Here is a 54985-nt window from a genome sequence, read left to right as displayed (position 1 = left end):
CGCCGCGTCCGCCAACACGGCGGCCAGCCGCGCCAGCGCCTCGGCGGCCATGGCCACCGGCTACGCGGCAACCGCCCGGCAGTACGCGGCCACCGCCAAGAACGCCGCCGACCAGGCCCAGGCCTCCGCCGCGGCCGCCAACAAGAGCGCCGACGAGGCCGCCAAGGCGGCAGCCGAAGCCCAGGAGGCCGTCTGGAAGAAGCAGCAGGCCGAGGCCACCGCCGCCCAGGTCCCGTCCGGCACCGCCGGCAACGAGGGCAACGGCGGCAACGGCGGCAACGGCGGCGGCCGGGCCTACTACGTCGAGACCGTGCCCCGGAACGATGTGAAGCCAGACGTCATCCGCGATGACATGGGCCGGTGCGACAAGGGTGAGAGCGGAACCCTGGCGGACTGGTTCACCGATTCCAACTGGCACAAGAACGCGACTGGCGTCGAGGTTTGTGAGGTCACCCTCACCGTCAAGGTAACCGGCACCGTCGACTACATCATGCGCACATGCCCCGAAGCAGGACTCAGCCCTGAGGCCTGCAAGGGCAAGTACACGGTGTGGGACACCCTCGTCCTCAACAGCCAGCAGCTCGACAAGGTGGAGTACACCACCAGAATCGAGATGACGCGGGAGAGCTTCAAGAAATACCACGTCTCCTGCCCGCGAGGCGTCTGCGGCTCGCAGACGGCCAACATGTTCACTCTGCTGGCCGGCGACTTCATCCAGTGCTTCAACAACCCGGGCCCGTCCTGCGGCTGGGCGGCCGCGACCCTCATCCCCTACGGCAAGCTCGCCCAGGCCGCCAAGGGAATCGTCGCCTTCCGCTTCGCCCTCGAGACCGGCGTCGGCATCGAAGACGCCAAACTCGCCCTCCAAGCAACCCTCAACGGCTACAGCCAGGCCACGCTCAACAGCCTCACCAGCGTGGCCGACGCCATCACCGCCTTCCGCAGCACCCTGAAGGACGGCGTCGGAACCGACGCCGCGCTCGCGGCCCTGCGCAACAACCCCGCTGTCGACCGTGCACTGATCCGAGAATTTGAGCATGATTCCGACTTGGCGGCCAGGGCGCGCAAGGGCTGCCCAACAAGAAACAGTTTCCCGGCAGGCACGCCCGTGCTCATGGCTGACGGAAGTCAGCGGCCGATCGATCTGGTCAATACTGACGACTCGGTGATCGCGACTGATCCGATCAGCGGGATCACCGCACCCGAGCAGGTAACCGCGCGCATCTACACGCCTAACGATCAGGATTTCACCGAAATCCATCTTGGAGAATCTTCGGTCACCGCGACCGACCATCATTCAATATGGTCCGAGAGTCGTCGCAGCTGGATTGATGCGCGGGACCTAGCCACTGGTGAGACCGTACGATCGGCGAATGGCGATTCAATTTCGATCGGCGAAGTCCACCAATTTAGCCAAGGGCAAGCCGCCTACAACCTAACTGTCGCTAACCTGCACTCGTATTACGTGATGGCCGGTAGCGCCTCCATGCTCGTCCATAACTCCGACTGCCGCGAGTACTACGAATACCACCCTTCAGGCACTGGTATTATGGCCGAGGTGGGCTCCGATGGAATGCTAGACACTATCGTTTCAGTTGCAAAGAATGCGCCGTCAACCGATCCGACCGGCGGTCAAATGTTCATCAATGCAATGGAGGCGGTTGGCCACAATGCCGATGGAGTGCGCGGGAAGTGGCTTTCGGGAGGTGAGCTGAAAGATAACCTGGACAGCTTCAATGCCGGGATTCAGAATCTGCTATCCCCGGAAGATGCGGCGAGGAATACATTCACTGGCAAGATGGCGGCAAGGTACGGATTTACCGAAGTAGAGTTTGAGATTCGAATCGGCAGTCCTGGCGAATATGCAAAGGTCCAGGTCCTATTTAAGCGCCCGAAAGGATGAGTGACCGCAATGGATGAGATCATCCTGGCCAGACTCAAGGAAAAGCCCGAAGAGGGCGCCCGCCCTTCGGAAATAGCAAAATGGCTTCTTGGGGAAATTGGGGCCGACTTCAGCGACTTCCTTTTCATGCAGTATTTCTTTCGCGCCTTCGAAGTCTCGCTGATCAACGTGCGAGATCTTGAGCAGTGGGTCGGTCTCGGGAGAGGTGGGAGCCTCTCGGATTCTGATATCAATAATCTCTTTGGCTCGCTGAGGGCCCGGCCGTAGCGGGGAAGACTCCGCGTCGTCTGGGAAGTCGTTTAGAACGCCTTGAGGAGGGGTTGGCCCCTGGTGATCGAATCGCCGGAGACCAACCCCTTTACCACTGCGGAGGGCCGCCCTCACCGCTGCAGGGCCGGGAACTTCTGCATCCATTCGGGTCAGGGTGTGAGGTCAATGATCCGGACCGGCTGGCCGGCAAGACTCCCGTGTGCGGAGTGTTCATCGACGAGCAGATCGCACAGCAGGTGGTGGACTACGCGATTGCCGAGAAGATCCGGAAGAACCCGAAGGCCATCAACGACTGGCTCAGCGGCCGAGGACCGTCCGCCAACCGCGATTTCGAGATCAACGACACGTTCGGAGTCCCGGACAACTCAATCGGAAACGTGTACGGACCGAACGGCCTCATCGACGCAGCCAAGAACAAGTTCACAGTAGTCTTGAGGAAGTCACCCGGTCACAAGCCCGGCGGATACTTCGTGTTGACTTCCTACCCAGTCCTGTAAGGAGGAACAATGTCTGAGGACAACAACGACGACCTCTTCGACTTCGGGCTGAGTGGCCTGTCCACGCAGTTCCACCAAGACGTCGAGGAGACGCCATTCGAGGTGGCACGGCTCTGGGCCACGGGTGACGTCCGACGGCTGCGCGACGACGCGCTCCGGCTGCTACAGAACCCTGTGCCCGACTGGGCACTGACGGCACTGTGGCGAGCCGCTTCGAGCATGGTGGGCATGGACGGCATCCGCACGTGGCTCCAGGACGTCGAAGCACTCTGCACGGCACAACTGCTCGCCGACGGCCACGCACCTGAGGCCCCGGCGTCTGGAACGGTCCCGCAGGCTCTGACCGATGCCGTACTCGAAGAGCTCCACCTCATCGGGCCGGCGCTTGCCGACGCCACCACATCCCACCCGTACGCCGCGGTTCCGGACGTGGTACCCGCTCTCGAACTCACCGTCCGAGAAGTCGATCCCAACCTCGGCTTCCGACTGCTCCTGCGTTGCCTGTCCCGGTACTGGATCCCGCTCGACCACCGCACCTACGACCGATACACGAATCTCGGGAGGCAATTCGGCTTCGGCGAGCATGTCGTAGGCGCCTGCGACTTTCTTCTGAAACTCCAGGACTGACCGATCTGACGATAGGCCTGACCGCCGTTCTCAGTGAACTGCCCTGGGAGCTGCCAAGCAACAAAACAAAGCGCAGACCAGGTGCTGCTGGAAGGGGTGGCTCTCGGCGACTTGTTTCGCGGAGAACCACCCCTTCTGTACATACCCGAGTCGGCGCCGGAGCCGCAGTGCAGCGGGCCGCATGCCGAGGCACGGCCGAACCGCCCGGATCACCGGCACCAGGCTGGCGGACAAGGTCGCGAAGGACGGCGTGGCGAGCGTGTGGACCGACGAGGCGACGGCCGTCCGAGCCGTCCGGGAGGCGGGTCGTCTCGGGCTCGCCCCGCACGGCAAGGTAGACCGTCTGGAAGCCGATCAGGGCGGCAGAGGCCCCGCGCCGGCGGCCCCGGAGCTCGCCCTGGGTTCGAGGTGAGCCGGGGGCGGTGAAGAACGGGCAGACCATCGCGGCGAAGATCATGCACGCGCGGTGCCCGGGACCGTCGAAGCGGGTGGCGCGGTTGTGGCGGATGGTGGGGCCAATCTCGTCCTCGGAGAACAGCCGGTACTTCGCCTCCTGGGGCGGGATCTTGAACCCGCACATGGCGCAGCGTGCGTCCGCCCACAGGGTCCCGGAGCGGTGGAAGTCCTGGAGGGCGAGGCTCGGCTCCCCGTCGACCCAGGGATTCTCGGCCGGTACGGGGTAGCCGCGGTCATCGCAGGGGAGGCCGGCGATATGCGGGGGCACGGGTGGAAGTGTGATCACGAAGGACAGCCTGGCGCGCAACGCGGTGGCCGTCAGCCGAACCCGGGAATCTCCGGATGCCCTGGCCGCTCAATCCTGGTCGGGTCCGCCGAGGGTCCAGCCGCTGATCGCGTCGATAGGGCCGCGCCAGGTCGGCAGGATGTGGGTGGAACGGCCTGAGCGGTAGGTGACGTCGCGCAGGTGAAGGAAGGGCCGGGCGGGTTCGCGTCGGCGCCGGCCTTCGTCGGCCGTGTCGTCCAGGTGGCCGAGGGCGGTCTTGGTGGCTCGGCGGAGGTTGGAGTCGTGGTCGTCGAGCTGGCGTAGGAACAGGCGCTCCCACACATCGAGGGACACGACGGTGCCGGTGACGATCGCGCCGTCCAGAACTAGCGTCACCGTCACGTCGTTGGCGTCGATGTCATCGTGCTCAACTCCGACGCGCAGCAGCTCCAGATAGGGGTCCGGGTACTTGGTGCCCTGGTCGACCAGGACCCGCAGGACCGACTGGACCGCCTCTTTCCACGACACCGCTCACTCCCCCTGCCAGTTCGCCGCCCACGCATTGGACCACGTCCTACGCGTGGGCGGTGGGTACTTCGCGGAGAAGGAGTCGGCCCTCCGGAGTGCATGGCCGGGGCAATGAAAAGCCCTGGCTCAAGGCCGGGAGCCGGGCGGTCGGGCGGCCTTCACTCCGTCGCCCCAGGTGCGGCTACTCCTACCCAGCAGGTGGACCTAGTAATGTTCGGCCACATGAGCAGCCCTATGGTCAATCAGAAACGAGAGAAGCTAATCACTTCTCTGCCGCCGCAGTTGCGGCGCCAGATCAAGATCCGTGCATTTGAGCATGGACTGGACATTCAGGACGCGACCGAGCACGCGATCCGCGCCTGGTACGAGGCGCCAGCGCCGCCCACGGTGGACACAGACGGCGCGAAGGTCTGGGGCACGTTTCTGTCCCCCGGGGAGCCGGACCGGTTCAAGGAGGCCTGCACCGACCGGGGGGTCACCTACGTCCAGGGGCTGGCGCAGGCGCTGACGCTCTGGCTGGAGAGCCACCCATCGCCGAGTACGCCGCTGGTGGCTCAGCCGGTGATCCGCCTCATCATCGCCAATCAGAAGGGCGGGGTCGGCAAGACGTTCGTCGCCTCCGGGCTCTCCCAGGCGCTGGCGGAGAAGGGGCAGCGGGTCCTGATCGTCGACTACGACCCCCAGGGTCACCTGACGGCTGAGCTCGGGCTCGAAGACGTGATGTACGACGACGAGCGCGAGACGCTCCTCATGCACCTGGACGGTACCGCCAAGGGTGACATCCATGACCTGCTGGTGGCGCTGGAGCATGATCGGTTCGGCGGCCGGCTCCACGTCCTTCCCGCATCCGACGACGCCTTCCTGATGGACGTGCACCTCTCCCGGGTCGGCTTCAGCGAGAGCGCGTTGGAGCGTGCGCTGGAGCCGCTGGAGGACGACTACGACGTCATCATCATCGACGGCCCGCCCAGCCTGGGCCTGAACATGGACACCGCCCTGTACTACGTGCGCCGGCGCGAGGGCGAGCTGGCCGACCGCTCCGGGGTCATCACGCCGGTTTGGGCCAACAAGGCCTCCCACCGGGCTTTCCGCCTGCTGAGCCAGCAGATCGCCGACCTGTGCAAGAAGGGTCGGATCTCCATCGACTACCTGGGGCTGGTCATCAACGCCTACGACAGCCGCCGCGGGAAGCTGGTAAAGGAGAACAAGAAGCAGTGGGAGAAGGCGACCAACCCGGGAGTGCTGCTGGTCATCGGTGATCTCAAGGACGGCCGGGAGGCCTCCGACGGCGAGATCCCGCTGCTGGAGTACGCCCCCGACAGCGAGCACGCGCAGGCGATGCGCGACCTGGCGAAGGAGATCGCGGCATGACGCCGGCCCAGCGTGTGACTCGTGGCTTCAGCATCGACGAGGAACAGGAGGAGGAGCGGCCCCGCCGGGTACGGACCCGCCAGGAGATCAAGGCGGGGCAGGGCAAGCGGCCGCCGGCCAGCGTGGAGCTCGCGCTGCTGGCCCACAATCCCTACAACCCACGCGAGGAGCTGACGGACGTTGAGGAGACGGCCGAGTCGCTCGCGGCGCGGGGCCAGCTCCAGCCCGTCGCCGTGGTGTCCCTGCCGGCCTTTCTTGCCGTGCACCCGCAGACCGCGGAGAAGTTCGACCCCCAGGTTCAGTACGTCGTCATCGACGGCAATCGGCGCCTGGCCGCCGCTCCGCTCGCGGGCATGACAGGCCTGGAGATCTATGCCAACGACGCCTTGGCGGCCAGCGCGCACGATCTACTGGAGAGCGCACTGATCGCGAACATCCACCGCGTGGATGTGCCGCCGATCGACCAAGCCAAGGCAATCCAGGAACTGCTGAAAGTCCACGACACGCAGGAAGCCGTCGCCGCGCGGCTCCAGAAGTCGTCGGCGTGGGTGTCGCAGCGTCTGGCGCTCCTGGGTCTGCCCGACGACCTGCGGGAGAAGGTTGACTCGAAGGAGCTGAGTGTCGAGGACGGCCGGCGGATCGGCCGCATCCGCGACAAGGATGTCCAGCGAGCCGAAGCCGCTGCGGCTCTCGCCCGGGTGAAGCCCCCGCGCAAGCCGCGGGAAGCCGCTCAGGTCGTCCCCCGGAAAAATGGTTCAGCACATGAAGGAGTTAACGCCGTTAACTCGGCGAGCACCTCGACATCCACAATTACTTCATCACATGAAGTAGTTAACGGCGTTAACTCCGCCGCGCCGCCCGAAGCTATCGCTGGCGCCGTCCAGGAGCTGGTGCGCCTCACAGCTGGCCCGGACAACCTGGCAGACGCACTCGCCGAGCACCTGCCCCCCGACGTCCTGCACGCAGTGGCGGAGCGGCTGTTGTCGCGAGTGGAGTGAAAGGGCCCGTCGGCGGAGGCGGACTTCGAGGCCCGCGCGCAACGGGCCGTGCCGCTCGACCGAGTCCGACCCGGCAGGGGCCGGTAGGAACCGACCAACCCCGTTCGAATGGATCGAACGAAGTGCTGACAGTTGTCAGCACTTCAGAAACGCAGAAGGCCCGCACCGGTAGCCGGTGCGGGCCTTCTGCGCTGTGTTCTGGGTGGCAGCGGTGGGCGCAGTGGTCACGAAGATGTCCTTCGGGGGGCGGGCAGGGGGTGACGCGCTCCAGACCTGCCCGGCCGCGCGGTGGTGCACGCGGCCGGGCGGGCGGGCGGTTCAGCGGAGTGTGAGGGGAGCGGTGGCGGCCTGGTGGCGGTGGAGCACGGCGTGCGGGCCGGGGTCCGGCTGCCAGGGGCCGAGCCTGCCGGTGGCGGGGATCGGCTCGGTGAGGGGCCGGACGTCGGTGAGGGTCCAGTGCCACAGGCCGGGCTGTCCCCAGGGCCGGCAGCAGCCGGTGTCCTGGTGGCAGTCGGTGATGCGGGCGGTGGCGACGATGGCGCCGGTGGTGAGGGCGGGCGCGTGGGGGCGGGCAAGGACGGCCTGGACGAGCGGGTCGGCCTGACCGTCGCGGCTGAGGGCGCGGGCGGCGTGCAGGGCGATCGGTCCGCGGTGCTTGGTCGGCCAGGATCGGTTCTCGGTGGTCTTGTCGCCGGTGAGGATCGCGGCGAGCCATGGCTGTCGGACGGTCAGGGCCGGCAGGGCGGGGGCGGGGCTGGCGGGCTCCGGGGTCAGGCCGATCGCGCGCATCGCCTCGGGAAGGGCGAGGGCCCAGTCGGTGAACCGCAGGGCGCGGTCGTCGATGTAGCAGGCCGCGCCGAGCTTGCGGTTGGTGACGAGCAGGTCGTCGCCCAGCCTTGTTCCGGCATTCACCGTGTCCCACGCAAGCCGAGTCCGATACCAGGCCGCTGGAGCAGCAATGGAACGGTCGAGCCATTGCGAGCGTGATGTCGCATTCCGTGTGACATGACGCATAGTCAGGTGATACAAGTCACATTGTTAACGGCGTGGCGGCATCTCAGGGGTTCCGCAACGCATCGGCATCTCCCCGCAGGAGCATGCTCGTCACATCACAGCCCGGAGCAACGCCGGTGACTACGGTGCCCATCGGGGCTCCGGAGAACCCTCGGCGACGAAGGCGCTGGACGAGTAGAAGCCATCAGACTCGCAAGAGGGCGAGTAGCTGAGGCCGCCGCAGTTGAGCACGGGTAAGGGGACTTAGTGGAAGAGTTCGACGAGGGGCTGCGTTGCCAGGACGTGCATGCCGGGCTGCGGAACGTGGACCCAAATTCTGGCTCGCTGACGCCGCTGGCGGACACCCAGTTGATCGGTATGGCTGCCAGTCTGGCTGCCCTAGTCCGCGGCCAGGAGGTGATCGATAACGCCCAAGCCCTGCGCGCTGTGGCGGCAGAGCAACTAGACGTTAGCGTGTTCGCGTTCGATCAGGTTGTCCTTGCGCTGGAAGATGTGGGGTTCGTTGAGGGGGTGCAGCGCTCGGGCGGCAAGATCACCCGGTTTACCGAGAGCGTCCCGTACTACGACGACTTGTACGCGAAGCTCGGGCAGGCATGGCGGGATCGTGAGCCCTCGGAGACTGAGGAGCAGATGGTCCTCCTTGTCGACTACTTGGCTGATGGGCCAGTGCCAGAAGAGGAAGCCGCCAGCAAGGTCGGCCTGGACTCTGCACGGCTGCCCAGCCTGCTGGAGGTCGGCGAGCGGTCGGGACTCGTCAAGCGGATTCAGGTTCCCGACGGTGACGTGCTCTACTCGCCGTTCTTCGGCTTCGAGAACCCACAGGTCATAGCCGAGTTGGTTCGCGATCACGGTGCAGACGAACTCGCGCAGGCATTCGCGGCCGTGCGCGGCGAACAGGGTCTCCCGGTCGGAGACCATCAGCCGCTTCTGCAGGACGCGATCTCGCGAGGCCTCCTCCTAGCGCCTGCGGTGGAGCTGCCGAACCACACGCTGCAGCCGTTCGCGGCACTGCCATACAGCCTCGATCAAGAGCTGCTGCGCAGCCGAAAGCCGGTTCTAGAGAAGGCACTCGCGCTCCTGGCCTGCCTTCGATGCGGGCAGCATTTCGGAGGGGCGACCAATCTTCCGCCGGACGCCTTGGTAGACGTCATCAACAAGCTGCTCGACCCCAATCGGGGGTTCCTGAATCCGCACGATTCCCATGAACGGCAGTACCGATTGGTGCACCGAGCAGGCCTGATCAGGTTCGATCCGGACCTGAAGCCGGGCGGCAACTGGGTAACCCCCAGGTTCATCGACACGCCTGACAACCGCGAAGCATTGCGCATCGCCCGTGACTTGATCACCTTCGGCGAGCAACTAGATGGCCGCGTTGGCGACGAACAGGCACGGCAGGCGCTGGCCTTGGGACAGCCATTTATGGCGCCCATGCAGACCATGCACCGGACACGCATTAAGGCTCCAGTCAGTCCCAAGCAGTGGCAGAGCGTCGTGGATGCGGCCCTCGGAAGGGGACGGGCCCGATGACTGAACTCGACCTTGGACTCAAGGTGGCTTCGCGTCGGCTGCTGTGGAGGATGGGCTACACAACCCGTCTGGACGTGCAGCTGCGGAGTGTAGCCGCGCGGGAGGCTACACCGTCCGGACAGCGCCAGCGCCGTTCTACCGCGCCCGAGGCCTACACCGATCTGGACGTCCTCGGGTACACCATCGGGGGAGGCTTCCGCCTTCAGAGTGCCATCGTGGACTGCAAGACCTCGAGTAAGGGCTCAACCAACCGCATGTTCTGGGTCCGCGGTGTTGCCGACTTCTTTGCCGCAGATGCTGCCTACATGGTCCGCGAGAAAGACCTGAGCAAAGCAGCCAGGCAGCTAACGTCACGTTTGAGGATCTCCGCGCTGAACAGCCCGGAAGTGACCCAGCTGGAGTCTCTGCACCCGTGCGATCTCGCCCTGGACGCTGAGCCGCTCGCTTGGCTGTTCCAGCCGGACAAGGCCACGGCCGTACTGCGGGCCTTTGGCGGATTGGACGGACGCCTCAAGCCGATCTTGGAGTATCGGGAGTTCACGTACTGGATTACTGAGCAGTACCGCAACCCGATGCAGATGGTCGATGAGCTTGCTGCCGTTGCCGAGTACCTAGACCCCCGCGTCCCCCAGCACCTTGCTCTTGTACTCGACTGTGCGTGGCTGTACATGCTCTCCCTTAGTCACGCGGTGGAGAGTATTAGGGCGACCCATGTCGCCAACCCCGACCAAGGTCTGCAGGAGTATCTGTTCGGCGGGGCAGCGGGACTGCGCGAGAAGCAGGGCCTGTCTCAGCTGCTGGAAAGCATCAAGCAGAGTGGTGCCTTGCCTGAAGAAGTGCACGTCGAGCTCCTCCCGACCTACTTCCCGCGCCTGCGTGAACTCGTGGTCCGGATCTTGACTCGCCCGGACGCGGTCCTGCCAGCTCTTCGGATGCTGGAACTGGCCACCTCTGTCACTGCACTCGGCAAGCGCATCGAGAAGCCAGAGGACATGGGGGGGTTGTACGAGGAGGTCGCAGCCAAGCGCGCCGCTGATGTTGTGGGCTTTCTCGTCAGCAGCGCTGGCCTGGATGTAGGGTTCCGTGCCCGCGCTCGGTCCCTGTTCCTGGGTGAGCCCGTGACGTAAGCGGGGACTGCACGTCATCTAGACGGCGTCATCACTGCTCACGTGGGTGTTCCCTTTCCGGAGATGGCGATCAGCTCCACCGCTGCGCCGCCCTTGGTGAGCTGGCGCATCCAGACGTGGCCGGGGCAGCCGCCGGTCGGTGCGTCGCCGATGTGGACCTGTCCGCGCTCGAGCCGGATCACGCCATGGTCGGCGGCCTGCTCCAGGACCGCCATCAGGCGGTCGTGCCCGCCGAGCACCTGGCCGCCGGGGACAACGCGCGACAAGGCGTGGAGCTCGCCGACCGTGGTGCGCCGCTGGCCGCTCGCTTCCAGGTGGCCGAGGGCGGCCAGGACGATGGTGTAGGCGTCGTCGCGGCGCAGCAGGCCGTCGAACGGGTCGGGGTTGAGATCGGCGAGCAGCTTCTCGAGGGCGTCGGCGGCGGCGAGGATTCGTGTGTTGTTGATCTGCATGGGCGTGGTGCCTTTCGGTGGCGGGTCGGGTCTGCGGGTCGGGGGTGACCGGGCAGCCGCGCCGGTCCCGGCGGCTGGCCGCTGGGTGCGGTCGGGTCCGGGGCCGGCGTCGGCCGTCCGCTCGCGCTCGCGCTCGCGGAGGGCGGGTCAGGCTGCGGCGGTGGTGGCGAGCTGGAGGAGTTGCTCGAGTTCGGCGAGGGCGAGGCCGTCCGCGCAGTCCAGGCAGCAGCCGATGGACTTCGGGATGCAGTACTCGCCGACGGTGCGGCACAGCACGCAGGTGCGGCGGGCGAGCATCATGCGCTGGTGGGCCTGCCAGCGGGCGGGGGTCATCGGCCGCACGGGCAGGGCGAGGGAGCGTCGGTACAAGTAGCCGAATCGGGCTCCGTTTCGGCAGACCACCTGTGCGCACGGCGCTTGGCCCCCAGGCCGCAGGCCGGCCTTGCGGAGCTGGCGGCGGGTCATCAGGTCCGGGCTGGGGGCCCAGCGCCAGGGGTAGGTGGGCAGGCCGCCGTGGTGTTCGCCGGTCGGGTCGAGGTCGGATGCGCGCACGCTCTCGCTCCTGGTGGTCAGTGGCCGGTGCGGGCCGGTTCGAGGTAGGCAGGCGAGGCTGCGGCGATGCGGTCGACGTGGGCGAATCCCTCGCCGAGCAGCTGCTCAGCGGTGGGCAGGTGACGGTGCTGCTCACGCAGGACGTGGTCGGGCACGACGCGCTGGCGTGCGCTGTTCTGCCGCTGGCACAGGTCGAGTGGCAGGTCGAACAGCACGGCAGCGGCTGGACGCTGCCAGTAGCGGGCGCGGGCCAGCAGGCCGGCGCGGACGTGGGGCAGCAACGCGGTGCTGTCGATCACGGTGGTGAGGGTGCGTACGAGGCGGGCGTCCAGGAGCAGGTTCTGGATCTCGGCGGCGACCGGGGTGGCACTCTGGTCGGCCATCGAGTCGGTGGCCATCTCGCGGTAGTCGTCCAGGCTCAGGCGCCAGGTCGCGGGCCAGCGGCGGGCGGCGAACGTTGTCTTGCCAGCGCCGGAGACGCCGACCAGGACGACCACGGTGCCAGCGTCGTAGGTGAGGTTCACGGGTTCCTCTCGTCGGTGCGGTATCGGCCGGGCGGCCGGTCCCGTCCCCGGATGCGCGCCGCCCGCCGGGCTGGGTGCCGGGCGGGCGGTACGGGGGAGAGGCCGGTCGACGGGACGTCAGCTGATGAGGGCGAGGACCAGGACGAAGAGGACCACCGGGATGGCCGCCACGGCGGAGCGCGGGATGTTGATGCAGCGCTTGAGGTGGTCGATCTCGTCGCTGATGTCCTCGCACTCGGCGAGCAGCCGGGTGTGGGAGCGCGAGCCTGGCGGGAGGTTGGTGAGGGTGTTGCTGCGGGTCTGGTGGAGCTCGCGCAGTGCGGCGAGCTGGGCGTCACGCTCTATGGCGAACACGGGGATGGGTTCCTTCCGGATCGGGTTTCGGTGAGTGGTTCGTGGTGCGGGAGGATGGGGGCGGGGCCGGCGGCGAGGTCGGCCCCGCAAGCGCTTTCGGGCGCTGTGGGCTCCGAGGTGTTTCCTTCATCTCGGAGCCCGTTTTGGTTACGCAGAGCGCACGGAGCTGAGGAGCTTCAGGTGTGGCTCGTCGCGCTCGATGGCGTCGCGCACGCGCTGGCAGGTGGAGCGCGTCGACTGCTCGTCACCGGTGATCAAGGCGCGCTCGGTGAGCGCCTGGTGGATCTCGATGGCTTTCGGGCGGCGGCCGAGATCGTCGTACAGCGGGCGGATGCACGCCTTGCGGGCGAGCATGAGCGCCGCGTCGCTCAGGGCCTGGCCCTGGTGAGCGCTGGCTTGTGCCGGGGCACCCGCCGGGAGCTGCGGGTGAGCGGTCGTGGTCCCGCCACCTGCGGAGATCATCCGCTCACGTGAGCGCTCGCCGTGAGCGGTCTGTCCGGGCAACAGCGCGCCGTGCGCGTTAGGCAACGGCTGGCCGCCGCGCGGCGGGCGCGGTGAGGGGTCCTCGTGCGCGCCCGGCCCGTCGCCGGTGAGCGGTGCCTGCCCGGCGTGCGCGGCGGTCTCCTCGCCGTGAGCGCTCGCGGTGCGCGTCCCGTGCGTGAGGACGTGCCCGCGCCAGATGACGATCGGCGCGATGCACACGACCGGGGCGATCAGCCACCACTTCGCGAACCACTCTCCGTGAGCGTCCTGGGCCATGCCGAAGTGGAGCTGATCGGCGAGGTGGTACAGGTTCTGGGTCAGCATCATGGTGCCCAGCGCGTAGCCGATCTCCTTCAGCCGCTCGGAACGGATCGCCATCGTCGCCCAGATGTCGATGGCCGCCGGCAGCAGCCAGGCGATCTCCTTCGGCCAGCCGATCAGCAACGCCAGGTCCCGCTCACCGGTGGCGGTCAGGGTGACCGCCGCGGCCAGCGCGAGCCTGGGCCACAGCCACTTCATGAACTGCTGCGTCCGGGCCTGGACCTTGGCCATCCGGCCGGTGCGCCGGGCCTCCTCGGCGGCCTGGCGGCGCTGCTGCTCGGCCCGCAGCTCGCCGACGCTCCCTTCCAGGGCCGCCAGCTGCGTCCGGGCACCGTCGACGATGTGCTGCGCCTCGGCGGAGGCCTCGTTGAGCATGCGCTTGGCGTCGGATTCAGCCTTGCCCCGTACGGCGGCGGCCTTGCGCGCCTCCTCGGCAAGCACCTTCTCGGCCTCGCCGCGCAGCATCTCCACGTGTTCCTGGCCGCGTTGGCGGGCCCCGGCGGCCTGCCGCGCGCCTTCCTCGCGCAGCTCCAGGGCCTCCGCCTCGGCCTCCTCCAGCCGCCGCTGCGCCTGTTCCTGGGCGTCTTCGCGGATGGTGTCGGCGTCGGTGCGGGCCGCTTCCTCCAGGCGCTCGCGCAACTCCTCGGCCTCCCGCCGTGTCTCCTCCGCGCGGGTCTCGGCCCGGTCCAGGATCTCCTTGGCCTTGTCGGCGGCGGTGGTGCGGATCTGCTCGGCGTCCTCGGCGGCCTGGGCACGAGCCGTGTCTGCGCTGGTCAGCGCATCGCGGCACGCCTGGTCCGCCAGCGCGCGGCGCCCGGCGAGTTCGGTCTCCGCGTCGGCCTGGTAGCGCTCCACGCGGATGCGGGTGCGCTCCAGCTGGTCGGTGGCGTCCTGGAGCTGCTCTGCGACGGCGGCGAGGTCGGCGTCGGCTAGGCGGCGGGCCGCCCTCACCTCGGCCTGGGTGTCGGTGAGCAGCTGCTCGGCCTGCTCGGCGGCGTCGCCGATGATCCGCTCGGCGATCCGTCCAGCATTGTCCTCGGCCTCGGCGGTGATGCCGGCCGCGTCCTGGCGGGCCTGCTCCTCGGCATCGGCCAGGCGCTGACGAACGTCGTCGGCGGCGTCCTCCCGGACCTGGTCGGCGAGCTTCTCGGCGTCCGCGAGGAGCTGGCTGGCTCGGCCGGTGGCGTCCTCCAGGAGCCGGTCGGCCTCGGCCTGGGCCTGCTCGGTGGCCTGCCCGCGCAGCGCGGCCGCGTCCTTGCGGACCTGGGCGAGCACCGTATCGGCGCTCTCCCGGGCCTCGGCGAAGATCCGGGCGGCCGTCTCCTCGGCCGTCCGGGTCAGGCCGGCGACCTCCTCGTCGGCCGCGCTGCGCAGCTTCTCGGCTGCGCCCTGGACCTGGCGAGCGCGTTCCTCTGCGTCGCCGTGAAGCTCGGCGGCGCGCTGCTCGGCTTCCTGGATCCGGCGGTCGGCATCGGCGCCGACGCGAGCCTGGAGGGCTGCGGCGTCGTCCTCGGCCAGGCCAAGGATGTCGGCCGCCCGGTCTCGGGCGTCGGCCAGCAAGGGGTCGGCCTCGGAGCGGGCGAGCGGGGCCGACTGCTCGGTCTCGGCGGGGGTGGTCGGGGCGGCGGGGGCGGCCGTCTTGCGGGGAGTCGTGGGCTTGGTCGGGGCGGGCTTGCGGGGCGCTGTGGGGCGCCGGTTGGAGGTCCTGGCGGGGCTCATCGGGCGGTTTCTCCGTCCTCTGGTGCGGTGACTGTGCGTTAGGCGTGTGGGGTGTGTGGGTTGTGTCGGGTGCGGGTGGCGTCGCTGGGCGTCGGGGCGTTCTCTGGGCTGATCCGGGGTGGCCCTTTTGACCCCACACGGCCCACACGGGCAGGTCACAGACCCACACGGGCGGCCGGACCCCACACAGGGTGTGTGGGGTCCGGCGTGTGGGGTGTATGGGTCCGACTCGGTTACTTGCGGTAGTTGTCGACGGCGGCGGCGAGGTGCTTGTCGTAGAAGCCGGCGGCTGATCCGACGCCGGGGACACGGACGCTTCCGGCGCCCGGCCGCTCGACGCCGACGTCCTTCATCAGGCGGACCAGTTCGACTCCGAGCTCCCTCGCGTCGTCGTGGCCGAGGGCCTCGGCGAGGGGGCCGGTGTGCATCCGGCCTCCGGCTGCGACGACCGCGGCGTGGGCCCGGGCGAGAAGGACCGGTACGCCGTCGGAGCCGTACTCGGCTTCCGTCTCCTCGTCGTACCCGTCCTCGTCCTCGTCCTCGTCATCGAGGTCGAGGTCGAGGTCCACGGACGGGACCAGGGAGGGCGTGTTCGTCGTTGTCTCGGCGGGCAGGCCCGGAGCAGGGGTGGCGTTGCCCTCGGTACGCAGCGCGGCCTCGATGGGGTCGTCCCACTGGCCGCGCAGCCGACGGGCGGCGACGCGGGCGGCGGTGACGTTGGCGATCAGCTGGTGCATGTCGGTGCCGTCGATCCACAGGGAGCGGATCCGGCGGTAGCCGGTCTCGCCAAAGAGAATGCCCATGCCCTTGACGGACGGGTCGAGCTTGGAGGCGTCCCAGCCGGCGCCAGCGGCTCCGGGGCTCAGCGCCATGTTGGACTCGGCGGTCTCGGTGACCCGCATCGACCACTTCCAGGCGATGTTGCCGGTGACCAGGCGGGGCAGGACGCCGTCCTGGCCCTTGGTGGCGACCTGGGTTGCGACAACCAGGATGATGCCGAAGGCGAGGCCTCGGGCGGCGAGCGACGACAGGGCGGTCTTGATGGCGTTGCCGTGCTTCTTGTCGCTGGTGAGGGCCTGGACCTCGTCGATGACGATGAGCTCCAGGCCGCCGAGCTCGGCGATCAGGGCGGGGTCGTCGATCTGCTCCATCCCGCGCTTCTTGAGGATGGCCGCGCGTCGCCCCATCTCCTTGACCTCGGCCTCCAGCAGGTGCCGGGTGCGCTTGGCGCCCTTGGTGCCGGGTTCGTCGATGAAGGTGGCGGCCAGGTTGCGCCACCGGTCCTGACCGGGCGACTTGCCGTCGACCAGACGCACGTTGACCCGAAGGTCCAGCAGCGCGCCGCCGATGATGCCGCGCAGCGCCGCGCCCTTGCCGGTGCGGGAGGCGCCAGCCAGCGCCAGGCTGGTGTCCTTGAGGATCAGGTGGACGATCTGACCGAACGCGTCGTATGCCACCGGGATGCCCCGGGTCCACACGTCGATGCTGGTCGCACCGACGAGCGGCGAGGCCTTCCCTGCGATGAACGGGTCGGCGTCGAACGCGGCCACGGCGATCGTCTTGGCGTTGCCGCCCGCGCTGGCGTGGACCGGCTCCATGAAGAACCGGGCACGGTCCAGACCGACTTCGCCGGCGATTCGCTCCAGCTTCGGCAGCACCGTCTCCACGGTGGCGCCCTCGCCCTTGGGCAGGACGATCCGGGCCATCCATCCGCCGGCCAGGCGGGTGATCGCGTCGGGGGCCGCGAGGCGCACCGCGCCATCGCTGATCACGCCGGCGGCGAGCATCGCCCGGGTGAGCCGCTCGGTCTCCGCGCACACCAGCGCCGGGTCGACCTGGTCGACGTCCTCCCCACCGACCACGACCTCCTCCTCCGGCAGGCCCTCGGTGGCGAGATGCTTGGCGGGCGGGTCGAGCTCCGGCAGCAGCAGGTCCTGCGGTACCGGACGGTGGGTCAGGCGCGGCGGGTGGCCGCCGGTCCACCAGGCGAGCCCGGTGGCGGCGAGCAGGCCGAGCAGCCCGATCTGCGGCTGGTGGACGACGAGCATCACCGTCGCGGTCGCGGCGCCGATCAGCGCCGCGCCCCGACGCAGCCTGCCCTGGCTGCGCGCCCGGGCGATCTGCCGCTCGGTGGGCTGCACACCCCTGAACGGCACCTTGGTCATGTCGCGCAGCGTCTTCTCGAGGCGCCGCGCAGTCTCCCGGGTGAGGGTGAGGTCGCTGCGCTGCGCCTGGGTGAGGCCGCCGTCGGTGGCTTCCTCTTCCAGGCGCACGACCTTCTTGGTGGCCTGGGCGAGGGCTTGGGCGAGTTCGGTCCGGCGCTCGGTGTGGCCCTCGAGCTGGGCGGCGACGATGCGCCGGCGGATCTCCTCGCCGGACTGGTCGGCGGTCGAGGCCCAGTGGCCGATCCACTGGCCGAGCGAGTGGGCGCCGTCGCCGGTGCGCCGGGCCTGGGAACCGGCCCAAGTGGTGACGGGGTTCTTCTTCTCACCAGACTTGTCCGGCGCGGCGTTCTCGTCACGCGGGGCGGTCGGCTGATGAGGTACGGCGGCGCCCTCGGGGGGCGCCACGGCGGGGTCGGTTTCGGTTTCGGTGCTCACAGGGGCCTCCGGGCTCCGGCGGTGGGTGAGGTGCGGGATTTGGTGGGTCCGGTCTGGGGTGGCCGTCCCGGAACCGGCCGCGCCCCCGGGTGTGCGGGGCGGGCGGGTCCGGGGTGACCGTCACGGACCGGAGGGTCAGCCGATGATCAGGGCGCCGATCCAGTTGGACAGCGGCACGCCGGTGAAGGCGGCGAGGCCGCCGAGGGAGATGGACAGGCCCCAGGTGGCGCCGGAGAACGCGCCGGAGATCATCAGGGCGCGCTCGCCCATGTTCTTGGCGAACCAGCAGAACGCGACGGCCAGGCCGAACAGGATCAGCGCGATCCAGGAACCCGAGAACGTCAGGTGCGCCTGCTGGGCGACGGCGACGGCGCCTTCGCCGCCGACCATGCCCTTGCTGGCCAGTGCCCCGCTCTGGTTGCCGGCGCCGGTGGTGAAGCCGGACACCAGGCCGAGCAGGCCGCCCGTGCAGGCGGAGGCCAGGACCATCACGCCCAGGCCCCAGGCGTACGGGACCAGGTACTTCTTCTTCTTCAGCGCGGTGAACTTCCGCTTGTGCTTGAAGTAGAGGAACGCCCAGGTGCCGATGAACACCGCGAAGCCGATCGCGGAGCCCGCCCGGGTGACGGTGTGGGTGATCTCGATGCCGGTCGTGCTCATTGGAAGACCCCCGTGGTGATGGCGGACAGCAGGGCGACGGCCCAGGAACGGGCCGGCGAGTAGGACAGGGTGCCGAGGACGACCGACCAGGCGGCCAGCCGCACAAGCGGGCGCAAGGGCCTGACGCCCCGCACCCAGCGGCCGACGACCAGCACGCCGGTGAGCGTCATCAGGCCCAGGCACAGGCCCGGGTCGGCGACGTCGGCGGCCGGGGCGAACGACGTCGAGCAGCTCTCGACGACGCTGCGCCACAGCCAGGCCGGCCCCGCAAGGGCGATGCCGGCGGCGGCCGAGTTCGGCCAGGCCTGCACCGCCCGCTTGAGGCGGGCGGTCGCGCGGCGAACACGCGGCCAGTCGATCAGGTGGTCCGCGTCATCCGCCTTGAGCGGGATCGCCGCGTCCAGGCGGGCCTGGCGCAGTTCCTGCGCCAGTTCCGCCAGCCCGTCCCCGTCGTGCGAGCGGGCGGGCTTGGTCCAGAAGTCGTCCAGCACCTCGGTCTGCTCCGGGGCGGTGGGGTCGTACGGGGGGCGCGGCGGGACCTCGGGGGTGACGGTCACGATGTCACCCCCTGTCCGCGGGCCGGGGCAGTGGTGTCAGACATCGGCGGCCTCCAATCGGTTGAGGTAGGGCGGGATGAGGTAGGTCTCGGCGCCTATCGCCAGCAGCAGCCAGAAGGACGTGGCGGCGCTGGTGGCGAAGAAGGCGAAGAAGACGGTGTCGAGCGTCATGTGCGCGGCCTTTCGGACGGGCGACGGGCGGAGCAGCGGGGGGTGTGCAACCCGGAGCTCCCCAGGCCGGGCCGAGCGCGCCGCCGACTTCTCGGGGCGTTCGGCCCGGGTGGCCTGGGCAGCCACGGGGCGGCACCGGCCGCCGCCGACCGGGTTCGGTCGGCGGCGGGCCGGTCGTGCAGAGCGGTGCTGGCGGCGGGTCAGGCCTGGCGGATGCAAACGGTGTCGATGACGCGGCCTGTGTTGGCGGCCAGGGCGGCGTGGGTCTGCGGGCCGACGACGCCGTCCACGTCGATGCCGGCGCAGGTCTGGTACCAGGTGACGGCGTCGCGGGTGAGCGGGCCGAAGGCGCCGTCGTCCTTCAGCGGGGTGATCTCGCCCAGCTGGGCGTTGAGCTGGCGCTGGAGTCGGCGACGGAGGTGGAGTGCGCGCCCTGCGCGAGGGCGGTCGTACGGGGTGCGGCCGACGCCGGGGCGGTGCCGCCCAGCGCGAGGACGGCGGCCAGGGCGAGCGACGCGGCGGCGGCACGGGCGGTGATCTGCTTGTTCATCTGCGGGTTCTCCTTCACGCGGTGGAGGGGACCGTGGTGGTCCCGGGGCTCCTCAGGACTCCCGGGCGCGGCCGCCGTGATGAGGGCGGTCAGTCCGGGAGGCCGGGGCAGCCGCGGGGCTGCGGGTGGGGTGGTCGCCGCCGGCCTTGCGGACGACGGCGACCGGGTGGTGCGTGCGTGGGTGACCGCGCTCCGTGCCAGGGAGCGGAGGGTCGGGCCGCCTTTTGGTGTCGTGGGGCGGCGGTGGCCCCTGGAAGGTGCTGCGGAAGCAGTGGTCCCGGGCGGCGTCACGCTCGCGGCGCCGGGCTCTCTCATGTCTCTATGGAGTTGACCTTCGGGCCTGAGCCCGGAGGGTTGAGGAACGGGCACTTCCTTGGCCGACCCCCTCGGGCCGGGCTTCCGGGTGCGCTGGTGGTGCGGTGAGGTGCTGGACCCTTGCGGGCCCGGCGCCCACTCCCGGCGCCGTACCGGCATGCGATGGGCAGGTGCATGCCAGGACGGTTCCGAGGAGAGAGCGGCGGGAGCCGTTCTTGGGTGGGGCTACTTGCCGGCCTTCTCGGCGCGCGGCTTGCCGACGCGGGTGCGGCGGTGGGCGGCGGTGTCGGGGCCGGGCTTGGGGTGGGGCTCCCCGAACAGGCCGATGGCCTCGGGGCTGACGGCGACGTTCTGAGCCTGCCGCGCGATGATCTTTCCGGCGGCGAACAGGCGTCCCATCACTCGTCCCGGTAGGAGCGGCCGAAGTTGCGGCGGGTGAAGCTGCTGGCGTCGGCCCGGCTGTACGGGTCCACCGAGTTGACCCGGTTGCCGTACTGGTCGGTGCTGGCCGACGCTGGGTGCGTCTCCCGCGGCTGACGGCGGGCCGCCTCCGCGTCGTAGGAGAACCAGCCGCCGGTGGAGGACGAACCGCTGGTGCGGGTGCTGGTCTCGGACGAACCGGAACCGCTGGAGCTGCTGGAGCCGGAGCCGAAGCCCAGGTAGGAGCGGAGACCCATCAGGACCGACCCCCCGCCTGCTGTGCCTGGCGGATCTGCTCGGCGGCCTGGCGGGCGGCCTCGGCAGCGGCGGCCGCCTGAGCGGCGGAACGCATGTTGGCCTCGGTCTGCCGGTTGAGCTCGGCGATGTTCGCCATGTCGAGCGGCTGGGACATCGTCATCACCGCGCCATCCGGTAGGCGGTGCTCGGGCGGGTGGCAACGACGTGGTAGGCGAACCAGGAGAGGTGCGACCAGGTGGTGCGCCCGGCGGTGGCCGCGTGGCGCTCGGCCATCTCCCAAACGCGGGTGACGAGCTCCATCACGATGCCCTCGCCGGCCTTCGGGTCGACGGGCTCGAGGTCGCGCACCACCAGGGCGAGCACCTTGCCCTCGTACTGCGACTGCAGATCGGCGATGCCGGTCTGCTTCTTGGCGACAGGGACGCTGCGTCCAGCCCCCACCGAATCGGTCATGATGTTCATGCGGATCACTCCCACGAGAGTCGATTCGAAGTGGTCCCAGGCCTGTGTAGCGAGCACCGGCCTGGGGCCCTTTGCGTTCTCAGCCCTTTCGGACCTTGTCGGCTTAGCCAACTTAGCTGGTACAGTTTTGCTGTGTCAACTAGGTCGCTGAAGCTATTCATGTCAGGAAGACGGCTCTACGATGTGGGTCATGACAGATCAGTTCGCCCAGCCCTACCAGCGGATCGTCCAGGACGTGCTGGACCAGATCCGTCTAGGGCGGCTCAAGGCAGGAGACAAGCTGCCCAGCACCCGAGAGCTTGCTGCTCACTACGACGTAGCGCCCGGCACTGTCCAGCGAGCCCTCTCCGAGCTTCGGAGCAGCAAGGCGATCTACTCCCAGCAGGGGCTTGGGTCGTTCGTTCGTCAGTCGGATGCCGACACTGCTCCAGCTCCCGCGAGCATCGAGGCCTTGGCCCAGCAGCTCGCCGAGCTGACTAGCCGCGTCGAGATGCTCGAGAGGCAAAAGTCGCAGCAAGACTGACCCGGGTGCCGTCCGATTCACCACTGCTCCCACCTCCTGTGTCGAGTCCGTCCTGACATGACTAATCACAGCTGGTTGAGCGTCAGATCAACATCGCATCCGCATCATGAGATCCGTGAACGTGCAGCTCAACGCGTTTTCAACATCCGCATCAACATGGGATTCGGCGCTCTGCTCATAGGCTCCGAGCATGGCGAATACACAGGCGGGGGACATGGCGAAGAACCGGCTCGGGTGGCGCCCCGAGAAGCTGAGGGAACAGCGTGAGGCCCACGGCCTGACGCTGGAGCAGGCCGGCGAACGGCTCCGCGCTGTCGCGGAGAAAGCCGGCCTGAAGGGGATCCCCGCTGCATATCCGCAGACGCTCAGCCAGCACGAACAGGGCGACGTGTACCCGGGCCCGCACTACCGGCGGGCGTACTGCCTGCTGTACCGGGCGACCGAACCCCAGCTGGGTTTCCGCAGTGCCCTGCCAGGCGAGGACAGCCGGTTCGAGCTAACGCCGTTGGACGACAAGCTCACCGGGAACCACGTCCTTGCCGTCGAACGGGCGCTGCTCCAAATCTCGGCGGGATCCGCCGAAGCGGACAGCTACGGGCTGCAGCGGCGGATCATGGACGCATGGAAGCGCCGGCACACGGGAGGAGACCCGCACCGCCCGGTCGTCATCCTGGTCGGGGGATTCGCCGGCAGCGGCAAGACGGAGTTCGCCCGATTCCTGACTCAACTGACCGGCTGGCCATTGCTGGACAAGGATCCGCTCACCCGACCGCTCGTCGAGCAGCTCCTGGTCGCCCTCGGCGGAGATCGGAACGATCGCCACACCCCGCTGTACCGCGAGCAGGTGCGCGCAGTCGAGTACGACTGCCTGATGCAGGCGGCCTACGCCAACATCAACTGCGGGATCTCCAGCGTGCTGTCTGCCCCGTTCATCGCAGAGATGACCTCCGAGGAGTGGATGACCCGGCTCAGCAACCGGTGCAGGGCCCAGGGAGTAGATGTCTTCCCGATCTGGGTCCAGTGCGATCCGGAGTCGATGCGCGAGTACATCAGCTTCCGATCCGCGGCGCGCGACGCCTGGAAGCTCTCCCGATGGGAGGAGTACATGGCAACGGTCGACATCGACCTGCGCCCGGTGGTGCCGCACCTGCTGGTGGACAACCGAATGGGCTCGGCAATCTCGCTGGCTGACCAAGCGCGGCACGCTCTCGCGGCGGTGCGCGCATGAATCGCCAGCGCGGAGTAATCCTCTACGGGCCTCCGGCGTCCGGGAAGGACACCGTGACCCGAGTGCTCTCCGAGCTGGAACCTGCCTTCGGCCTGTTCTCCCGGGTGAAGGTCGGGCCCGGCCGGTCGGCCGGCTACCGGATGGGCACCCCAGAGCACCTGGCCCAGCTGCGCGCCACAGCGGGTGCCGTGGTCTACGAGAACTCGAGGTACGACAGCACCTACGTGACGGACCGGCCGGGGTTGGACGCGGCGTTTGAGGCCGGGGTGCCGGTAATGCATCTGGGGCAGGTCGACGGAATGCGGGCGGTGATGGACGGCTACCCGGCGGACTGGCTGACCGTGCTGCTGTGGTGCCCGAAGGAGTCGACCGCTGCCCGATCGGCGGACCGGGGCGACGCGGACACCCCCGCGCGCCTGGCCGCCTGGGATGCCACGAAGGCGGACCTGGACGCCAACCTGGGCTTCCGGTTCGACTTGGTGGTCCGCACTGACACCGTCCCGCCCGAGCAGGCCGCCGAGCAGATCCGCCAGGCGCTCGCCGAGCGCGAGCAGCAGCTGGTGCTGTTGGACTTCGACGACACTCTGATCGACCGCCTCACTGCGGTGACCGCCTGGATCTCCGGGTACTGCGCCGAGCACGGCATGGCGCCGGAGGCTGAGCAGCGGATGCTCGGCGCCATGCAGATCCGCGCAGACCTGCACACGTTCGAGGATCTGTGTGCCGAGCTGGGCCTTCCCGAGTCGGCCGACCAGCTGTGGGCGCGCTACAACGCGGAGCTCCCGGTGACGGTCCAGCCGTACTCCGGTGTGCTGGACGCGCTCAACGCGGTCCGGACCGAGGGGTGGCGGGTCGTCGTCGTCACCAACGGCGGCGCCGAGATCCAGCGCGCCAAGCTGAAGTCATCCGGTGTCGCCGACATGGTCGACGCGGTGTGCATCTCCGAGGAGGCCGGCGCCCGCAAGCCGGACCGGCTGATCTTCGAGACGGCGGCCGCGAGCGTGGGGCGCAGCCTCGCGCAGGGTGGCTGGATGGTCGGGGACAACGCCGAGGTGGACGTGGTCGGCGGCCGCGAGGCCGGGCTGCGCACCGTCTGGGTCTCCCACGGCCGTTCCTGGCCGGGTGGTGCGGAGCCGGACTACATCGCTCGGGACGTCCTGGACGCCCTTGACCACGTACGTGGCGGTGCTCGATGACGAGCGGTCAGGTCGTGCTCGGAGTCCTGCACCCGGGCAGCATGGGCGCGGCAGTCGCGGCCTGTGCGGTGTCTGCCGGGGCCCGCGTGCTTTGGTGCCCGGAAGGGCGCAGCAGCGCCACGGTGGAACGCGCCGAGCGGTTCGGCCTGGAGCCGGTAGCTGAGCTGTCCGAGCTGCTCGAGCAGGCCGAGGTGGTGCTGAGTCTGTGCCCGCCGGCTGCGGCTGAGGATGTCGCCGCCGAGGTGGCGAGCCACGGATTCGGCGGGCTGTACGTGGAAGGCAACGCGATCAGCCCAGAGCGGGCTGTACGCATCGCCGAGGTACTGAGCGGCTCTGCTCGCGCGGTGGTCGACGGGGCGGTGATCGGCTCACCCCCGGTCGGATCTAAGCGCACCCGCCTCTACCTGTCGGGGCCAGCTGAGGAGACCGCTCTCGTGAGTCGGATCTTCGCTGGCACTGCGGTGTCCACGCCTGTCCTGGGCGAAGAGATGGGGCAGGCTAGCGCGCTGAAGATCTCGTACACCGCCTACCAGAAGGTGAGCAGGGTGCTGGCTGCCCTCTCCTACGGCCTGGCGCAGCATCATGGTGTCGGCCAGGAGCTGCTCGACGTCGCAAGCGCTCGGTCTGGCAGCTACCTGGTCGAAACGGACTACATCACGAAGACGGCGGCGCGGGCCTGGAGGTGGGCGCCGGAGATGGAGGAAGCCGGCGACTCCCTGCGGGCGGCGGGCCTGCCCGACGAGCTGATGCGCGCTGCCGCCTCCACGCTTGCCCAGTGGGAGGCAGCCAGAGACGAGTCATTGACAGTAGAGCAAGCCCTCGAAGCACTCGCCGGGACGCGAACTCTGTCCACAGGCCAACCGCCAGATGCTGCATCTGGCGGACACGCCCGGCAACCCCTGGCGTAAGAGATCTGTCCTGGCCCAGGGCTAGGCTCCGATCGATGCCCGGCAACGGGCACGCACTACCTGATCTTGAAAACACGAAAGCGACCCCACAAAATCCGCCAAGATTCTGGGCCGCTCTCGTTGACCTAACTATTTAGCTGTCGTCGGTCCGACGGTACCAGTCGTACCCCGCACGGCGCGAGAGACACCCGTCTCGTCGCCCGGCTGGGGGACGTGCCTGGTGCCGACGGACCGACGACAGCGGGAAAGAGAGCAACCCCGTTGACCACCGCTGTCCTACGGCGCAGCCGGATCACCCCGGCCGCCGCCGCTTCCCCTTCCCCGGGTGTGATCGCCTGCCGTGGAATCCGTGACACAGATCACCTAGCTAAGGGTCACACGGAGCCCGGATTTCACACCTCTATGGGCATGACGCAGCAGACCCATGTCCAGACCCGCCCCTTCTACCCCTCGGCCGTCCAGGCCGGGCTGCTCCTGGTGGGCGTCGCCGGATCGGCGGTGGCCCTGTGAGCCTGGAGAAGCCGAAGCTCGCCCAGGTCGTCATCCCCGCGTGGATGGCGAAGCTGCTCGCCCAGGTCCGCGAGACCGAGCAGGAGGAGGGCACCTTCGAGATCGAGGCCGAGGACGAGCTCCCGTTCGCCCAGCTCGGCTCCTGGGTGGCACTGTCCGGCGTCAGCCCGCGGGCGATGGCCCTGTACTGGTTCATGGCGATGCACCTGAACCTCAAGCGCGGGGACCGATACGTCTGGCCGTCGAAGGACGCCCTGGCGTACCTGATGCAGTACTCGCGCGGCGACAAGATCGACCCGTTCCTCAAGGAACTGGTGGCGATCGGCGCGGTAATCGTGGTCTCCGTTCCTGACAGCAGCGGCCCGCAGAAGCGGAACGTGTACCGACTGCCCGCAACGCCGCCATCGGGATGGTCCGGGCCGGTGTCGACCCATGACTGGTATGCCGATCACAACGTTGAGCATCCCGAGAATCTCGGATCCCCTTCCGCTTCCCCAATCGCTGCTCCCCGCCGGCCCCGCCTGAGCTCGCGCACCCGCTGGGCGGTCTTCGCGCGCGATGGGTACCGCTGCCTCGCATGCGGCACCCCCGAGAACCTGACGATCGACCACATCGAGCACCAGTCGCGGGGAGGCGGGCACGAGATCGAGAACCTCCGCACGCTCTGCCACTCCTGCAACAGCCGCCGGGGCGCCGGGGCGCTGGACGAGGTGGACCGGTGAGCATCGAGGCGTTGAACTACGTTCGTCTACTGAAGATCGGCAACCGGGGCCGCAAGTTGTGCCTTCTCCTGATCGCCGACCGGGCTGACGAGAACTTCTCCTGCTTCCCGGCCGTGGGCCTACTGGCGGCTGAATGTGAAGTCTCCGAACGTCAGATCCAGCTCGACCTGGCCTGGTTCCGAGAGAACAGCTTCCTGTCCGACCGTGAGCGGTGGCGCTCAGACGGATCCCAGACATCCAGCAGGTACTTCCTCCACGGCCCGTGGGACAACTTCGGCGGGACCGGCCGGCCGTTCGCCCAGATCATCACACCCAAGGAAGTTCGCGCCGAGCGGTGGGCGAAGGCCCCAGCCGAAGGGGAGTTCCGGGACGGAACCGTCGCGGCCGGGCTCGTACTCGTTAAAACCGACATCTCCGCAGCTCAGCAGGGGGTGAACCGTGATGCGGGTGCGGGTACTGCATCCTCCGCCATCGCACCCGAAATCGTTAAGTCGGGCATCCTCGCAGGTCAAGAGGGGGTGAAGTCCAGTTCACCCCCTCCGGTGAAGCACACTTCACCCCACCCCCTGAAGCCTGCTTCACCCCTTGAACCACCAGTTGTATCCACCAACACGAATGACGCTGCGCCCGCTGGGCGCGTTAGCGCCCCTGACGCCCGTAGGGCATCTACAGGTAGTAGCGCGCGCGCGATGCGAAGCGGCTCCGCCGCGCCCCGAAAGACAAGCCCCGCCCGGATGGACAAGCGCACTGCCGCCGCATTCCGGACCGTGGTCGACGCGCTGCCCGCCGACCTGCGCCAGCTCGCCGAGCGCCCGCTGCCCGTCAAGGTGCCGGCCAGGCCGCTCGGCAACCTGATCCGGGAGCAGCTGGGCCAGCGCACGCCGGAGCAGCTGGTGGAGCGGATCGGGCGGCGGTGGATCCAGCACCGCTGGGAGGAGAAGTGCCGCAGCGCGATGTCGGGCGAGCCGCTGCGTTCCGGGGTGGGGATCGCGGTGGAGCTGCTGAAGGCACCGGAGTGCTCGCACCCGCGGTGCGAGGACGGAACGGACATCGACACGAAGGCGCCCTGCCGGGTCTGCCCGGAGCGGCAGGCGGACTTCCGCCGGTCCCGGCGTTCGGGAGGCGGTGCGATCCCGCCGCAGTCAGGCGGCCAGGGTGAGGGGCCGGTGAAGTGGTGGTGCGTCACCGACGGCTGCGGCTACAACTCGTACGGCACGGGGCCAGCTGACGGCCTGTGCGCGGACTGCCGCACCGAGCTGGATCTGGGGCCGATTGACCCGGCCGAACTCGCAGAGGTGGCCCGGGCCTTCGCGGCGGCGGGCTTCGGTCCCGAAGGTACCCAGTGACTGGCCCATTCAGATGCTGGGGCGAGGGACCGCCGAGAGCGGCCCTGCGCACCCCTGTAGGCGATCATCCTCCCCTTCCGCGCTCGATCCGGTGCGCGGGGTTGAGATCGCCCGGCAGAAGGCGATCTACGGCCTTGGCCCGCAACCGATGAATCCGACCGACCAAGGAGGACCTCATGCGCATTGACCCCGCGAAGGTGACCGCCGTACTGCTCGCCGACGGTTGGCATCATCTGGACCCCGGTTCGCTGGAGATCGGGTCCGGCCCGTTCGAGGGGACCTGGTTCACCTTCACCGAGGCGCCGGACGCCACCAAGCGCGTCCAGCTGTCCGGCCCGGTGTCCTCGATCGTCGCGCTCACCTCCGAGCCATCCGTCACGGCGTCGATACCGGAGTGGTGCGGCGGGTGCAACGGCGGCTATCCCACGGCCAAGGCCGCCGAAAGGTGGGTGGACACCGGCCTCGGGATGGTTCGCTGCCCGGACTGCAACCCGCACGCCGGGGCCCGGCCAGCAGGTGGGTCCCCGGCGTGGTGCGGCCGGTGTGACGACACCTCGGCACGGTGGCTCAAGTGGCGCTACGAGAAGGACGGCACGCCGTTCTTCCAGTCGATTCCCTGCCCGCGCTGTCACCCCGATCCAGAGAGCCTGCTGACCAAGGTGCCCAGGGCGCGCGCCTCCTACGAGGAGTGCCTCGCCATGCAGGCCATGGAGCAATCCCAGGAGTAGCCAGCTCCACCAGGCCGGGAAGGAGTTCGGCAAGAAAGCCCTGCGGCCGCCGCCAGATGACTGCTTGCCATCCCGCTCTGACCTCTCTGCATTCGGCCGCATCGCGGCCAGGTGACGGAAGCCCTCGCGCGCTCGCGCGCACAGTTACCCGTCACCTGGCCTACGGCCGTCCGGGAAAAGCGCAGCGACCAGGTTCTGGAGAGGGTTCTAGATATTGGGCAGCGTGGGTGCTGCCACCCTCGCAGCACCCACGCTGCTACCCCCGGCAGCACCCACGCTGCTACCCCCGGCAGCACCGGTGCTGCCACCCCCGGCCCGTGAAGCCCACGTCGGCCGGCCCGCGTAGCGGCCTCGCGCCTCGCGCGCGAAGACCACCTGTAGATGCCCTTCGGGCGTCCGGGAGGGGCTCGCCGCGTTCTCTCTCTACTTCTCTTAAGGATGTCCGTCTGGTGGGGAGACCCCCATCCGCGTGGTGGGGAGACCCCCGGGGTCACGGGGCCGCGCCCGGGGTGTGCCCCGATCGAGTGAGTTACATTCAAAAGTGCGATCCAAGAGTGACTTTCACGCTACAATGGGACCAGAAAGGGGAGGTGCTGACTGATGAGCGACGACCTGTTCGCGGCGATCGACGCGCTGCTGGAGCGGCCGAAGCCGGCTGACGACCTGCCGGTGCCCGCCGAGCGGGAGCGGCTGCGCAAGGCCGCCGAGTACACCCAGGAGGACCTGGCGAAGGCGTTGAAGACCCGGCGGGAGACGATCGTGCGGTGGGAGGCCGGGTCGACCGACCCGCGCCCGCCCAAGCGCGAGGTGTACATCCGGTTCCTCGCGACGCTGGCGCTGCGCCACGGCACGGTCGAGCCCACCGAGTGGCTGCGCCGGGCCCAGGCCGCCAGCCTCGCACCCGCCGCCGTCCAGGCTCCGGCTCCGGTGGCCGAGCCGACGACGGCCGGCCCGGCCGAGGCGGCGCCGACCGCGCCCGTTCCCGTGCCGGCGGCGTTCGGCGGCGACCAGGCGGACCAGGCGGACCAGGCGGTGGAACTCGACCGCGACGCGGCCGGGGACCTGGTCCCAGGCCAGCCGCAGCCGTGCGTGCGGTGCGGGCGCCCGACGCCGTACCGCTCGCAGGGCCGCCCGGTGCACATGGGCGGCTGGTGCACCGCCACCGCGGCACCGCAGCTGGCCGCCGAGCAAGCTCCGACCGCCGCAGCGGCGCCGGTCGCCGCTCCCCGCCAGGCTGCCCCTGCGACCGCGCCCGCGCGCCGTGCGACGTCGTCGCGTCCGGCGGCGTCCTCGCGGGTGCGCAAGGCTCCGGCGAAGACAGCTGCGGCGGCTGAGGGGCCGTCGGACTGGGAGGCGGCCGCCGTGGCGCGGTTCCCGTCCGGACCGCTCGCGGTGCTCGACGCCGCCCCTTCGGGCAAGGGCCTGGTGGCCTACCTCGCGGACGGCACGGTGGCGCCGACCGCTCCGGCCGGCCGCACCTTGGCGGCCGTCGTGGAGTGGGCACTGGAGGCCAAGTTCGGCTCGCCGCGGCTGCACCGGCACGGCAAGGACGGCGACGCCCTGGTCGTCATCGCCGACGCCGCTCTCGCCGAAATCGGGCTGCCCCGGATGGGCCGCGACGAGAAGACGGAGTTCGTGCAGCGCCTGGGCCAGCTGCCGAAGACCCACAAGGCCGTGAAGCAGGTCGCGAAGGCCGGCTGGCTGCTCACCCAGCGCGGCCTCGGGCCGTGGGCCCGGATCTACCGCACCCCCGAGGACGGCAAGCGCCAGTGCGTCCAGCTGTGCATCCCGGCCTGGGGCGCGCTGGCCTCCGGCGGCTGGACCATCCCCGACAACCTCGGCCCGGCCGACCTGGCCCGCCTGCTCGGCACCTACGCCACCCGCGTGCTCACCCCGCGCGGCTCCACCGCCGTCTCCGGCCTGGAGCTCGTCACCGCGCTGCGCCCGCCGACCCGCGCGGTGCGCACCGAGTCCGGCTGGACCTCCGGCGCGGTGGAGGGCTCCCGCCCGAAGGACGGGTTCGACCCGGCGCCGCCGGAGGTCCCGGACGTCCACCCGCTCGCCCAGGACCGCGAGCCGGGCGGCGAGCTGGTCACCGAAGCCTGGGACTGGCACCGCGAGCTCACCGACGCCGAGAAGGCCGCGCCGTTCGCGGTCGGCCTCGATGTGAACATGGCGTTCCTCGCGGCCGCCGGCCGCCTGGTGCTGCCGCTCTCCGGCCCCGTGCACGAGCTGAACCCCGCCTTCGACCCGAAGACGCCCGGGTCGTGGCTGGTGGACCTGTCCGGCGTCGACACGAACCCGCTGCTCCCCTCGCCGTTCACCGCCGACGGCTCCCGGCCGACCGGCCCGGCCTGGTACTCCACGGTGAAGGTCGCCTACGCCACCGAGCTCGGCGCCCGGGTCCAGCCGACCGAGGGCTGGCTGCGGCACGAGCACGGCCCGTACCTGGACCCGTGGCACAAGCGGCTCCGCGCGGCGTACGTCGACACGATGGCCGCCCTCGGCATCCCGCTCACCCTCGCCGACACCGACCCGCTCGCCTTCCTCGACGCCATGGCCAACCTCAAGACCACCGGCGACCCAGCCGAGCTCGCCGTGCTCACCGCCATCAAGCAGACCGCCAAGGGCACGATCGGCAAGATGCGCGAACGCCCCCGCGGCCACGGCTACAAACCCGGCGAACGCTGGGCCGCGCTGGACCGCCCGACCTGGGACCCGCTGATGCGCGCCCTCGTCATCGACACCGCCACCGTCAACCTCCACCGCAAACTCCGCCGCATGGCGGGCGACACCGGCCTGTACTGCTTCGCGGTGCTCTCCGACTGCGCCGTGTTCGCCGCCCCCGGGCCCGGCGCCCTGGACGTCCTCACCAAGCCCGACGGCACCCTCACCACCTCGCTGCGCCTGGGCGTCAGCCCCGGGCACGTGAAGCACGAAGGCAGCCGGCCGATGGCGGAGGTGCTGGAGCTGATCGCCGACCAGGCGAATCCCGCCCGGCACATGAAGGCCAGCGGGCAGGTCTCCGCCGACGAGTAGCCGCACCCCGGCCCGCCCGCACCGGCCGGCGGGCCACCCGGCACCCCGAACAACTACGGCGCCCCTGGGGCGCCAGGAAGGACAGTCCGATGGGGGAGATCGACGAAGGCCTGGAGCGCGCCGAGCGCACCCGCCCGATCCCGGTGCACCTGATCACCCGCGTGAAGTTCCTGTGGGAGAAAGTCGCCAAGGAGGACACCAAGGCCCTCGCCAAGGCCGCTGGCATCTCGGTGCGCACCGCCCAGCGCTGGGCCAGGGCGCTAAAGGAGGGCGAGGAGCCGGTGATGACCAAGGCCAACGAGAAGAAGGTGGAGCAGGTCGTTCGCGCGAAGTGGCAGCCGAGGGTGAAGGACCGCACCCGCAAGGCTGCCGAGAAGAACGGCTTCATGCTCCACATCAGCGGCACCTTCGGCTACAGCTCCGCAGCCGGCTCCACCGACGACCCCCGGGCCCGCACGATCACCCAGAAGATGCCCGGCGACGTCGCCAAAAAGTTGTACGAGGCCCGCGACGCCGGAGCCACCCAGGCCCAGCAGGAGCGCATCCTCGCCGAGGGCCTGCGCGAGCACTACTTCAAGGACAACGGCCGCCGCGCCCGAGGCCTCGACGTCGAGCTGAACGACATCGCCTGGATGGACGTCGAGCTGTAGATCTCCGGCCGCCGGCCCCGCCTGAAGCCGGCTGTGACTGAGCGCTTCAGGTGGCCAGTGCGCGGTCGAGTTGGCCAGTTGAGCGTTTCCGCTTCCGTCAGTCCATCTCGTGTAGCGAGAGGGCGACGCTGGCGCAGGCCAGCACCGTGGTGGCTGTGGCGTTGAGGAAGAGCGTGAAGGCCCATGCACGATCTGTGGTGTCGATCCACCCGATACGAAGGAGTTCGTCTTCCATGCGTTCGAGGAGCCCAACGGTCTCGGCGAGGCCGAGTGTCGCCCGCCCACGCTTCTGAGCGATCCGGAGCCGGGTTCGGTAGGTGTGGAAAAGCTGGTCGGCAGGCACCAGACCGTCCCAGACACCGAAGGTGCCTCCGGAAAGCAGGGCCTCGCGTGCGGGGCCGCATGCCGGCGTCTGCTCGACGAGCATCTCGAATAGACCGTCGGGCGTCATGCGCCAACCCTGCCGGATCATCGCTCACCTGGCCAACCCAAATACTCAGTCACACCGGTTGTGACTAAGCGCGATAGTCGGCCCTTGAGCACGCCAGTTGGCCCCTGAGCGCGATGGGTGGCCGCAGAGCAGCGGACGGGAAGGGCTCCCGCCCGAGGCGGTACCGGAGTCCGTCATTAGGCTCCAGCACCATGACCAGTGATCTCGGATTCACCTGCACGTGCTGCGGGGCCAACCACTCTGAGCTGCCGATGAATTACACAGCCGAGGCCCCGGCCGTGTGGGATCCGGCCTTCGCGGACGCAGAGGACTGCCTACTCTCGGCGGACCAGTGCGTGGTCCGTGCACAGCACTACTTCGTCAAGGGCCTTATCGAGATACCGGTCATCGGAAGCGACGATGTCTTCTCCTGGGGCGTCTGGGTCTCACTCAGCCGCGAGAACTACTCCCGGGCCGCAGACCTGTGGGACGAGCCCGGTCGAGAGGCCGAGGAGCCCTACTTCGGCTGGCTCACCACCGACCTGACGGCCTACCCGACCACGACCCTCAACCTGAAGACGCATGTCCACACCCGCCCGCTCGGTGAGTGCCCCTTCGTCGAGCTCGAGCCCACCGAGCACCCCCTCGCTCTCGAACAGCGCACGGGGATCACTCTCGACCGCGTACGAGAGATCGCGGCGGCCGTACTCCACTTCGGGCGCAGTGAGCAGCAGTGATGGCCGACAACTCCGCGTCGCCGATCCCGGTCGCGCCTGGCGGCTTGAGCGGCAGGGCCCGGCGGTTCGTCGAGGTGGATGGCATTCGTGTCCCTCGGCAGGGCATCCGGCGGTACCACGAGGCGTGGATCGGGAACGGCATCCCCGCTGTGGAGATCGACCGGGCCGCGGCCTTCCAGGACCGCTGGGGTGGCCTCGCCCTGCCGCCGGCCCCGTTCTACGAGGGCGGCCCGCGCATCCTGCACGCCGGCTGTCCCGAGGGCTCGGCCGCAGAGGGCTGGTCGTTCCCTGCCGGGAGTTGCCGGGTGTCCATGGCCTACGGATTCATGATCGGCCCCGACGGTGCATTCGGGATCGACGCTCACCGCTGGACAGCCCTGCATGCCAGCACCGACGGATGGGTGGAAGCCTTGGCACTCGCAGCCCACGCCGGTCGCTGGGCCAAGACCGTCACAAGGATCAAGGGCAAGGCCGTCGAGTCCTTGGACCTTGGCGGGTACGAGCCGGTACCTGAGGTGCAGGGCCTGACCGACACATGGTGGCGCGGCAGGGACTCGCTCGTCGCCCTCTACCGGGGCGAGGCTGTCGGCCTTGATGCACCTCAATGCCTCGAAGCTCACGTGTACGGCGGCCTCGACGAGTGGGGTCTCCACGGCGGCTGACTGCCCGCAGCCCGCGCTACGAATCAACTGACTTGGACCCGCCACGAGGTCGGGTAGCCGGGTCACGTTGCCATGACCCGGCTACCCGACCACACCGGCGGCACCCGCCCCGACACCGGGGAGACCCCCCGTGAGCACCCGCTACCTGCCAACCGGTGAAACCGACCCCGACGTCTTCGACACCTCCGACTACACCCGCGACGGCTGGAAATTCACGGCCCTGTCCGACCTGATGCCCGGCCCCATCGCCATGGTGACCGTCGCCGTCACCGACGACCAGGACCCCCAACGCCAACAGTGCGACGTCCAGCTGCTCCTGGACCCCGCCAGCGGCTGCAGCATGCGCGTACGCGGCCGCCACCACCTCGCCCACTACGCCACCGAGACGGACGAGGAACCCGTGGTGGTGGCCCGGAATGCCGACCTGGAAGGCGTCGACAGCCTGCGGATCAGCCTCTACGGCGCCTGCAGCCGCCTCGGCCTTGCCGCCGCGCTGCGCGAAGCCGCCGAGATGCTGGAGTCAGCCGACCAGATGCCCGACGGCACCTGAAACCGCCCGCCAGCACTCTCCCGCACCCCTCGTGTCGCCGAAACTGAATTCCCAGCACCCCGTAGGACCCGGAACCGAAGTATTTCGATAACCGCAGATCGGCAATCCGTACCGTAATTCTCCTGACGATAGGAATTCCACCCGTGGACGCCATCGGCGTACAGCTCGAACTGCGTGATCTGGACGACGAGCAGCACCTGGCCGTCGCCGACGTCACCGCGATGCTGCGCAGCTTCTCCTCGATCTGGCGAGGCTGGGCGACCACCGGCCACAGCGACCTCGACCCGTACACCGTCGGCCTACTCGGCTCCGCGCTCGCCGACTTCGCCGACCAGCTCGACGTCGAAGCCATCGCCCGCACCGTCCCGGCCGCCGAGGCCGGCCGGTGAGCACCGACAGCGCGGCCCCGCCGGAACTGACCGGTTCACCGGATCACCGTCATCCGCCCGCAGCACCGCCGACCTACCCGGGCACTGCGACTCCTGCGTCCTGACCGGCCACCCCGACCGAGCCTGCGCCGACGGCTGCTTCGAGACCCACGACACCACCGACACGGGCCTGCCGCTGAGCGGCGACTGCGGACGGCCCATCACCGGCCTATGGCTGTCCGACGTGCGACTGCCGGGGGAGAGCGGCACCCAACAGCTCAGGTACTGGCACACTGCCCCTCCGCCTGCGCCCAGGCAGCCAGCTGACCGTGCGGCCGCACACTCAGCAAGGGCCAGCCGATGTGGAGCTTGCCGGCCAGCTGATTGCGGTGTGGCACGCCTTCGCAGACGGAGTGCGCCGTCCGCTGTCAGTGCGCGCCTCTACAGTCGTGGCCAGGCGTTGCACCAGGCAGGGGAGTTCGTGGCAGAGAAGACCGAGTACGTCTATCTGATCAGCTCCCCGCATGCCCGCCCCGTGAAGATAGGCCGCAGCGCCAACCCGAAGGTCAGACTCTCGAACCTCCAGGCGTGCTCCCCGGTCGAACTGCGCCTTCTCGCGACGTTCCCCGGGGGCCCCCGGCTCGAGAAGCACCTACACCAGCGCTTCGCTGACTTCCGTAAGCACGGTGAATGGTTCGACTTCCAGAAGCAGGACCCCCTCACCATCGTGACAGCCGCAGTTGCGGCGTACCTTCCTGCCGAGAGACTTCCGGACCGGGCGACGCCTGCTCGGCCGCTGTCCGAGGTCGCTGAGGACATCCTGGGCCACTACAAGGCGGAAGCCCCCGACGGGGACCGGCTGTGGACCAACAATCTGATGCTCTCGAAGCTCGCGCAGACGTCGCCAACCACAGCGGCCAAGGCGCTGAAGAGACTGGTGGCCGAAGGTCACCTGGTTGTTGCCGGACAGGTTGGTCGCTGCACGCTTTACGCGCTGTCTGAGCCGGTCCCACAAGCTGACCGCCCCCGGCCCCGGCTGGTGCTCGTCCACTCGGTGCCAGCCACTGCGAAGTGAGCGCGGTACCAGCAGAAGCACGCAGCAAATCCAGCCGGATCTGCCCGTGCGACCAGGGGCTCCATCGTCAGTGACCGTTGCATCCTCCGAGCGTGAGGCCTGCGACAGTGCTCGGGGCGGCCCCTGCCGCTGGGGCTGACGCAGCCGGACGTCGCGTCAGTACCCGGTGGTGCCGGCAGGAGAAAGGGGGATCGGGTGGTGCTGTAGGTGGGTGGCCAGTGGATCATGCCGCCCGGTGTTGCCCGGCCTGCTGCCCACTGGGGGTGACCTTGCTGTGCCTGGGTTTGAGTGGTGGGGGCGGCGTTGACAGCAGAGGAGGAGGTGGCTTGATCATGTGGCAGGTTGAGGTGACGTCACAGGTTGTGCGACGTGCGGTCGGTGGCTGTTGACAGCCGTGGTCGGGAACCTGTATTCGCGCGGGCGCACGTTTAAAGACAGAAGGGGACATGTGCTCTGACCTGCGGCGATGTACCCGCTAACGTCCGGAAAACCAGACGATAGGGCCGGAAAACCAGACGTTGCGCGCGGGACAGTCGGTGCGTAGCATGCGCGACACGACGATGAGTGCCGTTGTTTTTCGCTTCTTGTCCTGTAGGTTCATGGCGCTAAGGTCGGGTTCTTCGGAGCTAACGTCTGGAAAACCAGACGTTAGGGGCAAGGAGCGGGGATGGCTGTTCGGAGGGGCCGTGTGGCCCTGGTCGACCTCGACACGGGGGAGGCGCTGCCTGCGCCGAGGCCGAGAACCCCGCACTCCCTGGACGGCAGCTACACGCTGGCGGCGTACACCGACGACGCGCCGCTGTACTCGCTGGCGCTGTCCGGAGCGGAGTGGGCAGCGATCGACTGGGTGCGCTCGCACGGCGGGGCCGGCGCGGCGGTGAAGGTCGTCCCGGCCGTAGTGGCAGCGGACATCCTGGCCACCGAGACCACCGCGAAGACGGCCCTGGCCCGACTGGTAAAGCTGAACATCCTGCTGAAGACTTCACCGCGCTCCAGCACCTACCAGCTCAACCCGCGCCGGTTCTGGGAAGGCAGCGGCGATGCGCAGGTCCAGGCGTGCCGCAGACTGGACCCACCCGCCATCACGCCGGACGCCAAGGCGCTGACAGCGGCGAAGAAGACAGCGGAGAAGGCCGCCGCGAAGACCCCCGGCCCGCGACGTGTCCAGAACGGAGAAGGCCGATGAGCGCCGCCCACACCTTCGACCCCGACACCCTCGGCATGCCGCCGGTCTACACGCTCAACCTCAGCGCGGCCCAGCGCAGCGCGCTGGAGTGGCTGACCAGCCGCGGCGCGCTGTTCGCGGAGATCAGCGTCGACGTGGAGGAGATCGCGCTGGACTGCGGGACGTCGGTGTCGACTGTCCACGACGCGCTGGCCCGGCTGACCGCGCTGAAGCTCACCGAGCACCCGGATCCGACCCGGTATCGGGTCAACCCCCGGTACTTCTTCGCGAGCAACCCCGAGATCCGCCGCCTGGTCGCCGAGGCCATCGACGCCCCCGAGATCACGCCGGACGCCCGGGCCGAGAGCCCGCGCAAGGTGGGCAACGTTGCGAGCAAGCGGCGCCGCACTATCAAGGCGGTCCCCGACAGCGAGTAGGCCGTTTCGGGCTCCCTGAGTGATGGAGGCCGCCGAGCTCGGCGGCAGCGATGAGGAAGGCTGAGGACGACCTGGCCACCGTTCACCACTTGCCGTTCGGCCAGCACCCCGACGGCCAGGCGACGAGTAACTCCTCCTGGCTCATGGCCCGCCGTGCCGAATCCGGACGGCGGGCCTTTTGCCATGGCGCAACCGAGGCCGCAGCGCTCGATCAGGCCGGGACCGCGGCCAGGGCGGGTTCCTCGGCCAGAATCGCGGCGATTCTGCGGGCTCGGTCGGCGATCGCAGGCGGGAGGCGGTCGAACGCGGCGGGTTCTTCCGAGCGGGCGTACTGGAGTGCATACAGCACGGCTTCGGTGTCGCCGTACTCGTCCGGTGCGGTCGGATCGTTCCGGTTGTTGATCAGGGTGGTGAGCGTGGCCGTCGCGGGGTCCTTGGCGGGGCGGCCGAGTAGTGCGTCCAGGTACTCCTGGCCCTCCTGGGTGTGCACGGCGCGGGGGATCTGCTGTTCCAGCTGCAGAAAGCCTTCGACCTCCCGTTCAGGGGTGCCGCTCTCCGCGACGCAGGCGGCCTGTGCCGCCGCCAGCAGGCTGAGTGTGTCGATGGCGTCGGTGACCCGGTACAGCGGCATGCGCCGCCAGTCCCGGGAATCGGGCTGGGTGTGGGCCATGACTTCCTGGAGGCTGTGGAGCGCCTCCATGATCAGATGCCGGACGGCGCGGCGCAGGGGCTCGGGCATCGTGTCGCGTTCTCTCATGCCCCCGAACCCTGGCGGACCCGGCCGGAGCCTGAGCTCGTTCGGCCTCGGGATCGGGGCGTGTCCGCAGAGGATCACCCGCGCGGCCGCAGCCCGCGCCGCCCTGCGGCCTGGTCGGTCACCAGATCGGCCGGTCGGCCGGTAGCCGGGCTACCGGGCTGCTGATCTGCCACCAGCTGAAGTCAGCGCGCCGGCGGCGGCCTGGCGGCCCGCCGCGAACGCTGCGCCGTCCGCCGCTCGCCAGTCACGATGAGCCTCCCTGGACGGATTCGCCGACCAACTCGCGTCGTGTGGATCGCTGGTCAGCGGTGCCGGACGGCGCCCGCCAGTCAGGACAGCGAAAGTAACGCCCTGAGTGTTACCTTTGCTGCATGGGACGGCAGGAAGCTCTTCAGGTACTGGGGGAGATCGCTGCTGATCAGTGGGGTCTGATCACTACTGCGCAGGCGGCCGAGGCGGGCGTCGGCAAGATGACGCTTTCCCGGCTTGCCGCTGCTGGCCTGCTGAGCCGGATCGGGTACGGCGTATACGGCATCGTCGTTGCTGGCCAGCCCTCTCACCTGGAGATCCGCGCTGCGTGGCTGCGGCTGGACCCGGGGCGCGCCGCCTGGCAGCGCCCTACGGGCGACCCCGATTCCGGTGTCATCTCCCACGGCTCCGCCTGCGTCCTGCACGACATCGGCGACATTCCGGCGACAACGGTGGACATCACCGTGCCCCGGCGCCGCACCACCCGGGAACCCGACGTCAGGCTCCTACCCGGCACAGTCGAGCCCCTCGACGTCGCGTTCGTGGACGGCCTGCCCGTGACCACGGCCGAGCGCACCATCGCGGACCTGCTGGCCGACCGGGCCGACGGCGGCCATATCGGAGGCGTGATCGCCGACGCCCAGCGATCCGGCCTCCTCGACATCCCCGCCCTGGCCGACCGCGTCGCGCCACACGCTAAGGCGTACGGAGCCCCCGCGAGTGACGGCCGAGCCCTGCTCGCGCTGCTGCTCGAAAGCGTCGGCGAGCACCTGCGCGACGACCAGGCACTGGCAGAAGCCGCCCAGGCAGGCGCGGCCCAGGCAACAGAACTGCTGCTGACAGGCCTCGACGAGATCCTCACAGATCGCGGCCTGCTCGTTCGCGACGGCCAGCAAGCCCTCGTGTCCCTGGGCTTCGGCCAGTCCATCCACGCCAGCCTGCAGCAAGCGATGGCGCCAGCCGAAGCCAGCCTCGCCCGCGCGATCCGCCCGGCTCTGGATGCGATCACCGCCAACCTGGACCAGCAATTTGCTCCGCTGCGCGTTGCTCTGTCCGCACGCCTCGCGGCGAGCATGGCCCCCGGTGTCGACGCCGTCACCGCCTCGGCCCTGACACGTGTTGGAGAGCACGTCCAGGGCATCCAACTGTCCACGGATGCACTTGGGAAGCTGGCCGACGCTGTCGTCGGGTCACAGGAGGCGCTCAAGATCCCGGCCACGGCGTGGACTCGCACGGCTGCCCCGACCATGACCAACCACCTTCCGAAGTCCCTGGGCGCGGCTGAGCCGTCCTCGGAGCACTCAGCCAGCGCGGCAGGAACGAGCACGTGAACCCGTACAAATCCCCGACCGCCCTGAAGTCCGCGGTCAAGGCCCGCGCGCAGCAGCAGGCGAAGGTCACCGGTCTGCCCATCAGCGCGCTGATGGACCGCTTCTACTACCAGCGCCTGCTCGCCCGGATCTTCCGGCACGATCCGGGCGGCTGGATGCTCAAGGGTGGGCAGGCTCTCCTCGTGCGGTTCGCCCGCGCTCGTCAGAGCCGGGACATCGACCTCTACCGCCCGGATGCGGAGGCACCCGAGGCCGCCCTGGATGCCTTCCGCAAGGCCGCCGCACTCGATCTCGGCGACGGCCTGGCCTTCAGCATGCGGGGCAGCACTCTCCTGCCGAAGGGGCAGGGCGTGAAGCTGAAGGTCGACGTCCTCCTCGGCAGCGAGAAGGTCCACACGATCAGCATCGACCTGATGACCAACCTTCGGCCCCTGGGAGAGCCTGAGCGGGTCCCCCTCGAACCCGTTCTGCCGGCGGACTGGCCCGACGACTGGCCGGACGTGGTGCTCTACCCGCTGACCGACCACGTCGCCGACAAGATCTGCGCCATGTACGAGAGCCACCCACCCGGCCTGACACCCTCCAGCCGCTTCCGCGACCTCGCGGACCTTCTCCTCATTGCCCAGCAGAACATGCTCAAGGCGACCCTCACGATCGCGGCCATCCAAAGCGAGCAGTCCCGTCGCCAGGCCCTCGGCGGCCAACTGGACCTGCCCGCCGCCTTCACGGTCCCCGACCCGAACACCTGGCCCGCCGGCTACCGGCAGGCAGCAGCAGCGGTACCCGCTCTCAACGGCTGCGCCGACCTCGAAGCCGCAACCCCGCTCGCAACGGCATTCATGACCCCACTGCTCGACGGAACAGCCCGTGGCCAATGGAATCCAACAGCCAGCCAGTGGAGCTGACAGGGAGGCCCTACGACGACAGCAAGTCAGCGGACGGCAGTGGCCGTGCCGCTGGAGGCTGCCTCCCGTACGGCCTGGGTGGCCTTGAAGCGGCTGTCGACGATCCGGCAGTACCGCGCTGGGGTCGACCCTCCGTCCTGTAGGCGGGCATGGTCGGGCCGGCGGTTATCTTGGGTCTTTGGCATCTTTGCGCAGGTCAGACCACCAGCGGCCATGTCAGGCGCGTAAGGCACGTGGTCGGGTATCGGCGATGCGGCTCGCAAGTCTCGCCTCTCCGGCACAGGCCAAGGCCGCGATCAGGGCGGGCTGCGTGTGGCCGAGGCCGTCCGCCGGCCTTCCCGCCCCCAACGACGGCCCTTTTGCGTAGGTGGCACTCTGGGGCGAACGTGTATCCATGAGCAACTTCTGGGCCACGCTTGCCGGAGCTTTCGTTGGCGGCGGCGTCGCGGTGCTTGGTCAGTGGCGGCTCCAGGCGGGCATGTTCAGGCAGCGGCTGAAGACAGACTGGAAATTGCAACAGCATGCGACGATTACCGAGTGTCAAACCGCTCTAAAGAATGCCTGGGTGCGCTTCGTTGCTCCGGATGTCGAGTCAACGGAAGGCGACCTGTACTGGGGCATGCCCATCTTCGACGCCAAGCTTCTTGCCTCCCGGCTCCACGACCGTAGTCTCGCGGGGGCGATCGATACATGGCTCGCCAAGATCAACAAGGCAGCGAAGCGGGACCCCTCCGAGGCTGAGGTGGGAGAGTTGCAAAGCGAGTGGAAGACACTGAACTCGCGGCTCGCCGATCTCTACCGAACGGCGTATCCACAGTAAGTGAGTCCCACCACACTACGAGACCGAATGCGCGCGGGGTTTCCTTCGCCAATGGCACGCATCCGAGCCTTCACGTCGTGAAGGCTGTTGCCTGACCGTTGCCGGTGCATGCGAGTAGCCAGCGCCAGCGCTTACGTCATTCGACTCCATCCTCGGTCAAGTCGTCCCTCTCGACTTCGTTGAGCTCGCGCAGAGATACTCGGAAACGTTCACGGTCTACCTCAATCACCTCGACGTAGACTTCCGAATCGACTTTCACATCACCGTTGTCCAACTTGCGGCGCATATCGTCCGTCATCTGCTTGGCATTGAGCATTGCAGTCTTCGTTGTATTGGGCAATTCAATCAGCGTGAATCCTTTCTCTGCAACAACCTTTCTCACCTTACCCTTGACGCGCTCACCCTTTGAATAGGGCCCCAAGTCTATGAGGTTTAGCTTAATTAGCCGGCGAGCCGTATCTATCTCATAGATCTCAACCTCCACCTCATCGCCTGGACGAATGCGCTCTGTGGAGGCGAGTGTTCCTATAGAAATAAGTCCATTGACGCCATGATCGACGGAGACGAAGATGCCAGCTGGCTTCACGGAGCGGACTTGTCCAGTGAACCGCTGATGTTTGGGGTGGCTTGCCGCGAGTAGGGGCCATGGGTCGGTCTGCCCCGCAAGAAGCGTGTACCTTGCACCACCATCGAGATCGAGAACGAAAGCGCCGTCCTTAATGACGTGGCCTTCCTCGAATCTTTTCGTCATGTCGAAAATGATCCTCGTGTAGTCGACCTCGTCATTTCCGAGAACTCCACGCCGCCCAGAGCCGTCGTTTGCGAGGACAATCGCAAACTCCTTGTGCACTGCGACTATGGTGACAGGCACATGATCCACAGCGGGATTGGTGACGGTGCTGAAGGGAACTAGCGCCATTTCCGGGGGGATGTGCTCGCTGCGAATTTCAGCCAACTGATTCGCAAGCTCGGTCTCCATATTCTGCACGTCGGCAAAATTGGATGTGTAAGTGATGACCTTGTAGAGCCCCCTTACGTCACTCGGGACATCGTTGAAGTCCTGCGCCAAGGTGATTATTCGCTTGTTTATGAGTAAGGCCATGCCAAATTCAAGAGCGACGTTTGGCGCCCGAGAGCTAAAGTCAACGAGAACGATTTCGGCTCTCTGTAGGCCTCGCCAGACGACGTCCATCACCATGTTCGGCCCGTAGATATCATCAGCCCGCTCGGGGATCAGTTGACAATCTTCAATCGCGCGCCTTAGGGACTGGCTGTAGAATTGATCGAAATCAAATTGGGAGCCATCTGCGAGGCTCTTCTTGCCGTACGGCATCGCGACGAATACGTGACCTGCCTCGGGTCCCAAGTCGCGTAAGAGAGTGAAAGGCATGTCGACTCCTTCCTGGTCCGCACTGGTGGCGGATTCGGACGTGGTGCCGTTTCTTCCAGGTTCACTCGTTTAGCGTCAGGACGCCACTCTGCCCACGCCCCGGTCGGAGCTGACCGCCGAAGACCGGAGCGCCTGATCCCGCGACGCGGTCGGGCGCCCTGGTTTGACGGACTCGGTCAGCGTCCCGGGTTATCGAGGGTTAACCACCTGATCCCGCAGGTCAGAACCGCTCTTCTGGCACGTGAGGCTGTGCCTGACGTTGAGCATTGGCCTCTGGCCAATCCGGGTGTGCCCGCCCGCTTCGCTGCCTCTGGCCGAACGGCAGCATGAGTGCCTTGGCCCCGGAGCATTTGGAGCCGGCCGTGCCGGTCGTTCGCATAGGAGTCCACGAAGCGGTTCGGTCGAACCGCTTCGTGGACTCCTGTGCGAGACGCTTCCGTCGAATCGTTTCCTGCGGATCGGTGCCCAACATGCCTTGCAACCCACATATACCGTTCAGGCATGTCGAGACCGGGCACCGTGCCTCACATGCCAGAAGACCACCAGCCCACCCTGGATAACTGATGCCGTCGATGAGCTCGGGATGGGCTTGCAGGAGCGGGTCTACGGGGTCGTGTGCCCTCGACGGCGGGAGCGGGCGGCCCGCTGCATTTCGGCCTCGGCCAGGTGTTGGCGGCCGGCGGCGAGGTCTTGTCGGACCTGCTTCTCGACGGCGGTGAACGCCTCGTAGTAGGTGCGGTCGTATAGGCGTTCTGCGCCGGACCTGGGACAGAGGTGACACAGCACGGCGGGCTGTGTCACCTCTGTCATCTGCGTCATCGGCCCCTGGTTTCCCCTGGTGAAGGGATCTCCTTTGTCCGGCCGGTGTCGCCGGTGTTCGGGCGGGCGGCCCGGCCGGCCTCGGTGGCGGCCTCCATCGTGGCGGCGAGGGCGGGCAGCTCGCGCTCCAGCTCGCCCAGCACCGCGCCGGGCATCGCCGCGGCCACCGTGCACACCGCCACCAGGGCGACCCGCTCACCGGCGCCAAGCTCCGGCAGCGCCTGGGCGCACGGGCTGCCGGTGACCACGTTCGCCGCCAGGTCGTAGGCCAGCTCCTCGGCCAGCTGGCCGTCGCCGCCCGGGACGACCTCCCGCCCGCTCGCCAGCTCGACGGCGGCCGCCGCGCGGTACAGCACCACCCGGTGGGCGTTGTCCGGCTGCCGCTCGGCGAGCTCCCGCACCCAGCCGGCCGCCCGCCGACCCGCCTGCGCCGCGTCGGCCAGCAGCTCGTTGACCGCCTGCCGCTCCCGGTCCGGTTGCTCCTGGTCCTCGTCCCCGGCGCCGTGCTCGCGCACCGGCTAGGCGTCCACGTTCGTCATGGCCGGTGAACCTCACCACCGCCATCAAGGTCACGCACCCCAGTGATTACTGGCCGTCGACACCGGCGGATCGTCTGGTTCGGTCACCGGGGGCGGTCGTGACTGCCACACTGTTGATCATGACCGTCGACCGGCGCCCGCTGTGGCAGCCCTTCTCCGAGCCCTCCGCCGACCAGCCCGAGAGCGGTCGTGAGCGGCTGCTGCCGGTGGAGCGCTCGCTGTTCCAGGAGCCGCCGGCTCCGGAACCCGACCTTTCCCGGCAGCCCGCCGCCGGTGCGCGCAGGCCGCTCGGCCCCGGCGGAATCTCCTTCACCGCGGCCGGTTAGTTCGGCGCGGTTCGGCGCTTCTGGTCCTCCTGCGCCCACCGCGGGTCGCCCGGCAACGTCCTCGGCCCGGGGCAGGTCGGCCGGGCGCGTAGGCCGGGATGCGGAGTGCGTACGCAGTCGCCCGGTCCAGGCGGGTGACTGCGCGGCTGTGCGCAGTGCCTCGGGAGGGGTCACTGCGCAAGCGGCCGGTGCGCTGCGCAAGGGGGTCGGGAGGCGGCCTTGCGCATGCGCAAGGGGGTGCGGTGCGGCGGTGTCCGGGGTGCCGGTTACCCTCCCGATCATGGAACAGAGTTTCGACGCGCGGGGAAACGCGGCTACCGATGGAATCGACGCGCGAGGAAACCCCGCCGTCGACGGAATCGACGCGCGGGGAATCGAGCCGCAGGCGCCGGTGCCGGCCTGCCCGGAGTGCGGGACCGCGCTGCGGGCCGCCGGTCCCGGCCGCCGGCCGGTCTACTGCGGCCGGGCCTGCTCCTCCCGGGCGTACCGAAAGCGCCGCACCGAGGACCAGCAGGACGCCATCGCCGACGCCCTCATTGCCTCGCGCGTCGAAATCCCGGCCGGAGTCGACGGCGGCGCCCAGGAACTGCTGGAGCTCGCCGCCGGGGTGCAGCGCATCGCGGCCCGCTTCCTGGAGCAGCTGGACCAGGCCCGCCAAGGTGGGGCGGACCCGGGCGGCAGCCGGGCGCTGGAGCTGCTGGAAAGCAGTGTCACCGGCGCGACGCAGCGTCTGCTGCGCAAGGCGCACGTGCTGCGCTACGAGATGACCGCCGCCCGGGGCCGGGCCGAGCGCGCCGCCGCTGCACCCGCTGAGACCGAGCCCACTGCACTGCCTGCCGCGCCAGCCGCCGCAGTCGCCTCGGCTCCGGCCGCCGCACTCTTTGCGCCGCCGCCCGCCGGTTCGGTCGAATCCTCGCGCGTCGAATCCACCGGCCCCGCCGCTGGCGTTGTCCCTGACCGTGACCACGTCGTTCCGACGCGCGTCGAATCCCCCGAGGCTGCCTACCCGCGTGTCCCGGCCGCCGGCGAGGTCGTCCCCGAGGCTGTCCCGGCCCGGGACCAGGTTGTTCCCGAGCGTGCCGCCACCGCGCCCGCCGCCCGGGTCGCCGTTTCCTCGCGTGTCGAATCCGCCGGCCCCGCTCCCGGCTCTGCAACCGCGCTGCACCCCGACGTGCTGCGCAGCGCCCCGTCCGGCGTCCCCGAGCAACCGGCGGCTCCCGCCGCCGAGGCCACGGCCGAGGGTGTCGCCGAGGCTGTCGACGAACTCGGCCGGCTGCGCCTGGCGCTCGCCGGCGAGCGCACGTCCCGCTCGCCGCTCGCCCGGGGCCTGGGCGCACCGACCGGTACCTGGAGCGCGGAGAACGCCACCCTGCTGGTGGAGGGCTGGGAAGCGGACCCGGGGGTGTTCGCCGTCCGAGACCTCGGCCGTCGCCTGGTGGGCTGGGTGGAGGAGGTCCGCGAGGGCCGCCAGGGCCGCAACGGCTGGGGGACGTTCATCGACGGGCGCCTCGTCATCGACGCCGACGACGGCCAGCCCGTGCTCGCCGCCGAGCCGCAGTACGCGCTCTCGCTCCTGCACGTGGCGCTGAGCCGGCGGCTCGTCTGAGCCAGGACGGTCCGGCGCCACCATCAGAGGCGTCGACGAGTCCGGCCCCGGGCGCGTGGCGCTCCGGGGCCGGCTGGTGCTGTGGGGCCGCAGGGCCTAGTGGGGGCGGGACTACTGGCCGAATTCGTCGAAGGCGGCGGTGAGGTCGTCGGCCACGGCTTGGGCGTCGCGGCCTTCGATGCGGTGGCGGGGGAGGAAGTGGACGAGTTCGCCGTCCTTGAAGAGGGCGATGGAGGGCTGGGAGGGCGGGATGTCGGCGAGGTGTGAGCGCATCCGGGCGGTGGCTTCGAGGTCCTGCTCGGCGAAGACGGTGAGCAGCCGGTTGGGGCGCTTGGATCCGTTGTCTAGGGCCATGCGGACCCCGGGGCGGGCCATGCCGGCCGCGCAGCCGTCCACGAAGTTGAAGACGACCAGGGTCATGCCGCTCTTGGCCTCCTCCATCGCCCGGTCGACGTCCTCGGCGCTCAGCAGTTCGGTGAAGCCGATCGCGGTCAGCTCGTCCTTCATCGGCTTGACCAGCAGCGGTGAGTACGGCATCGACAATCCTTACGTAGAGATACAGGACTGAACTCACGGTAGCTGAATCCCTGCCAGGCGGCCGGGCCTGCGCCGGGCTCACCGGCCCCGGGCGTGACGCGACGGCGACGGGCGCAGCGGGGCGGGGGCGTGACGGGGTCGCGCAACAGGTTGGCCGTCACGAAATCACGATCAAGGCGTCACGATGTCCGCTGCCGCCCGTAGCCTGATCTTGTGATTCCTGACCAGGTGGGCCCGGTGGACGTCCCGCACTGCCTGGCGTGCGGGAAGCCACTCGCCGCAGGCGAGCGCAGGCGCGGCCGCCAGCCGCAGTACTGCGACACGAACTGCCGCTCGGCGGCGTACAGGCGCCGACGGAAGTCAGCGGCGCCGACGCCCGCACCGGCCCCTGTCGTCACCGCACCGCTCCCGGCACCTGGCTCCGGCTCGGTCACCGGCTTGAGTGCGGCGCCGACGACCGCGGCCAGCCCCGCCCCGGCCCTGCTGCCGGTGCTGCCCTGGACCGCCCCGACCGGCACCGTGGCCGAGCAACTGGTGAGCCTGGCCGAGGACGTCGACAACGCCGTCCACGACTACCTCCACACGCTGGAGGCCGACACCGCGGCCGAGGCCGACCAGGCGCTCGCGCTGCTCCACCAGGTGCTGCCCGACGTCCTCGCCCGGATCCTCCAGCAGGCCGAGCTCCACCACCGTCACCGCGGCGCCGTCGCCGCCGGCCCCGAAGCCGAGACCGCCGCCACCCTCGCCGCCGACCCGGCCGCCGACGCTGTTCCCGGGCCGGGTATTCGTGACGCAGACCGTGACGCGCCGCCCCCGGCACACCTTGATGCCGCAGGTCAAAGCATTGGTGGCCGCTCCCCGGAGCAGTCGGCGGAAGAGCGCTGGCGTGAACTCGTGGGCCGCCGGCGCGAGGCCGAGGTGCCCGCCCGGCCGGCCGAGCGGTACGGGCCGTGGGAGTGGGTGCGCCCGCTCGCGGACGGCTGGGCCCGCACCATGTGGCGCGACCTCGACGCCGTCGGGCCCCAGGCCCGCAAGGTCCACGTCCTGCTCCACCACGGCCGACCGGTCGGCTGGGTCGAGGCCGGCATCCACGACGTCCCCCAGTGGGCGGCGATCCTCCACGGCGGCCCCGGCCGGCCGGACCACTTCGTCCGCGAGCCGCGCCACCACCAGGTCGCCCTCCACCCCACCGCCCTGACCGCGATCGCCGCCCTCCAGGCCGCCCACCGCGACAGCGGCCCGAAGGCCCTGCCCGCCGGCGCCTGGCAGCACCCAAACCCGCGCTGATGTGCCTGGACTCGATAGTTGGCCAAACGGAACAGTCTTGTTGGCCAGCTGTTGGTGCAGATGAAGACGTCTCGGTGGTGCAGTGGGTCAGGAGAGCGGTGGCCAGGGGCCGGTGAGCAGTCGCGTGGCCTCGGCGATGATCCTCGCGGTGATGGTCTCCAACGAGTCGGCGAAGGCGGGGATCCAGTTCTCGTACTCGGCGCCGTCGCTGGCGATCGAGTGCAGCGCTTCGGGATAGCCGAGCGGTGCCCATGCCTCGTGGCCCAGGAGGTCAGCGCCGGTGGCCGGGTGGATGCTGTCGTTCACGATCAGGGTGAGCCACCAGTGAGCGAGCTCCCAGCGGATCTCGGACTCCTCCACAGGGAGGCCGGCCAGCAGACCGAGTTCGTCCATGACCTGGTCGAAGAGTCCCGCTGCCTGCGGTTCCTCGGAGCGTCCGAGCCCGGCGAGCAGCCGCAGTGAGGGCGTGTCGACGTCCAGAACGAGGGCGACCAGACCGGCCTGGATGAGCCGGTCGGCACTGACGTGTCGTCCCAGGGAGCGTTCGAGGGCCAGCATCCGCAGGTCGGTGAGCGCCTCCTCTGTGGTGCGGGCGTAGGGGTCGTACGGCGTCGTGTAGGTGGCCGGTCTGGGGATGCCGTTGTTCTCCCCGAGGACGTACGACCAGAACGGGACGGTGGCCCGGGCGTCGTCGAGCTGGGCCGGCAGGCCGGCGAACTCGTGACGGATGTAGTCGGTGAGGTCGGCCCCGTAGTAGATGATGTCGGTCTGGTAGACCGACAGGACGGGGTGTCCGAACTGCCCGGGGGCTCCCGGTAGGTAGCGGTGGCCGAAGACCGGGACGAGCTGGGGGACGTCGGCCAGGAAGGTCTCCGCGATCTGGACGGCGGCCTCCGGCTGCTCCGGTCGCTCGCCCCACGCCGGGTGCCAGAAGCTGTTGTGGCGAACGTCGAAGAGCGTGCCCTCGACCGGCCAGCCGAGGCTGTCGCGCAGTGCGCCGGGGCCCTCACCGTCGCGCCAGTTGGGCCAGCCCTTGCCAAGAGGGAGGCCGGCTGCCAGGAAGACCCGGTGGTCGGCCGCGAACCGGAAGCCGAACCGTGCCTCCACCGCGTCCAATTCCTGCTCGCTCAGGCCGGGCGCGAGGTCGGCGCCGTGCAGGCGGTGAAGAGCCTGGGCGGCTTCGGGGGTGAGAGGACGGGGCGGCTGAAGAGTCACCGCCGCAGCCTAATCGGCCCGCTCGTCGGCCGATCGCCGCGTGCCTGGCCAACCAAGGTGTCCCGTCTGGCCAACAAGGCCGTCCCGTTGGCCAACTATCGAGTCCAGGCACAGCTGACCACCCGCCAGGCCGCTGCTCAGCTGGTTGGCCGGAGGTTGCCTCGGAGGTTGCATCGAGATAGCCCCTCGGGCACCTTGATGCCGCAGATCAGAGCAGGGGACAACCGCTCTCCGTGGCTACGTTGATCTCTACGAACAGCGTTTCTTGATGGGTTCCGGAGTCAGTCGGTGATCATCCGGTGCGGGAATGTCGAGCAGAAATGACGGCGTTGCCGTGGGGCGGCGAGAAAAAGGGAAGGCGGAAGCCAACTGGTCGTTGGCAGGATGTCCGCGCTCAACATCCGATGGGAAAGGACCCGACAACCGTGGCTCGTGCCATCACTTTGATCCGCTCCGCCTCCCTGTCCGACGTCGCCGAGTACGCCTACGCGGCCACTGCGCCCGCCGAGTCACGCCTGATCTTCCTCGCTGGGGCGTGTCCGCTGAACGATGACGGCTCCACAGCAGCGATCGGGGATTATGCAGGCCAGGCAGCGAAAGCCATGGAGAACATGCAGGCCGCTCTCTCTGCCTCAGGTGCGTCACTGCAGGACGTCATCAGTACCCGGGTCCTCGTCGCATCGGCCCGGCGGGAGGACCTGGTGGCTGCCTGGCAGGTAGTCCGGGACTTGTTCGCTGACCATGACGTCCCCAGCACCTTGATGGGCGTCACCGTGCTCGGCTACAAGGACCAACTCGTCGAGATCGAGGGCGTCGCCGCCGTGCTCGATTCTTGAGACCTTTTCCAAGGACACCGCGAACGCGGGACGGCCAGCCGTCCGCCAGGACGGCTGGCCGCCGAGGAACGTAGGCTGCGGTCAGCCGGCCTTGGCGGGCTGCTCAGCTCGTGCTCGTGGCGAGGCGGTAGGAGTCTGTGCCGGTCTCGATGATGGTGCCGTTTGCAGTACTCAGGGTGTCCTTTGTACGCCCTGGCGTTGGAGGTGTGGCGGCTGCGCGCGGGCGGCCGGCGGGCGGGCTGATGCCGACCACCGCCGACGGGAGTCCCATTCGGAGTCCTCTTTGAGATCCCCTTTCGGGTCCCGTTTCAGGTCCCCTTCCCCGCGAGCAGATCGGCGCCGACGTGCCAGGTCACAGGCGCGGACAAGGGGCCTCGGGAACGCCGACAACTTCCCTGAGCGACCCCGAGCGCCAGCGAAGCCGTACCTCGGGAGCCCGTACGCCCGCGTGATGGTTCCGAGCGGGGCGCCGGCCGCCACCGCGGCGGACCCGACTCGTTGAACGGGGCGTGAGCACCCCTCCGGCCGCCGCGGTCTCGGTCCCGGCCCTGGCCGCGCCCTCGGCCCCCAGGGCCGCCAGCAGCCGCCCTGGGGCCGCCCCGCGTCGGTACGCGATCCGCCAACAGACCGTCCCCCGGCGAGGACCCGCTCCTCCTGGAGGCCGCCTAAGGCCTGGCCGCCGTCATCCCCCAGCACCTCGCCGCCGCCCGCACCCCACCGCCGGCCACCCGGCTGCGCCCCGCCCCGGCGCCCAAACCGGTTCCGGACCCGACGGTGGCAGGCACCGGCCGGCTGCTCGCCTGACGCCCCACCAGGCCGCGCAGCCGAGCGGAAACGGTGTCCGCCGGCCCCGGCACGGGTACGCTGGCCGGGAGCCCGGCAGCGGTGATTTCGCCCCGCTAGAGCCCTTCGGAGGGCCCAGGATTCCCCCCTCCTGTTCCCCGACCTGTTCCCCCTCCAGCTCCCCGACCACCGGTCAACACCGAAGCAGGGGAGTTTCCGCAGGTCAGGCGCCGAATCCAAGGTCTGCCGAAACCCCGGCAACCCCTCTGTGCCCTTGTCTGTTGGTAGTTGTGGTTGGCGGTTCTGGGGCGTGCGGGGTTTGCGCGCTCCAGGGCCGCTGATTGGCCCTTCTCCTTCTGGCCTGTCGGCCTGCCCGCTCGGTGATCGGGCTGGGTGATGGGGCGGGGATGGCGGCGGGCGCCGGGCCGGGCTGTCGGTGGCATGAGGTATCGAAGGAGAGACGGAAGATCACCGACACGGGGAGCAGCAGCGATGAGCCAGGACCAGGAGCCCGCCGAACAGCCGGCGGCGAAGAAGCGCACGAACTTCGTCCGCGCCAAGGCCTACCCCAACGGATCCACCGGCCCGCTGCGCCACAGCGTGCTCCAGGTGCTGGGCGTGCTGAAGGTCGCCACGGTCAAGCAGGTCTGGCGGCTGGCCCAGCCCGACCACGAGAAGCCGAACACGGTCGCCTCGGGGCTGCGAGATCTCGCGAAGAACAAGTTGACCGAGCAGCGCGGCACCACCTCCGGCATCCCGAAGCAGCCGGAGCCGGCCGACAGCGGCGACGAGGCGGCTGGGCCCGCTCCGGTGCGCCCGCCGAAGCGCCGGCCCGTCCGGCCGCCGGGGGCCGGGGCGGTGATCTGGGGGCTGACCGACCTCGGCCTGGATGCGGCCAAGTCCACGCTGCCCTCGGAGCGGAAGATCGGCGGGCGGGCCCGCTCGGTCGGCCGCGCCACCGGGGCCCCGCACGCCATGGCGGTCAACGACACCATCGTGGCGTTCACCAGCCCGGCCACCCCCGGCGAGCCGATCGGCACGATCGCTGACTGGATCACCGAGGCACCGCACCCGTTGCCGGGCGAGCGCAACCAGTTTGCCGACGCCGTCCTCACCGCGCCCGCCGACGGCGTGCCCGTGCTCCTGGTCGAAGTCGACCTCCACAACGAGACACCCGAGTTCATCGCCGCGAAGTTCGAGCGGTACGCCGAGTACTTCGCCCTGACCTACAACGACCCGAAGCACGACGGGCACCACAGCGAAGCGAAGAAGCTGAAGACCTGGCGGCGCAAGTACCCGATGATGGCCGGCTCCGACAGCCTGCCGCCCATCGCCCTGGTCCTCGGCGGCGCCGGCCCCCGAGGACTCAACAACCTCCTCAACAAGGTCAAGGACCTCACCGTCCAACACTGGGCACCGCCGCGCCTCGCCCCGCTCGACTTCAGCAAGCGGATCCCGATCCTGGCCTGCCACCTCGACCAGCTGAAGGAACACGGGCCGCACGCCGCGATCTGGTGGCGCTTCGGCGCCAACGAGTGGCAGACCCTCGACGACGCCCTCGCCCACACCGAGTACCGCGCCCGCGTCCAGGCCCGCCTCGACGCCGAGGACCAGGCCGCCCACGAAGCCCTGGAGAAGCGGCTGGAGGCCACCCGCTGCCCCGGCTGCAACCGCCGCCAGGACGAGATCAAGCACGGCAGGCCCAGCGACGGCACCGAGCTCTGCGGAGACTGCCGGAACAAGGCATGGAAGGCCGAGCGGGAGGAGAAGCAGCAGGCCGTCCGCGACGCCCACGCCAAGCGCTGGCCCTGCTGGACCTGCAAGGGCCCTCTGGGCGGCGCGTTCGGCTCCGGCCAGGAACTGACCAAGGAAGCCCCCGCCGACGCTCTGGAGTGCCCCTCCTGCCAGAGTCACCGCCTCAACAACGGACTGGGCAGGCTCCTCCTGCCCAAGCCCACCCGCGCCGAAGAGCGCCAAGCCCGCAAGGGGCAGTTGAACGATCCCTGGTGGGAAATGCGCCAACTCCACGCCAGGCAATGGCCCGTCCGCAGCTCGAATTAGCCCAGAAATCACCCGCTGACGGGTACCGCGACCCTCACGTCATGGTACCCGCCGCCCATTCCTGGATGCCATTCCCCAGAGGCGAAGTCGAAAGCCGATCGACAGTAGAGCGCTACTCGTTCACAAGGGCCCGCCCGGAACGCCACCGAAGACTAAATGCGCTTTCCCCGGGCCCGCGAGTCACGCGATACCACCCCAAGCAAACCCGCCTGCGGGGAAGTGATATCCGCAACTCAGACCCGATTAGCACTGCAGCCGCAGTTGATGTGACTGGCTCGAAAGTCGTCCGTTGAGCAGCCATGGGTGGGGATGTCACGGTTGACGAGGTGGAGGGCTGGGCTGCGGGCCTGGATGGTCTGCACGCTCGGATCAGCGCCGGGCCTGTCGGGAGAGACCCTAGTGCGGCGCGAGGACCACGAGAGCGACGGCCGTGACGACGACAGTGATGGCGGGTACGACGACGAGGCCGAGCACGGTGGGAGTCAGCCGGTCCCGGAACTGCTTTGGGGGCTGGACCCGTGCGGCGTGGTCCGTGCTCAGCTCCCACCAGTTGACGACCCGCTGGAACTGCTCGTCGAAGTCGGGGGTGGGATGCATGGCACTGCGGTAGAGCCCGGGCAACGAACGACGCCGCCCGCCCTCCAGGAACATCCGGACCGCGTGCGACGACGAGCCTTGGCCCTTGGTCTCGCGCACGTCGATCCACCGGATCTCGCGCCACGGGTAGGTGCGGCCATGCCCAAGGCCCCAACAGATGGTTATTCCGTCGGCCCCGACCCGGCTCCAGCTCCGGTACGACAGGAAGAGAAGCGGGGCGAGGAGGGTGATGGTCCCGCCCGCCAGCCAGGAGAAGCCCACCGCGCCGAGCCGGACGAACGCGGCGAGCCCCTCGGCTACCAGGACGACAACGGCCAGCACCACGTACGACTTCACCGGACGATTCCGGTCCTTCACTCGGAAATTCAGTTCGATCACAGCCGGCACACTACGCCTGCGGCCGCGGCCGCGAAGCGGCCGGGTCTGGAGCATCACTGACAGCCGGTCAGGGCTGGACGGTGGGTGTCGGCGCAGGCCGGAGCCCGGGTCTGCGTCCCGCCCTACGGCGCGGCGGGGCGGGGTGGGGGCCGGACGGCCGCCCCTCCCCGAAAAGCCGTGCACCCACCTCTCGGCGCGCTGGCTGTCGTACGGTGTCCTGGGTACTTGAGAGGGAGGAATCGATGAGCGTTCAGCCGATCCATGGTCCGGAGCTGATCCCGCGGCCCGCCCGAACGCCCCTGGCCTTGTACGAGGCTGTGGCGGCCCTCCTCCCGCACCGACTGACCGAGATGACCGCAGACCAGGCACTCGCCATGACGGAGGCGGTGGAGCGCCAGAGCCTCAAGCCCCTGCTGCGCTTCACCACGAAGTGGGCGGTGGACATTGAGATCGCGCGCCACCCGGAGACACTCGCCGAGCTGCACCGCGCCGAGTACCTCGCCAACCACGCTCAGACGCCGGAGGAGCGCAGGCAGCAGGCCGCCCTCGCCGGAGCCATTGTCAACGCCGCCGCCGAAGCGGTGCGCGGATGACCTGGGTATGGGAGTACAACCCGGACGAGGAAGGCGTCGTAGCCGGCGCACCGCTCGCCTTCGTCGCCCAGGTCGAGAAGAAGGCCGACGAGATCGTCCGCGCCGCCGCAGCGCTTTACCTGGACGGCACCACCTATCAGGGGCCCGGCGAGAGAATGAAAACCGCTGACGTCGAAGACGGCATTTTCTGGTACATGATTGTCCTGCGCGACGAACGCGTCTACATCCTCCGCGCCCAGTCCCTTTAGGTCCAGCGGCGGGAAGTCCTTACAGGCGAAGTCTGAAACAATCGGATCGCACTTTCGGTAGAATCAGACTATGGGGTGGCTGGTGTTTGAGAAAAGGGGGCGCAGGCCGGGCCCACACCCCATCTTCGGCGGGATCACCTGGCAAGCCAAGACTGATACATCTGACTGCCAGTCAGACCAGTCTCGAGCAGGAGCCCGGTTTGCGTCCAACTTCGAGAACGCACCCGGCGCGCCCCACAGTCGGGCGCGCCGACCCGCACGCGCCCCCGGCGCGCCCACCCCGCCTTCGAGAACGCACCCGGCGCGCCCCACAGTCGGGCGCGCCGACCCGCACGCGCCCCCGGCGCGCCCACCCCGCCTTCGAGAACGCACCCGGCGCGCCCCACAGTCGGGCGCGCCGACCCGCACGCGCCCCCGGCGCGCCCACCCCGCCTTCGAGAACGCACCCGGCGC

60 protein-coding genes (1 of these 60 cut by a window edge) are annotated in these 54985 nt (G+C 69.2%); 35 read left to right on the top strand and 25 right to left on the bottom strand.

Features of this window, described 5'->3' with window-relative positions:
- The 5 genes from ACIBH3_RS28585 to ACIBH3_RS28565 form a co-directional block, all read left to right on the top strand.
- A protein-coding gene (locus ACIBH3_RS28585; protein WP_396314978.1) for a polymorphic toxin-type HINT domain-containing protein crosses the window boundary here: on the top strand, positions 1-1903 show its 3' end. Its footprint begins 2618 nt before the window's first position; 1903 of the gene's 4521 nt are visible here — the last part of the coding sequence; its start codon lies off the left edge, out of view; its stop codon occupies positions 1901-1903.
- A 9-nt stretch (positions 1904-1912) separates the two neighbouring features.
- The gene (locus tag ACIBH3_RS28580) at positions 1913-2170 is read left to right on the top strand and encodes a hypothetical protein (RefSeq protein ID WP_396314977.1); all 258 of its coding nucleotides are present in this window, start codon (positions 1913-1915) and stop codon (positions 2168-2170) included.
- Between the two features lie 200 nt (positions 2171-2370).
- Positions 2371-2670: an RNase A-like domain-containing protein gene (locus ACIBH3_RS28575; protein ID WP_396314976.1), complete on the top strand. Its 300-nt coding sequence runs from the start codon at positions 2371-2373 to the stop codon at positions 2668-2670.
- Between the two features lie 9 nt (positions 2671-2679).
- Positions 2680-3297 carry a hypothetical protein gene (locus ACIBH3_RS28570; protein ID WP_396314975.1) on the top strand — a complete coding sequence of 206 codons (618 nt, stop codon included), beginning with the start codon at positions 2680-2682 and terminating at the stop codon, positions 3295-3297.
- Positions 3298-3478: 181 nt separating this feature from the next.
- Positions 3479-3709: a hypothetical protein gene (locus ACIBH3_RS28565; RefSeq protein WP_396314974.1), complete on the top strand. Its 231-nt coding sequence runs from the start codon at positions 3479-3481 to the stop codon at positions 3707-3709.
- Positions 3710-4108: 399 nt separating this feature from the next.
- Here the strand turns inward: ACIBH3_RS28565 and ACIBH3_RS28560 are convergent, their stop codons facing one another.
- Positions 4109-4546 carry a hypothetical protein gene (locus ACIBH3_RS28560; protein ID WP_396314973.1) on the bottom strand — a complete coding sequence of 146 codons (438 nt, stop codon included), beginning with the start codon at positions 4544-4546 and terminating at the stop codon, positions 4109-4111.
- Between the two features lie 387 nt (positions 4547-4933).
- Here ACIBH3_RS28560 and ACIBH3_RS28555 point away from each other — a divergent pair, with 387 nt between their 5' ends.
- Entirely contained in the window at positions 4934-5917 is a 984-nt protein-coding gene (locus ACIBH3_RS28555; RefSeq protein ID WP_396314972.1) for a ParA family protein, read from the top strand.
- Positions 5914-6915 (top strand): ParB/RepB/Spo0J family partition protein, encoded by a 1002-nt coding sequence (locus ACIBH3_RS28550; protein WP_396314971.1) that lies wholly within the window; start codon positions 5914-5916, stop codon positions 6913-6915. The genes ACIBH3_RS28555 and ACIBH3_RS28550 overlap by 4 nt, the downstream gene beginning before the upstream one ends.
- A gap of 318 nt (positions 6916-7233) precedes the next feature.
- Here the strand turns inward: ACIBH3_RS28550 and ACIBH3_RS28545 are convergent, their stop codons facing one another.
- Complete coding sequence (locus tag ACIBH3_RS28545) at positions 7234-7827, bottom strand: ASCH domain-containing protein (RefSeq protein ID WP_396314970.1); 594 nt, start codon at positions 7825-7827, stop codon at positions 7234-7236.
- Positions 7828-8175: 348 nt separating this feature from the next.
- Here ACIBH3_RS28545 and ACIBH3_RS28540 point away from each other — a divergent pair, with 348 nt between their 5' ends.
- Complete coding sequence (locus ACIBH3_RS28540; RefSeq protein ID WP_396314969.1) at positions 8176-9456, top strand: hypothetical protein; 1281 nt, start codon at positions 8176-8178, stop codon at positions 9454-9456.
- Entirely contained in the window at positions 9453-10583 is a 1131-nt protein-coding gene (locus ACIBH3_RS28535; RefSeq protein ID WP_396314968.1) for a hypothetical protein, read from the top strand. The genes ACIBH3_RS28540 and ACIBH3_RS28535 overlap by 4 nt, the downstream gene beginning before the upstream one ends.
- 38 nt (positions 10584-10621) lie before the next feature.
- Here the strand turns inward: ACIBH3_RS28535 and ACIBH3_RS28530 are convergent, their stop codons facing one another.
- The 15 genes from ACIBH3_RS28530 to ACIBH3_RS28460 form a co-directional block, all read right to left on the bottom strand.
- Complete coding sequence (locus ACIBH3_RS28530) at positions 10622-11035, bottom strand: hypothetical protein (RefSeq protein ID WP_396314967.1); 414 nt, start codon at positions 11033-11035, stop codon at positions 10622-10624.
- Between the two features lie 147 nt (positions 11036-11182).
- A complete protein-coding gene (locus ACIBH3_RS28525; RefSeq protein WP_396314966.1) occupies positions 11183-11587 on the bottom strand; it encodes an RRQRL motif-containing zinc-binding protein in 405 nt (134 codons plus the stop codon).
- 17 nt (positions 11588-11604) lie between these two features.
- Positions 11605-12111 (bottom strand): AAA family ATPase, encoded by a 507-nt coding sequence (locus ACIBH3_RS28520; protein WP_396314965.1) that lies wholly within the window; start codon positions 12109-12111, stop codon positions 11605-11607.
- A 117-nt stretch (positions 12112-12228) separates the two neighbouring features.
- Positions 12229-12465, bottom strand: a complete 237-nt coding sequence (locus tag ACIBH3_RS28515) for a hypothetical protein (protein ID WP_396314964.1) — start codon at positions 12463-12465, stop codon at positions 12229-12231.
- A 147-nt stretch (positions 12466-12612) separates the two neighbouring features.
- Entirely contained in the window at positions 12613-14988 is a 2376-nt protein-coding gene (locus tag ACIBH3_RS28510) for a hypothetical protein (protein WP_396314963.1), read from the bottom strand.
- A gap of 233 nt (positions 14989-15221) precedes the next feature.
- On the bottom strand, positions 15222-17588 hold the full coding sequence (locus tag ACIBH3_RS28505) for a hypothetical protein (protein ID WP_396314962.1): 2367 nt from the start codon (positions 17586-17588) through the stop codon (positions 15222-15224).
- Positions 17589-17723: 135 nt separating this feature from the next.
- Positions 17724-18248 (bottom strand): hypothetical protein, encoded by a 525-nt coding sequence (locus ACIBH3_RS28500; RefSeq protein ID WP_396314961.1) that lies wholly within the window; start codon positions 18246-18248, stop codon positions 17724-17726.
- Complete coding sequence (locus ACIBH3_RS28495) at positions 18245-18805, bottom strand: hypothetical protein (RefSeq protein ID WP_396314960.1); 561 nt, start codon at positions 18803-18805, stop codon at positions 18245-18247. The genes ACIBH3_RS28500 and ACIBH3_RS28495 overlap by 4 nt, the downstream gene beginning before the upstream one ends.
- A 36-nt stretch (positions 18806-18841) precedes the next feature.
- Positions 18842-18976, bottom strand: coding sequence for a hypothetical protein (locus tag ACIBH3_RS28490; RefSeq protein WP_396314959.1), 135 nt, complete (start codon positions 18974-18976; stop codon positions 18842-18844).
- Between the two features lie 200 nt (positions 18977-19176).
- Entirely contained in the window at positions 19177-19341 is a 165-nt protein-coding gene (locus tag ACIBH3_RS28485) for a peptidoglycan-binding protein (RefSeq protein WP_396314997.1), read from the bottom strand.
- Complete coding sequence (locus ACIBH3_RS28480) at positions 19338-19526, bottom strand: hypothetical protein (protein WP_396314958.1); 189 nt, start codon at positions 19524-19526, stop codon at positions 19338-19340. Before ACIBH3_RS28480 ends, ACIBH3_RS28485 begins: the two co-directional genes overlap by 4 nt.
- A gap of 540 nt (positions 19527-20066) precedes the next feature.
- Positions 20067-20240, bottom strand: coding sequence for a hypothetical protein (locus ACIBH3_RS28475; protein WP_396314957.1), 174 nt, complete (start codon positions 20238-20240; stop codon positions 20067-20069).
- Positions 20240-20518 carry a hypothetical protein gene (locus ACIBH3_RS28470; RefSeq protein ID WP_396314956.1) on the bottom strand — a complete coding sequence of 93 codons (279 nt, stop codon included), beginning with the start codon at positions 20516-20518 and terminating at the stop codon, positions 20240-20242. Before ACIBH3_RS28470 ends, ACIBH3_RS28475 begins: the two co-directional genes overlap by 1 nt.
- On the bottom strand, positions 20518-20679 hold the full coding sequence (locus ACIBH3_RS28465; RefSeq protein ID WP_396314955.1) for a hypothetical protein: 162 nt from the start codon (positions 20677-20679) through the stop codon (positions 20518-20520). Before ACIBH3_RS28465 ends, ACIBH3_RS28470 begins: the two co-directional genes overlap by 1 nt.
- On the bottom strand, positions 20679-20981 hold the full coding sequence (locus tag ACIBH3_RS28460) for a hypothetical protein (RefSeq protein ID WP_396314954.1): 303 nt from the start codon (positions 20979-20981) through the stop codon (positions 20679-20681). Before ACIBH3_RS28460 ends, ACIBH3_RS28465 begins: the two co-directional genes overlap by 1 nt.
- Positions 20982-21171: 190 nt before the next feature.
- On the opposite strand from ACIBH3_RS28460, the gene ACIBH3_RS28455 reads away from it, so the two are divergent.
- From ACIBH3_RS28455 to tpg, 9 genes are all read left to right on the top strand, one after another.
- The gene (locus tag ACIBH3_RS28455; RefSeq protein WP_396314953.1) at positions 21172-21504 is read left to right on the top strand and encodes a GntR family transcriptional regulator; all 333 of its coding nucleotides are present in this window, start codon (positions 21172-21174) and stop codon (positions 21502-21504) included.
- A gap of 190 nt (positions 21505-21694) precedes the next feature.
- The gene (locus tag ACIBH3_RS28450; RefSeq protein ID WP_396314952.1) at positions 21695-22732 is read left to right on the top strand and encodes an AAA family ATPase; all 1038 of its coding nucleotides are present in this window, start codon (positions 21695-21697) and stop codon (positions 22730-22732) included.
- A 53-nt stretch (positions 22733-22785) separates the two neighbouring features.
- Entirely contained in the window at positions 22786-23928 is a 1143-nt protein-coding gene (locus ACIBH3_RS28445; RefSeq protein WP_396314951.1) for an HAD family hydrolase, read from the top strand.
- Positions 23925-24836: a DUF1932 domain-containing protein gene (locus ACIBH3_RS28440; RefSeq protein WP_396314950.1), complete on the top strand. Its 912-nt coding sequence runs from the start codon at positions 23925-23927 to the stop codon at positions 24834-24836. The genes ACIBH3_RS28445 and ACIBH3_RS28440 overlap by 4 nt, the downstream gene beginning before the upstream one ends.
- Before the next feature lie 506 nt (positions 24837-25342).
- Positions 25343-26068 carry an HNH endonuclease gene (locus ACIBH3_RS28435; RefSeq protein WP_396314949.1) on the top strand — a complete coding sequence of 242 codons (726 nt, stop codon included), beginning with the start codon at positions 25343-25345 and terminating at the stop codon, positions 26066-26068.
- Complete coding sequence (locus ACIBH3_RS28430) at positions 26065-27414, top strand: hypothetical protein (protein WP_396314948.1); 1350 nt, start codon at positions 26065-26067, stop codon at positions 27412-27414. The genes ACIBH3_RS28435 and ACIBH3_RS28430 overlap by 4 nt, the downstream gene beginning before the upstream one ends.
- Positions 27415-27590: 176 nt before the next feature.
- Positions 27591-28142, top strand: a complete 552-nt coding sequence (locus ACIBH3_RS28425) for a hypothetical protein (RefSeq protein ID WP_396314947.1) — start codon at positions 27591-27593, stop codon at positions 28140-28142.
- A 600-nt stretch (positions 28143-28742) separates the two neighbouring features.
- Positions 28743-31181: a telomere-associated protein Tap gene (gene tap / locus ACIBH3_RS28420; RefSeq protein ID WP_396314946.1), complete on the top strand. Its 2439-nt coding sequence runs from the start codon at positions 28743-28745 to the stop codon at positions 31179-31181.
- Between the two features lie 89 nt (positions 31182-31270).
- Entirely contained in the window at positions 31271-31831 is a 561-nt protein-coding gene (tpg, locus tag ACIBH3_RS28415) for a telomere-protecting terminal protein Tpg (RefSeq protein WP_396314945.1), read from the top strand.
- 97 nt (positions 31832-31928) lie between these two features.
- Here the strand turns inward: tpg and ACIBH3_RS28410 are convergent, their stop codons facing one another.
- Positions 31929-32282 (bottom strand): hypothetical protein, encoded by a 354-nt coding sequence (locus tag ACIBH3_RS28410; protein ID WP_396314944.1) that lies wholly within the window; start codon positions 32280-32282, stop codon positions 31929-31931.
- Positions 32283-32533: 251 nt separating this feature from the next.
- Between ACIBH3_RS28410 and ACIBH3_RS28405 the strand changes: the two genes are divergently transcribed.
- The 7 genes from ACIBH3_RS28405 (at position 32534) to ACIBH3_RS28375 (ending at position 37255) form a co-directional block, all read left to right on the top strand.
- Positions 32534-32998: a DUF2199 domain-containing protein gene (locus tag ACIBH3_RS28405; RefSeq protein WP_396314996.1), complete on the top strand. Its 465-nt coding sequence runs from the start codon at positions 32534-32536 to the stop codon at positions 32996-32998.
- Positions 32998-33660 carry a hypothetical protein gene (locus ACIBH3_RS28400; RefSeq protein WP_396314943.1) on the top strand — a complete coding sequence of 221 codons (663 nt, stop codon included), beginning with the start codon at positions 32998-33000 and terminating at the stop codon, positions 33658-33660. The genes ACIBH3_RS28405 and ACIBH3_RS28400 overlap by 1 nt, the downstream gene beginning before the upstream one ends.
- 130 nt (positions 33661-33790) lie before the next feature.
- Entirely contained in the window at positions 33791-34210 is a 420-nt protein-coding gene (locus tag ACIBH3_RS28395; protein WP_396314942.1) for a hypothetical protein, read from the top strand.
- A 143-nt stretch (positions 34211-34353) separates the two neighbouring features.
- A complete protein-coding gene (locus ACIBH3_RS28390) occupies positions 34354-34599 on the top strand; it encodes a DUF6213 family protein (protein ID WP_396314941.1) in 246 nt (81 codons plus the stop codon).
- Positions 34600-35059: 460 nt separating this feature from the next.
- Entirely contained in the window at positions 35060-35653 is a 594-nt protein-coding gene (locus tag ACIBH3_RS28385; RefSeq protein ID WP_396314940.1) for a GIY-YIG nuclease family protein, read from the top strand.
- A gap of 667 nt (positions 35654-36320) precedes the next feature.
- Positions 36321-36839 carry a MarR family transcriptional regulator gene (locus ACIBH3_RS28380; protein WP_396314939.1) on the top strand — a complete coding sequence of 173 codons (519 nt, stop codon included), beginning with the start codon at positions 36321-36323 and terminating at the stop codon, positions 36837-36839.
- Positions 36836-37255, top strand: a complete 420-nt coding sequence (locus tag ACIBH3_RS28375) for a MarR family transcriptional regulator (RefSeq protein ID WP_396314938.1) — start codon at positions 36836-36838, stop codon at positions 37253-37255. The genes ACIBH3_RS28380 and ACIBH3_RS28375 overlap by 4 nt, the downstream gene beginning before the upstream one ends.
- A 211-nt stretch (positions 37256-37466) precedes the next feature.
- On the opposite strand, the gene ACIBH3_RS28370 is transcribed toward ACIBH3_RS28375, so the two are convergent.
- Entirely contained in the window at positions 37467-38012 is a 546-nt protein-coding gene (locus ACIBH3_RS28370; RefSeq protein ID WP_396314937.1) for a hypothetical protein, read from the bottom strand.
- A 371-nt stretch (positions 38013-38383) separates the two neighbouring features.
- Between ACIBH3_RS28370 and ACIBH3_RS28365 the strand changes: the two genes are divergently transcribed.
- From ACIBH3_RS28365 to ACIBH3_RS28355, 3 genes are all read left to right on the top strand, one after another.
- Positions 38384-39592 (top strand): type IV toxin-antitoxin system AbiEi family antitoxin domain-containing protein, encoded by a 1209-nt coding sequence (locus tag ACIBH3_RS28365; RefSeq protein ID WP_396314936.1) that lies wholly within the window; start codon positions 38384-38386, stop codon positions 39590-39592.
- Complete coding sequence (locus ACIBH3_RS28360) at positions 39589-40497, top strand: nucleotidyl transferase AbiEii/AbiGii toxin family protein (protein ID WP_396314935.1); 909 nt, start codon at positions 39589-39591, stop codon at positions 40495-40497. The genes ACIBH3_RS28365 and ACIBH3_RS28360 overlap by 4 nt, the downstream gene beginning before the upstream one ends.
- 394 nt (positions 40498-40891) lie before the next feature.
- Complete coding sequence (locus ACIBH3_RS28355; RefSeq protein WP_396314934.1) at positions 40892-41317, top strand: hypothetical protein; 426 nt, start codon at positions 40892-40894, stop codon at positions 41315-41317.
- Positions 41318-41453: 136 nt separating this feature from the next.
- Here the strand turns inward: ACIBH3_RS28355 and ACIBH3_RS28350 are convergent, their stop codons facing one another.
- The 3 genes from ACIBH3_RS28350 to ACIBH3_RS28340 all read right to left on the bottom strand — a co-directional run bounded on the left by ACIBH3_RS28350 (position 41454) and on the right by ACIBH3_RS28340 (position 44041).
- Positions 41454-42707 (bottom strand): S1 RNA-binding domain-containing protein, encoded by a 1254-nt coding sequence (locus ACIBH3_RS28350; protein WP_396314933.1) that lies wholly within the window; start codon positions 42705-42707, stop codon positions 41454-41456.
- Positions 42708-43310: 603 nt separating this feature from the next.
- On the bottom strand, positions 43311-43517 hold the full coding sequence (locus ACIBH3_RS28345; RefSeq protein WP_396314932.1) for a hypothetical protein: 207 nt from the start codon (positions 43515-43517) through the stop codon (positions 43311-43313).
- Positions 43518-43522: 5 nt separating this feature from the next.
- On the bottom strand, positions 43523-44041 hold the full coding sequence (locus ACIBH3_RS28340; protein WP_396314931.1) for a hypothetical protein: 519 nt from the start codon (positions 44039-44041) through the stop codon (positions 43523-43525).
- A gap of 143 nt (positions 44042-44184) precedes the next feature.
- On the opposite strand from ACIBH3_RS28340, the gene ACIBH3_RS28335 reads away from it, so the two are divergent.
- Both ACIBH3_RS28335 and ACIBH3_RS28330 read left to right on the top strand, forming a co-directional pair.
- A complete protein-coding gene (locus tag ACIBH3_RS28335; RefSeq protein ID WP_396314930.1) occupies positions 44185-44391 on the top strand; it encodes a hypothetical protein in 207 nt (68 codons plus the stop codon).
- A gap of 280 nt (positions 44392-44671) precedes the next feature.
- On the top strand, positions 44672-45997 hold the full coding sequence (locus tag ACIBH3_RS28330) for a hypothetical protein (RefSeq protein ID WP_396314929.1): 1326 nt from the start codon (positions 44672-44674) through the stop codon (positions 45995-45997).
- Between the two features lie 111 nt (positions 45998-46108).
- Here ACIBH3_RS28330 and ACIBH3_RS28325 read toward each other — a convergent pair whose 3' ends face one another.
- Complete coding sequence (locus tag ACIBH3_RS28325; protein ID WP_396314928.1) at positions 46109-46534, bottom strand: BrxA/BrxB family bacilliredoxin; 426 nt, start codon at positions 46532-46534, stop codon at positions 46109-46111.
- Positions 46535-46972: 438 nt separating this feature from the next.
- On the opposite strand from ACIBH3_RS28325, the gene ACIBH3_RS28320 reads away from it, so the two are divergent.
- Positions 46973-47821, top strand: coding sequence for a hypothetical protein (locus ACIBH3_RS28320; RefSeq protein WP_396314927.1), 849 nt, complete (start codon positions 46973-46975; stop codon positions 47819-47821).
- Between the two features lie 87 nt (positions 47822-47908).
- On the opposite strand, the gene ACIBH3_RS28315 is transcribed toward ACIBH3_RS28320, so the two are convergent.
- Complete coding sequence (locus tag ACIBH3_RS28315) at positions 47909-49036, bottom strand: hypothetical protein (protein WP_396314926.1); 1128 nt, start codon at positions 49034-49036, stop codon at positions 47909-47911.
- A gap of 425 nt (positions 49037-49461) precedes the next feature.
- On the opposite strand from ACIBH3_RS28315, the gene ACIBH3_RS28310 reads away from it, so the two are divergent.
- Complete coding sequence (locus tag ACIBH3_RS28310; protein ID WP_108154447.1) at positions 49462-49872, top strand: RidA family protein; 411 nt, start codon at positions 49462-49464, stop codon at positions 49870-49872.
- Between the two features lie 1275 nt (positions 49873-51147).
- Positions 51148-52716 carry a replication-relaxation family protein gene (locus ACIBH3_RS28305; RefSeq protein WP_396314925.1) on the top strand — a complete coding sequence of 523 codons (1569 nt, stop codon included), beginning with the start codon at positions 51148-51150 and terminating at the stop codon, positions 52714-52716.
- A gap of 396 nt (positions 52717-53112) precedes the next feature.
- Here the strand turns inward: ACIBH3_RS28305 and ACIBH3_RS28300 are convergent, their stop codons facing one another.
- Entirely contained in the window at positions 53113-53691 is a 579-nt protein-coding gene (locus tag ACIBH3_RS28300; RefSeq protein ID WP_396314924.1) for a hypothetical protein, read from the bottom strand.
- A gap of 242 nt (positions 53692-53933) precedes the next feature.
- On the opposite strand from ACIBH3_RS28300, the gene ACIBH3_RS28295 reads away from it, so the two are divergent.
- Positions 53934-54284: a hypothetical protein gene (locus ACIBH3_RS28295; protein ID WP_396314923.1), complete on the top strand. Its 351-nt coding sequence runs from the start codon at positions 53934-53936 to the stop codon at positions 54282-54284.
- Entirely contained in the window at positions 54281-54532 is a 252-nt protein-coding gene (locus ACIBH3_RS28290; RefSeq protein WP_396314922.1) for a hypothetical protein, read from the top strand. Before ACIBH3_RS28295 ends, ACIBH3_RS28290 begins: the two co-directional genes overlap by 4 nt.
- The last annotated feature ends 453 nt before the right edge of the window (positions 54533-54985 follow it).

This window comes from Kitasatospora sp. NPDC050543, assembly GCF_044457565.1.
In the GTDB taxonomy this organism is placed as follows: Bacteria; Actinomycetota; Actinomycetes; order Streptomycetales; family Streptomycetaceae; genus Kitasatospora.
Note: the sequence above shows the minus strand (reverse complement) of the source record. Positions and strands in the feature narration are given on the sequence as shown.

Bases quoted from the DNA above. Each gene is read 5' to 3' on its own strand.
- ACIBH3_RS28490 (WP_396314959.1), bottom strand. From the start codon at position 18,976: ATGACGCTCGACACCGTCTTCTTCGCCTTCTTCGCCACCAGCGCCGCC.
- ACIBH3_RS28345 (WP_396314932.1), bottom strand. From the start codon at position 43,517: ATGACAGAGGTGACACAGCCCGCCGTGCTGTGTCACCTCTGTCCCAGG.
- ACIBH3_RS28465 (WP_396314955.1), bottom strand. From the start codon at position 20,679: ATGACGATGTCCCAGCCGCTCGACATGGCGAACATCGCCGAGCTCAAC.
- ACIBH3_RS28370 (WP_396314937.1), bottom strand. From the start codon at position 38,012: ATGAGAGAACGCGACACGATGCCCGAGCCCCTGCGCCGCGCCGTCCGG.
- tpg (WP_396314945.1), top strand. From the start codon at position 31,271: ATGGGGGAGATCGACGAAGGCCTGGAGCGCGCCGAGCGCACCCGCCCG.
- ACIBH3_RS28355 (WP_396314934.1), top strand. From the start codon at position 40,892: ATGAGCAACTTCTGGGCCACGCTTGCCGGAGCTTTCGTTGGCGGCGGC.
- ACIBH3_RS28335 (WP_396314930.1), top strand. From the start codon at position 44,185: ATGACCGTCGACCGGCGCCCGCTGTGGCAGCCCTTCTCCGAGCCCTCC.
- ACIBH3_RS28290 (WP_396314922.1), top strand. From the start codon at position 54,281: ATGACCTGGGTATGGGAGTACAACCCGGACGAGGAAGGCGTCGTAGCC.
- ACIBH3_RS28450 (WP_396314952.1), top strand. From the start codon at position 21,695: ATGGCGAATACACAGGCGGGGGACATGGCGAAGAACCGGCTCGGGTGG.
- ACIBH3_RS28330 (WP_396314929.1), top strand. From the start codon at position 44,672: ATGGAACAGAGTTTCGACGCGCGGGGAAACGCGGCTACCGATGGAATC.
- ACIBH3_RS28470 (WP_396314956.1), bottom strand. From the start codon at position 20,518: ATGGGTCTCCGCTCCTACCTGGGCTTCGGCTCCGGCTCCAGCAGCTCC.
- ACIBH3_RS28405 (WP_396314996.1), top strand. From the start codon at position 32,534: ATGAATTACACAGCCGAGGCCCCGGCCGTGTGGGATCCGGCCTTCGCG.
- ACIBH3_RS28535 (WP_396314968.1), top strand. From the start codon at position 9,453: ATGACTGAACTCGACCTTGGACTCAAGGTGGCTTCGCGTCGGCTGCTG.
- ACIBH3_RS28460 (WP_396314954.1), bottom strand. From the start codon at position 20,981: ATGAACATCATGACCGATTCGGTGGGGGCTGGACGCAGCGTCCCTGTC.
- ACIBH3_RS28305 (WP_396314925.1), top strand. From the start codon at position 51,148: ATGAGCCAGGACCAGGAGCCCGCCGAACAGCCGGCGGCGAAGAAGCGC.
- ACIBH3_RS28550 (WP_396314971.1), top strand. From the start codon at position 5,914: ATGACGCCGGCCCAGCGTGTGACTCGTGGCTTCAGCATCGACGAGGAA.
- ACIBH3_RS28425 (WP_396314947.1), top strand. From the start codon at position 27,591: ATGCGCATTGACCCCGCGAAGGTGACCGCCGTACTGCTCGCCGACGGT.
- ACIBH3_RS28570 (WP_396314975.1), top strand. From the start codon at position 2,680: ATGTCTGAGGACAACAACGACGACCTCTTCGACTTCGGGCTGAGTGGC.
- ACIBH3_RS28510 (WP_396314963.1), bottom strand. From the start codon at position 14,988: ATGAGCCCCGCCAGGACCTCCAACCGGCGCCCCACAGCGCCCCGCAAG.
- tap (WP_396314946.1), top strand. From the start codon at position 28,743: ATGAGCGACGACCTGTTCGCGGCGATCGACGCGCTGCTGGAGCGGCCG.
- ACIBH3_RS28400 (WP_396314943.1), top strand. From the start codon at position 32,998: ATGGCCGACAACTCCGCGTCGCCGATCCCGGTCGCGCCTGGCGGCTTG.
- ACIBH3_RS28565 (WP_396314974.1), top strand. From the start codon at position 3,479: ATGCCGAGGCACGGCCGAACCGCCCGGATCACCGGCACCAGGCTGGCG.
- ACIBH3_RS28530 (WP_396314967.1), bottom strand. From the start codon at position 11,035: ATGCAGATCAACAACACACGAATCCTCGCCGCCGCCGACGCCCTCGAG.
- ACIBH3_RS28440 (WP_396314950.1), top strand. From the start codon at position 23,925: ATGACGAGCGGTCAGGTCGTGCTCGGAGTCCTGCACCCGGGCAGCATG.
- ACIBH3_RS28480 (WP_396314958.1), bottom strand. From the start codon at position 19,526: ATGAACAAGCAGATCACCGCCCGTGCCGCCGCCGCGTCGCTCGCCCTG.
- ACIBH3_RS28375 (WP_396314938.1), top strand. From the start codon at position 36,836: ATGAGCGCCGCCCACACCTTCGACCCCGACACCCTCGGCATGCCGCCG.
- ACIBH3_RS28350 (WP_396314933.1), bottom strand. From the start codon at position 42,707: ATGCCTTTCACTCTCTTACGCGACTTGGGACCCGAGGCAGGTCACGTA.
- ACIBH3_RS28500 (WP_396314961.1), bottom strand. From the start codon at position 18,248: ATGAGCACGACCGGCATCGAGATCACCCACACCGTCACCCGGGCGGGC.
- ACIBH3_RS28380 (WP_396314939.1), top strand. From the start codon at position 36,321: ATGGCTGTTCGGAGGGGCCGTGTGGCCCTGGTCGACCTCGACACGGGG.
- ACIBH3_RS28295 (WP_396314923.1), top strand. From the start codon at position 53,934: ATGAGCGTTCAGCCGATCCATGGTCCGGAGCTGATCCCGCGGCCCGCC.
- ACIBH3_RS28580 (WP_396314977.1), top strand. From the start codon at position 1,913: ATGGATGAGATCATCCTGGCCAGACTCAAGGAAAAGCCCGAAGAGGGC.
- ACIBH3_RS28325 (WP_396314928.1), bottom strand. From the start codon at position 46,534: ATGCCGTACTCACCGCTGCTGGTCAAGCCGATGAAGGACGAGCTGACC.
- ACIBH3_RS28410 (WP_396314944.1), bottom strand. From the start codon at position 32,282: ATGACGCCCGACGGTCTATTCGAGATGCTCGTCGAGCAGACGCCGGCA.
- ACIBH3_RS28455 (WP_396314953.1), top strand. From the start codon at position 21,172: ATGACAGATCAGTTCGCCCAGCCCTACCAGCGGATCGTCCAGGACGTG.
- ACIBH3_RS28365 (WP_396314936.1), top strand. From the start codon at position 38,384: ATGGGACGGCAGGAAGCTCTTCAGGTACTGGGGGAGATCGCTGCTGAT.
- ACIBH3_RS28475 (WP_396314957.1), bottom strand. From the start codon at position 20,240: ATGGGACGCCTGTTCGCCGCCGGAAAGATCATCGCGCGGCAGGCTCAG.